Source organism: Actinorhabdospora filicis, assembly GCF_030269765.1.
Taxonomy (GTDB): domain Bacteria; phylum Actinomycetota; class Actinomycetes; order Mycobacteriales; family Micromonosporaceae; genus Actinorhabdospora; species Actinorhabdospora filicis.
On record NZ_BSTX01000003.1, the window covers coordinates 54421 to 110323 of the forward strand.

55 protein-coding genes, 1 pseudogene and 1 riboswitch (2 of these 57 running past the window's edge) are annotated in these 55903 nt (G+C 71.1%); of the genes and pseudogenes, 29 read left to right on the forward strand and 27 right to left on the reverse strand.

The genetic code is table 11. The features are described from left to right. A protein-coding gene (locus QSK10_RS20610; protein WP_285664544.1) for an ABC transporter ATP-binding protein crosses the window boundary here: on the reverse strand, positions 1-1202 show its 5' portion. 247 nt of this gene lie to the left of the window's left edge; the window shows 1202 of its 1449 coding nt (coding positions 1-1202); the start codon lies at positions 1200-1202; its stop codon lies beyond the left edge, outside the window. After that, positions 1202-1798, reverse strand: coding sequence for an ECF transporter S component (locus QSK10_RS20615; RefSeq protein ID WP_285664545.1), 597 nt, complete (start codon positions 1796-1798; stop codon positions 1202-1204). Before QSK10_RS20615 ends, QSK10_RS20610 begins: the two co-directional genes overlap by 1 nt. 28 nt (positions 1799-1826) lie before the next feature. Next, positions 1827-1928: riboswitch (TPP riboswitch) on the reverse strand. A gap of 61 nt (positions 1929-1989) precedes the next feature. Between QSK10_RS20615 and QSK10_RS20620 the strand changes: the two genes are divergently transcribed. Genes QSK10_RS20620 through QSK10_RS20635 form a run of 4 tightly spaced genes read left to right on the forward strand, consistent with a single transcriptional unit; the run spans position 1990 to position 4278 of the window. Next, positions 1990-2982, forward strand: a complete 993-nt coding sequence (locus QSK10_RS20620) for a permease (protein ID WP_285664546.1) — start codon at positions 1990-1992, stop codon at positions 2980-2982. Further along, entirely contained in the window at positions 2979-3680 is a 702-nt protein-coding gene (locus QSK10_RS20625; RefSeq protein ID WP_285664547.1) for a TIGR03943 family putative permease subunit, read from the forward strand. The genes QSK10_RS20620 and QSK10_RS20625 overlap by 4 nt, the downstream gene beginning before the upstream one ends. A 53-nt stretch (positions 3681-3733) precedes the next feature. Further along, a complete protein-coding gene (locus QSK10_RS20630) occupies positions 3734-3961 on the forward strand; it encodes a hypothetical protein (RefSeq protein ID WP_285664548.1) in 228 nt (75 codons plus the stop codon). Further along, positions 3958-4278 carry a type II toxin-antitoxin system PemK/MazF family toxin gene (locus tag QSK10_RS20635; RefSeq protein ID WP_285664549.1) on the forward strand — a complete coding sequence of 107 codons (321 nt, stop codon included), beginning with the start codon at positions 3958-3960 and terminating at the stop codon, positions 4276-4278. The genes QSK10_RS20630 and QSK10_RS20635 overlap by 4 nt, the downstream gene beginning before the upstream one ends. Here the strand turns inward: QSK10_RS20635 and QSK10_RS20640 are convergent. The 6 genes from QSK10_RS20640 to QSK10_RS20665 form a co-directional block, all read right to left on the reverse strand. Continuing rightward, positions 4259-4675 carry a Fur family transcriptional regulator gene (locus tag QSK10_RS20640; protein ID WP_285664550.1) on the reverse strand — a complete coding sequence of 139 codons (417 nt, stop codon included), beginning with the start codon at positions 4673-4675 and terminating at the stop codon, positions 4259-4261. The two genes, QSK10_RS20635 and QSK10_RS20640, sit on opposite strands and share 20 nt — an antisense overlap. Continuing rightward, positions 4672-4971 carry an ArsR/SmtB family transcription factor gene (locus QSK10_RS20645; protein WP_285664552.1) on the reverse strand — a complete coding sequence of 100 codons (300 nt, stop codon included), beginning with the start codon at positions 4969-4971 and terminating at the stop codon, positions 4672-4674. Before QSK10_RS20645 ends, QSK10_RS20640 begins: the two co-directional genes overlap by 4 nt. Before the next feature lie 36 nt (positions 4972-5007). Continuing rightward, positions 5008-5874: a metal ABC transporter permease gene (locus QSK10_RS20650; RefSeq protein WP_432705361.1), complete on the reverse strand. Its 867-nt coding sequence runs from the start codon at positions 5872-5874 to the stop codon at positions 5008-5010. Continuing rightward, positions 5871-6611 carry a metal ABC transporter ATP-binding protein gene (locus tag QSK10_RS20655; protein ID WP_432705351.1) on the reverse strand — a complete coding sequence of 247 codons (741 nt, stop codon included), beginning with the start codon at positions 6609-6611 and terminating at the stop codon, positions 5871-5873. Before QSK10_RS20655 ends, QSK10_RS20650 begins: the two co-directional genes overlap by 4 nt. Then, positions 6604-7554, reverse strand: a complete 951-nt coding sequence (locus QSK10_RS20660; protein WP_285664553.1) for a metal ABC transporter substrate-binding protein — start codon at positions 7552-7554, stop codon at positions 6604-6606. The genes QSK10_RS20655 and QSK10_RS20660 overlap by 8 nt, the downstream gene beginning before the upstream one ends. A 133-nt stretch (positions 7555-7687) precedes the next feature. Then, a complete protein-coding gene (locus tag QSK10_RS20665; protein ID WP_285664554.1) occupies positions 7688-8293 on the reverse strand; it encodes a TetR/AcrR family transcriptional regulator in 606 nt (201 codons plus the stop codon). 129 nt (positions 8294-8422) lie between these two features. On the opposite strand from QSK10_RS20665, the gene QSK10_RS20670 reads away from it, so the two are divergent. Continuing rightward, positions 8423-9067, forward strand: a complete 645-nt coding sequence (locus tag QSK10_RS20670) for an NAD(P)-dependent oxidoreductase (RefSeq protein WP_285664555.1) — start codon at positions 8423-8425, stop codon at positions 9065-9067. 19 nt (positions 9068-9086) lie between these two features. Here the strand turns inward: QSK10_RS20670 and QSK10_RS20675 are convergent, their stop codons facing one another. After that, entirely contained in the window at positions 9087-9806 is a 720-nt protein-coding gene (locus tag QSK10_RS20675; protein WP_285664556.1) for a class I SAM-dependent methyltransferase, read from the reverse strand. A 28-nt stretch (positions 9807-9834) separates the two neighbouring features. After that, positions 9835-10119, reverse strand: a complete 285-nt coding sequence (locus QSK10_RS20680) for a hypothetical protein (RefSeq protein ID WP_285664557.1) — start codon at positions 10117-10119, stop codon at positions 9835-9837. 65 nt (positions 10120-10184) lie between these two features. Between QSK10_RS20680 and QSK10_RS20685 the strand changes: the two genes are divergently transcribed. The 3 genes from QSK10_RS20685 (at position 10185) to QSK10_RS20695 (ending at position 12587) form a co-directional block, all read left to right on the forward strand. Further along, the gene (locus tag QSK10_RS20685) at positions 10185-10523 is read left to right on the forward strand and encodes an antibiotic biosynthesis monooxygenase family protein (RefSeq protein ID WP_285664558.1); all 339 of its coding nucleotides are present in this window, start codon (positions 10185-10187) and stop codon (positions 10521-10523) included. Next, on the forward strand, positions 10520-11077 hold the full coding sequence (locus QSK10_RS20690) for a hypothetical protein (protein WP_285664559.1): 558 nt from the start codon (positions 10520-10522) through the stop codon (positions 11075-11077). Before QSK10_RS20685 ends, QSK10_RS20690 begins: the two co-directional genes overlap by 4 nt. A 127-nt stretch (positions 11078-11204) precedes the next feature. Next, entirely contained in the window at positions 11205-12587 is a 1383-nt protein-coding gene (locus QSK10_RS20695) for a glycine--tRNA ligase (RefSeq protein ID WP_285664560.1), read from the forward strand. Between the two features lie 161 nt (positions 12588-12748). Here QSK10_RS20695 and QSK10_RS20700 read toward each other — a convergent pair whose 3' ends face one another. Further along, positions 12749-12949, reverse strand: coding sequence for a hypothetical protein (locus QSK10_RS20700; RefSeq protein WP_285664561.1), 201 nt, complete (start codon positions 12947-12949; stop codon positions 12749-12751). A 233-nt stretch (positions 12950-13182) separates the two neighbouring features. Between QSK10_RS20700 and QSK10_RS20705 the strand changes: the two genes are divergently transcribed. Next, a complete protein-coding gene (locus tag QSK10_RS20705; RefSeq protein ID WP_285664562.1) occupies positions 13183-14484 on the forward strand; it encodes an MFS transporter in 1302 nt (433 codons plus the stop codon). Here the strand turns inward: QSK10_RS20705 and QSK10_RS20710 are convergent. Genes QSK10_RS20710 through QSK10_RS20720 form a run of 3 tightly spaced genes read right to left on the reverse strand, consistent with a single transcriptional unit; the run spans position 14387 to position 17678 of the window. Next, positions 14387-14995, reverse strand: coding sequence for a hypothetical protein (locus QSK10_RS20710; RefSeq protein ID WP_285664563.1), 609 nt, complete (start codon positions 14993-14995; stop codon positions 14387-14389). The two genes, QSK10_RS20705 and QSK10_RS20710, sit on opposite strands and share 98 nt — an antisense overlap. A gap of 11 nt (positions 14996-15006) precedes the next feature. Further along, on the reverse strand, positions 15007-16359 hold the full coding sequence (locus QSK10_RS20715; RefSeq protein WP_285664564.1) for an FAD-dependent oxidoreductase: 1353 nt from the start codon (positions 16357-16359) through the stop codon (positions 15007-15009). Between the two features lie 26 nt (positions 16360-16385). Further along, positions 16386-17678, reverse strand: coding sequence for an NAD(P)/FAD-dependent oxidoreductase (locus QSK10_RS20720; RefSeq protein ID WP_285664565.1), 1293 nt, complete (start codon positions 17676-17678; stop codon positions 16386-16388). Positions 17679-17782: 104 nt separating this feature from the next. Between QSK10_RS20720 and QSK10_RS20725 the strand changes: the two genes are divergently transcribed. The 3 genes from QSK10_RS20725 to QSK10_RS20735 all read left to right on the forward strand — a co-directional run bounded on the left by QSK10_RS20725 (position 17783) and on the right by QSK10_RS20735 (position 22124). After that, positions 17783-18538, forward strand: coding sequence for a HipA family kinase (locus QSK10_RS20725; RefSeq protein WP_285664566.1), 756 nt, complete (start codon positions 17783-17785; stop codon positions 18536-18538). Beyond that, the gene (locus QSK10_RS20730) at positions 18535-18915 is read left to right on the forward strand and encodes a DUF3037 domain-containing protein (RefSeq protein WP_285664567.1); all 381 of its coding nucleotides are present in this window, start codon (positions 18535-18537) and stop codon (positions 18913-18915) included. The genes QSK10_RS20725 and QSK10_RS20730 overlap by 4 nt, the downstream gene beginning before the upstream one ends. Positions 18916-19022: 107 nt before the next feature. Then, on the forward strand, positions 19023-22124 hold the full coding sequence (locus QSK10_RS20735; RefSeq protein ID WP_285664568.1) for an AfsR/SARP family transcriptional regulator: 3102 nt from the start codon (positions 19023-19025) through the stop codon (positions 22122-22124). Between the two features lie 10 nt (positions 22125-22134). Here QSK10_RS20735 and QSK10_RS20740 read toward each other — a convergent pair whose 3' ends face one another. The 3 genes from QSK10_RS20740 to QSK10_RS20750 are packed head-to-tail and all read right to left on the reverse strand — an operon-like array spanning position 22135 to position 24628. Continuing rightward, the gene (locus QSK10_RS20740) at positions 22135-23139 is read right to left on the reverse strand and encodes a GNAT family N-acetyltransferase (RefSeq protein ID WP_285664569.1); all 1005 of its coding nucleotides are present in this window, start codon (positions 23137-23139) and stop codon (positions 22135-22137) included. Continuing rightward, positions 23124-24068 (reverse strand): sporulation-delaying protein SdpB family protein, encoded by a 945-nt coding sequence (locus QSK10_RS20745; RefSeq protein WP_285664570.1) that lies wholly within the window; start codon positions 24066-24068, stop codon positions 23124-23126. The genes QSK10_RS20740 and QSK10_RS20745 overlap by 16 nt, the downstream gene beginning before the upstream one ends. Continuing rightward, positions 24065-24628 (reverse strand): hypothetical protein, encoded by a 564-nt coding sequence (locus tag QSK10_RS20750; RefSeq protein ID WP_285664571.1) that lies wholly within the window; start codon positions 24626-24628, stop codon positions 24065-24067. Before QSK10_RS20750 ends, QSK10_RS20745 begins: the two co-directional genes overlap by 4 nt. 628 nt (positions 24629-25256) lie before the next feature. On the opposite strand from QSK10_RS20750, the gene QSK10_RS20755 reads away from it, so the two are divergent. The 3 genes from QSK10_RS20755 to QSK10_RS20765 are packed head-to-tail and all read left to right on the forward strand — an operon-like array spanning position 25257 to position 29084. Next, complete coding sequence (locus QSK10_RS20755; RefSeq protein ID WP_285664572.1) at positions 25257-26630, forward strand: radical SAM/SPASM domain-containing protein; 1374 nt, start codon at positions 25257-25259, stop codon at positions 26628-26630. Between the two features lie 43 nt (positions 26631-26673). Then, the gene (locus QSK10_RS20760; protein WP_285664573.1) at positions 26674-28026 is read left to right on the forward strand and encodes an MFS transporter; all 1353 of its coding nucleotides are present in this window, start codon (positions 26674-26676) and stop codon (positions 28024-28026) included. Beyond that, a complete protein-coding gene (locus tag QSK10_RS20765) occupies positions 28023-29084 on the forward strand; it encodes a hypothetical protein (protein WP_285664574.1) in 1062 nt (353 codons plus the stop codon). The genes QSK10_RS20760 and QSK10_RS20765 overlap by 4 nt, the downstream gene beginning before the upstream one ends. A gap of 10 nt (positions 29085-29094) precedes the next feature. On the opposite strand, the gene QSK10_RS20770 is transcribed toward QSK10_RS20765, so the two are convergent. Beyond that, entirely contained in the window at positions 29095-29850 is a 756-nt protein-coding gene (locus QSK10_RS20770; RefSeq protein ID WP_285664575.1) for a PP2C family protein-serine/threonine phosphatase, read from the reverse strand. Positions 29851-29919: 69 nt separating this feature from the next. Between QSK10_RS20770 and QSK10_RS20775 the strand changes: the two genes are divergently transcribed. Both QSK10_RS20775 and QSK10_RS20780 read left to right on the forward strand, forming a co-directional pair. Continuing rightward, positions 29920-31698, forward strand: coding sequence for an AAA family ATPase (locus tag QSK10_RS20775; RefSeq protein WP_285665391.1), 1779 nt, complete (start codon positions 29920-29922; stop codon positions 31696-31698). A gap of 4 nt (positions 31699-31702) precedes the next feature. Further along, positions 31703-32629: a threonine ammonia-lyase gene (locus QSK10_RS20780; RefSeq protein WP_285664576.1), complete on the forward strand. Its 927-nt coding sequence runs from the start codon at positions 31703-31705 to the stop codon at positions 32627-32629. Here QSK10_RS20780 and QSK10_RS20785 read toward each other — a convergent pair. Further along, complete coding sequence (locus tag QSK10_RS20785) at positions 32622-33167, reverse strand: cysteine hydrolase family protein (protein ID WP_285664577.1); 546 nt, start codon at positions 33165-33167, stop codon at positions 32622-32624. The genes QSK10_RS20780 and QSK10_RS20785 overlap by 8 nt on opposite strands. Positions 33168-33185: 18 nt before the next feature. Between QSK10_RS20785 and QSK10_RS20790 the strand changes: the two genes are divergently transcribed. Next, complete coding sequence (locus QSK10_RS20790) at positions 33186-33878, forward strand: Rossmann-fold NAD(P)-binding domain-containing protein (RefSeq protein ID WP_285664578.1); 693 nt, start codon at positions 33186-33188, stop codon at positions 33876-33878. Here the strand turns inward: QSK10_RS20790 and QSK10_RS20795 are convergent. Continuing rightward, the gene (locus QSK10_RS20795) at positions 33868-34581 is read right to left on the reverse strand and encodes a TetR/AcrR family transcriptional regulator (RefSeq protein WP_285664579.1); all 714 of its coding nucleotides are present in this window, start codon (positions 34579-34581) and stop codon (positions 33868-33870) included. The genes QSK10_RS20790 and QSK10_RS20795 overlap by 11 nt on opposite strands. 23 nt (positions 34582-34604) lie before the next feature. Between QSK10_RS20795 and QSK10_RS20800 the strand changes: the two genes are divergently transcribed. After that, positions 34605-35723, forward strand: coding sequence for an FAD-dependent oxidoreductase (locus QSK10_RS20800; RefSeq protein WP_285664580.1), 1119 nt, complete (start codon positions 34605-34607; stop codon positions 35721-35723). On the opposite strand, the gene QSK10_RS20805 is transcribed toward QSK10_RS20800, so the two are convergent. Further along, complete coding sequence (locus QSK10_RS20805; RefSeq protein ID WP_285664582.1) at positions 35720-36733, reverse strand: ABC transporter substrate-binding protein; 1014 nt, start codon at positions 36731-36733, stop codon at positions 35720-35722. The two genes, QSK10_RS20800 and QSK10_RS20805, sit on opposite strands and share 4 nt — an antisense overlap. Before the next feature lie 58 nt (positions 36734-36791). Here QSK10_RS20805 and QSK10_RS20810 point away from each other — a divergent pair, with 58 nt between their 5' ends. Both QSK10_RS20810 and QSK10_RS20815 read left to right on the forward strand, forming a co-directional pair. Further along, positions 36792-37853 (forward strand): iron chelate uptake ABC transporter family permease subunit, encoded by a 1062-nt coding sequence (locus QSK10_RS20810; RefSeq protein WP_432705352.1) that lies wholly within the window; start codon positions 36792-36794, stop codon positions 37851-37853. Continuing rightward, complete coding sequence (locus QSK10_RS20815) at positions 37850-38863, forward strand: FecCD family ABC transporter permease (protein WP_285664583.1); 1014 nt, start codon at positions 37850-37852, stop codon at positions 38861-38863. The genes QSK10_RS20810 and QSK10_RS20815 overlap by 4 nt, the downstream gene beginning before the upstream one ends. Here QSK10_RS20815 and QSK10_RS20820 read toward each other — a convergent pair. Continuing rightward, positions 38860-40830, reverse strand: a complete 1971-nt coding sequence (locus tag QSK10_RS20820) for a hypothetical protein (RefSeq protein WP_285664584.1) — start codon at positions 40828-40830, stop codon at positions 38860-38862. The two genes, QSK10_RS20815 and QSK10_RS20820, sit on opposite strands and share 4 nt — an antisense overlap. Before the next feature lie 123 nt (positions 40831-40953). On the opposite strand from QSK10_RS20820, the gene QSK10_RS20825 reads away from it, so the two are divergent. Next, the gene (locus tag QSK10_RS20825) at positions 40954-41760 is read left to right on the forward strand and encodes an NAD-dependent epimerase/dehydratase family protein (protein ID WP_285664585.1); all 807 of its coding nucleotides are present in this window, start codon (positions 40954-40956) and stop codon (positions 41758-41760) included. Positions 41761-41854: 94 nt separating this feature from the next. Next, a complete protein-coding gene (locus tag QSK10_RS20830; RefSeq protein WP_285664586.1) occupies positions 41855-43120 on the forward strand; it encodes a glucarate dehydratase family protein in 1266 nt (421 codons plus the stop codon). Positions 43121-43181: 61 nt separating this feature from the next. Here QSK10_RS20830 and QSK10_RS20835 read toward each other — a convergent pair whose 3' ends face one another. Both QSK10_RS20835 and QSK10_RS20840 read right to left on the reverse strand, forming a co-directional pair. Next, positions 43182-43361 (reverse strand): hypothetical protein, encoded by a 180-nt coding sequence (locus tag QSK10_RS20835; RefSeq protein WP_285664587.1) that lies wholly within the window; start codon positions 43359-43361, stop codon positions 43182-43184. A 57-nt stretch (positions 43362-43418) separates the two neighbouring features. Next, complete coding sequence (locus tag QSK10_RS20840) at positions 43419-44051, reverse strand: hypothetical protein (RefSeq protein ID WP_285664588.1); 633 nt, start codon at positions 44049-44051, stop codon at positions 43419-43421. 79 nt (positions 44052-44130) lie between these two features. Here QSK10_RS20840 and QSK10_RS20845 point away from each other — a divergent pair, with 79 nt between their 5' ends. Beyond that, positions 44131-44844 carry a thioesterase II family protein gene (locus tag QSK10_RS20845; protein ID WP_285664589.1) on the forward strand — a complete coding sequence of 238 codons (714 nt, stop codon included), beginning with the start codon at positions 44131-44133 and terminating at the stop codon, positions 44842-44844. A 362-nt stretch (positions 44845-45206) separates the two neighbouring features. Here the strand turns inward: QSK10_RS20845 and QSK10_RS20850 are convergent, their stop codons facing one another. From QSK10_RS20850 to QSK10_RS20860, 3 genes are read right to left on the reverse strand one after another with little or no spacing between them, the layout of a single operon-like run. After that, complete coding sequence (locus QSK10_RS20850; RefSeq protein ID WP_285664590.1) at positions 45207-45731, reverse strand: hypothetical protein; 525 nt, start codon at positions 45729-45731, stop codon at positions 45207-45209. Next, positions 45728-47296: an alpha/beta hydrolase gene (locus QSK10_RS20855; protein ID WP_285664591.1), complete on the reverse strand. Its 1569-nt coding sequence runs from the start codon at positions 47294-47296 to the stop codon at positions 45728-45730. Before QSK10_RS20855 ends, QSK10_RS20850 begins: the two co-directional genes overlap by 4 nt. 1 nt (position 47297) lies before the next feature. Then, positions 47298-47591, reverse strand: a complete 294-nt coding sequence (locus QSK10_RS20860; RefSeq protein WP_285664592.1) for a WXG100 family type VII secretion target — start codon at positions 47589-47591, stop codon at positions 47298-47300. A gap of 111 nt (positions 47592-47702) precedes the next feature. Between QSK10_RS20860 and QSK10_RS20865 the strand changes: the two genes are divergently transcribed. From QSK10_RS20865 to QSK10_RS20885, 5 genes and pseudogenes are all read left to right on the forward strand, one after another. After that, the gene (locus QSK10_RS20865) at positions 47703-48467 is read left to right on the forward strand and encodes a DUF6585 family protein (protein WP_285664593.1); all 765 of its coding nucleotides are present in this window, start codon (positions 47703-47705) and stop codon (positions 48465-48467) included. 117 nt (positions 48468-48584) lie between these two features. Then, on the forward strand, positions 48585-50135 hold the full coding sequence (locus QSK10_RS20870; protein WP_285664594.1) for a TIGR02677 family protein: 1551 nt from the start codon (positions 48585-48587) through the stop codon (positions 50133-50135). Beyond that, entirely contained in the window at positions 50132-51316 is a 1185-nt protein-coding gene (locus QSK10_RS20875) for a TIGR02678 family protein (protein WP_285664595.1), read from the forward strand. Before QSK10_RS20870 ends, QSK10_RS20875 begins: the two co-directional genes overlap by 4 nt. A 35-nt stretch (positions 51317-51351) precedes the next feature. Beyond that, positions 51352-55368, forward strand: coding sequence for a TIGR02680 family protein (locus QSK10_RS20880; protein WP_285664596.1), 4017 nt, complete (start codon positions 51352-51354; stop codon positions 55366-55368). A gap of 8 nt (positions 55369-55376) precedes the next feature. Continuing rightward, positions 55377-55903, forward strand: a pseudogene (locus QSK10_RS20885) (TIGR02679 family protein) (its annotated part continues 673 nt past the right edge of the window); the annotation flags it as partial.

Here is a 55903-nt window from a genome sequence, read left to right on the forward strand (position 1 = left end):
AAGGGATTGGCCTCGGCCAGCGCCGACAGCCGCAGGCGCTCCAGCAGCTCACCGGCGCGCGCCTCCGCCTCGGCCTCGGGCACTCCCATCCGCTTCTGCCCCAGGGTCAGCTCGTCGCGGGCGCGCGTGGTGACGAACTGCTGCTCGGGGTTCTGGAAGACCGAGCCGATCGCGCGCGCCAGGACGGGAGCGCGCCAGCGATGCGGAGGCGTTCCCGCGTGTTTGCCCGCCAGGTCCGGGGTGGCGGTGACGCGACCGCTGGTGGGCTTGAGCAGCCCGCCCAGCAGGGCGGCCAGGGTGGACTTGCCGCCGCCGCTGGATCCCAGCACCGCCAGCAGTTCCGCGGCCCGCACCTCGACGTCCACATCGGACAGCGCGGCCACGGCGGCATCCGGGTGGCGCAGCCCCAGGCCCGCCGCGTCCAGCAGCACCGGCCCGGGGGAGGGGGTGCGGCGGGCGGGGAAGGGCGGCGCGCCGGGAATCCACACACCCTGCTCGGTCAGCGCCTCGCCGTGCTCGGCGAAGACCCGTGCCGGAGGCCCGTCGGCCAGCAGACCGCCCTCGGCCGACAGCACCACGACCCGGTCCACCAGGTCGACCACCTCGGCCACGCGATGCTCGATGAGGACCATCGTGGTCCCCTCCGGCAGCGCCGAGCGCAGGGCGTCGCGGACGAGCGCCGCCCCGGCCGGGTCGAGGTTGGCCGTGGGCTCGTCCAGCAGCAGCAGGGACGGGCGGCGGGCCAGCACCCCGGCCAGCGCCAGTCGTTGCTGCTCACCGCCGGACAGCGCCGAGGTGTCGCGGTCGCGGCCGTAGGGGAAGCCCGCCGCGGCCATCGCGGCGTCCACCCTCGGCCACAGTTCGGCCAGGGGCACACCCTGGTTCTCCAGCCCGAATGCCACGTCATCGCCGCTACGGGCCATGACCAGCTGGGTGGAGGGGTCCTGGAAGACGATCCCGGCCGACTCGCGCGCCTCGCGGGGATCGCGGCCGCCGACCAGGATCTGGCCGGAACGCTCGCCGGAGTCCTCGGCGAGCAGCCCGGCCAGGGCGCGCAGCAGCGTCGACTTGCCCGCGCCGGAGGGGCCGAGGAGCAGCACCCGCTCGCCCGGGGCGATGGACAGGTCCACCTCCCGGACGGCAGGGGCGCGGCGCCCGGCGTGCCGCCAGGTGAAACCACGCAGCTCGACGGCCCCGGACACTAGATCGCCGCGCGGCCGCGGCCCGACGGGAAGGCGTCGAGGACGCCCGTCCCCGCCAGGGCCTTGGTGAGCAGGACCGAGCCGAGCCCGGCGATGAGCGCCGAGGAGACCACGCCGCAGGCCACGTACGGCACCCGGTACGACCACAGCTCGAAGGTCGAGTACCACTGGATGCAGTCGAAGATGGTGGCCGCCAGCCCGGCGAGGGCGCCGGACAGGATCGCGGTGCCGGTGCCGAAGCGGCGGTAGCGGCCCAGGGCGAAGCCCAGTTCCCCGCCGGCGCCCTCGATCAGGCCCTGCCATACGACCGTCAGCCCCCACTGCGAGCCCAGCAGCGCCGAGATCGTGGCCGCGATGGCCTCGGTGAGGATGCCCGCGCCGGCCTTGCGGATGATCAGCGAGGCGAGCACCGCCGGGATCAGCCAGACGCCGTAGAGCAGCGCCTGCGCCGGGGCGAAGAACGTGAAGAGCGGGTCACTGGCCTTCCACAGCAGTCCCCACGCCCAGAACACCACGCCGAAGGCCACCGCGAGAACCGCGGCGGTGACGATGTCCACCGTGCGCCACCGCGCCGGGGAACCACCTACATTGGACACTTCCGTACCTCCCTGTCGCACGCAGGGGTACGTGAGAGATACGACTCCCTTCGCCGGTGCTAACCGGATCAGGTTCGTAGGGTCTGCGCTGGCGCGCACTCTCAGCCGAGGGGCTCCCCTGTCGTCGGTAGCGACCGTAGCACCGGGCGTGGTGGTTTGCCATCGGCGGCCTCTGAAGGCAGGCTGTGCGCATGCTCGCCGAGCCGCAGACAAAGCCCGACACGCCCGTCCGGCGGCCCTATCGCCCCGGTGGCCTGGAGCTGCTGGCCCTGGCGATCGTGACGATCGTCATCGCCCGGCCCTGGCTGGTGGCCTGGCTGGACGCCCCCTGGCTCCAGCGGTGGACGGTGGTGTTCGTGTCGGTGGTCGTGCAGGCGATGCCGTTCCTGGTGTTCGGCGTGGTCCTGTCGGCGGTGATCGCGGTGTTCGTGCCGCCGGCGTTCTTCGCCCGCGCGCTGCCGCGCAACCCGGCGCTCGCGGTGCCCGTCGCGGGCGTGGCCGGTGCCGTCCTGCCCGGCTGCGAGTGCGCGTCGGTGCCGGTGGCCGGGGCCTTCATCCGGCGGGGGGTGACGCCCGCGGCGGCCCTGGCGTTCCTGCTCTCGGCGCCCGCGATCAACCCGATCGTGCTGGTCTCCACCGCCGTCGCGTTCCCCGGCAGGCCCTCGTTCGTGGCCGCGCGCTTCGCGGCGTCCCTGCTGGCGGCGGTGGTCATGGGCTGGCTGTGGCTGCGCCTGGGGAAGGCCGACTGGCTGCGTCCCCCGCCGCGCCCGCACACCGAGGGCTCCAAGCTGGCCGCGTTCTGGGGGTCCTGCCGCCATGACATCGTGCATGCGGGAGGCTTCCTCGTCCTGGGCGGCGCGGTGGCGGCCACGCTGAACGCCGTCGTCCCCGAACGCTGGATGACCGCCGTGGCCGGCAACCCCTGGCTGTCGGTGCTGGCGCTGGCGCTGCTGGCCGTCGTGCTGTCGATCTGCTCGGAGGCGGATGCGTTCGTGGCGGCCTCGCTGACCCAGTTCTCGCTCACCGCGCGCCTGGCGTTCCTGGTCGTCGGCCCCATGGTCGACGTGAAGCTGGTGGCGATGCAGGCGGCGACCTTCGGGCGCGCCTTCGCCGCCCGCTTCGCGCCCGCGACCTTCGTCGTGGCCGTCGCCTCCGCCGTCCTCGTCGGGGCGGTGCTGCTGTGAGGCGCGCGACGCAGGCGGTGGTCCTGCTGCTGCTCGGCGGCGCGCTGCTGCGCGTCGGGCTCACCGACGCCTACCTGACCTACGTCAAGGCCGGGTTCCGCCCGATCCTGCTGGCGGCGGCGGTGGTCCTGCTGGCGGTGGCCGCCGCGACGGTCTACTACGAGGTCCGCGAACGCCGGGCGGCCTGCGACCACGGGCACACCCACGAGCCGCGCGTGGCGTGGCTGCTCGTCCTGCCCGTCGCCGGGCTCCTCCTCGTCGCGCCCACCGCCCTCGGCGCCTACGCCGCCACCGAGTCCGGCACCGCGCTCGGGGCGTGGGAGAACATGTCCGATTACCCGCCGCTGCCCGAGGGCGACCCCGCCGAGCTCGCCGTCCTCGACTACGCCTCCCGCGCGATCTTCGACGAGGGCCGCTCCATCGGCGACCGCCGTGTCACGCTCACCGGCTTCATCACCCACGGGGCGAACGGTGAGGTGTACCTGGCGCGGATGATCCTGAGCTGCTGCGCCTCCGACGCCCGCCCGATCAAGGTCGGGCTGGAGGGGGCGGGGGAGTGGGCCGACGATACGTGGGTGCGGGTGGTCGGGAGGTACAGCGCGACGCAGACGCGGGACGCGGTGAACAACGAGCGGATCCCGTACCTGGCGGTGGAGGGTGTGGAGGGGGTGGAGCGGCCGGAGCGGACGTACGAGTGAGCCGGTCCGGATTTGGCCAGCGTGTCCAAGTTATGCATGAGATATTGCTCGGCATGGGGCAGATCAACATGCTTACCGATCCCGAACTCGAGGCGGCGCTTGACGCCCTCATGGTTGACGGTCGCACCCGGGAAGAGGCTGTACGTGACGCCGTGCTCCGAGCGCATCGCGCGATGATGATCGTCGAGCAGGCTAGGGCTGATGCTGAACGGCTTGCTTCGGATCCTGATGATGCAGCGGAAATGCTCGCCATCCAGCGCTTCATGGGCGTCGCCGAATGATCTTTCGCGGGGCCATCCATGAGATCAGGGCGATGCCCGGTGTGTGGGGGAGAGAACAGCAAGGACCGCGGCCTGCCGTGATCATCCAGTCGGACAGCTTCGCGACCAGCGTTGTGACGGTCGCGATCACGTCGGCGAGCGCGGCACCCGCGATCTACCGGCCGGAGATCGAAATCGACGGTCATCGAACCCGGGTTCTCACTGACCAGATCTACTCGGTTTCGCCCGATCGGTTCGGCAAGTTCAAGGGCGCGCTCGACCCAGCGGAGATCATGGCGCTCGATAGTGCGCTGCTCCTCAAGCTCGGTCTGATGTAGCCGCGCACTCCCCGCAAGTCCCGAAGATCTCCAGCGTGTGCGCCACGTCGATGAACCCGTGCTCGGCCGCCACCTTGTCCGCCCACCTCTCCACCGCGGGCCCGGCGACCTCCACGGTCCGCCCGCACGAGCGGCACACGAGGTGGTGGTGGTGTCCCTGCGAGCAGCGGCGGTAGAGGTGCTCGCCGCCGGGGAGGCGCATCACGTCGATGCGGTCGGCGTCGGCGAGGGCCTGGAGCGTCCGGTACACCGTCGTCAGCCCGACCTTCGCACCGCGTTCGCGGAGGAGGGCGTGCAGGTCCTGCGCGCTGCGGAACTCGTCGATCTCGCCGAGGAGCTCCAGGACGGCGGTGCGCTGCCGGGTGGATCGGGTCAGTGTGCTCGTCTGCTCGGTCAAGGCGCCTCCTGGACGTGGTGTACCGCGTCGGCCACGATATGCGCGATGTGGTCGTCGATGAGGGAGTAGGCGATCTCCCGGCCGCGTCGCTGCCCGCGTACGACGCCCGCGCCCCGCAGGATCCGCAGGTGCTGCGACACCAGGGGCTGTGGCGCGCCCAGTGAGTCCACGATCTCATGGACGCACCGCTCGCCGGCGGCCAGCTCGGTGACGATCGCCACGCGCATCGGCGCGGCGAGCGCGCGCAGCAGTTCACCCGCGGCCCGGTAGGCCGCCGTCCGTTCCTCGGCGAGCATGGAGCAACCGTAGCGTGGACCGATAACCAATATCGTCTACCGCACCCGTTCGAGTGCGGCGTCGAGGGAGTCCGCCGGACGGGGTGTGCGTCGCCGCAGCAGGCGCACGACTCCGGCGCCGACGGCGGCGAGGACGAAGAGGGCGAGCGCGGTCAGCACGATCATCGCGCCGGGCGGGACGTCGGCGACGCCGGCGACGAAGACGCCGGATCCGGCGGCCAGGACGCCCAGGAGCATCGCGCCGAACATGGTGACGGTGAAGCCGCGCGCGACCTGCTGCATCGTGGCCACGGGTACCACCATCAGCGCGCTGACCAGCAGGAGTCCGACGGCCTGCATGGCGACGGTGACGGTGACGGCGGTGGTGACGGCCAGCAGCATGTTCAGGGTCCGCACGGGGACGCCGGAGACGCGCGCGTACTCCTCGTCCTGGCACACCGCGAACAGCCATGGGCGCAGCACGATCATCAGGACGGTGACCAGCAGGCCGAGGACGGCGATGGTGCGCAGGTCCTCGGCGGTGGTCGTGGACAGCGAGCCGAAGAGGTAGGACGTGAGGTTCATGGTGCTCTTGTCGCCGGTGAGGCCGATCATGACGACGCCGCCGGCGATGCCGCCGTAGAAGAGCAGGGCGAGGGCGATGTCGCCGCTGGCCTTGGCGCGCTCGCGGATGAGTTCGATGAGGACGGCGCCGATGATGGTGACGATCACGGCGGTGACCACGGGGGAGGTGCGCAGGAGGAAGCCGACGGCGACGCCGGTGAGGGCGACGTGGCCGATGCCGTCGCCGATGAGGGACATGCGCTTCTGGACGAGGAAGACGCCGACGGAGGGTGCGGCGACGCCGATGATCAGGGCGCCGATGAGGGCGCGGATCATGAAGTCGAGGGTGAAGATGCTCAGGTCCACAGCCGCTGCTCCTCGGTGGCGTGGGCGTGCGGGTGGATCCCGGTGTGGGCGGGGATGGCGCCGTCGTGGACGACGCGGCCGTGCGAGAGGACCACCGCGCGGTCGATGATGGGTTCCAGCGGGCCGAGCTCGTGGGCGACGAGGACGATGGTCACCCCGTCGGCGGCGCGCTCGCGCAGGACGGCGGCGAGGGCCTCCTGGCTGGCGGCGTCGACTCCGGCGGTGGGCTCGTCGAGGACGAGCAGGCGGGGTTCGGCGACGAGGGCGCGGGCGATGAGGGCGCGCTGCTGCTGTCCGCCGGAGAGGGTGGCGACGGCGTCACCTGCGCGGTCGGCGAGGCCGACGGCCTCCAGGGCGGTCTCGACGACGGCCTTGTCGGCGCGGCGGGCGGGCAGGCCGATGCGGCGGCGGGAGAGGCGTCCGGCGGAGACGACCTCGCGGACGGTGGCGGGCACGCCGCCGCCGGCGCCGAGGCGCTGGGGGACGTATCCGACGCGCGACCAGTCGCGGAAGCGTTTGACGGGCACGCCGAAGAGTTCGGCGGTGCCGGCGGAGAGCCGGTTGATGCCGAGGGCGGTTTTGACGAGGGTCGACTTGCCGGAGCCGTTGGCGCCCAGGAGCGCCACCGTCCGTCCGGGGTCGACGACGAGATCGACGCCGTGCAGGACGGCGCGGTCCCCGAAGTGGACCACGCCGCCGCGCACGGCGACCGGGTGCAGCTCTTTAGCCACAGCCGAGTGCCTCCTTGAGGGCGGTCAGATTGCCTCGCATGACGGAGAAGTAGTCGCCGGTGGAGTCCTTGGCCAGGCCTTCGATGGGGTCGAGGACCTTGGCCTGCGCGCCGACCTCCTTGGCCAGGGTCTCGGCGACGGCGGGGTTGACGAGGGTCTCGAAGAAGATCGTGGTCACCCCGTGCTCCTTGGCGTACTTGGCCACCTCGGCGATGCGGCCGGGGGAGGGTTCTCCCTCGGGCGTGATGCCGGTGATGGCGATCTGGTTGAGGCCGTAGCGGTCGGCCAGGTATCCGAACGCCGCGTGGCTGGTCACCAATTCCTTGCGCTGGCAGGTTTGCAGGCCGGTGGCGAATTCGGTGTCCAGGGCGGTCAGCTCGGTGCGCAGCTGTGCGGCGCCGGTGGTGTAGTCGGCGGCGTGGGCGGGGTCGAGCTCGCCGAGTTTGGCGGCGACCTGGTCGGCGATGGCGGCCAGGCGGGTCGGGTCGAGCCAGACGTGCGGGTCGAGGGCGTCGTGGTCGTGGTCGGCGTCCTCGCCCTCGGCGGGCAGGTGGTGGTCGACGAGGGGGGTGGCGGTGGCGACGTCGAAGGTCTTGGCCTTGTCCATCCCGGCGACGGCGTCGTCGACGGCGGGCTGGAATCCGCCGAGGTAGACCACGAGCCCGGCGCCGGTCATGTCGGCGACCTGCCGGGGCGACAGCTCCAGGTCGTGCGGTTCGACGCCGGGGGCGGTGAGCCCGGCGACGTTGACGTGCGCGCCGCCGACCCGCTTGGTGACGAACTGGAGCGGGTAGAAGGCGGCGACCGCCTCGACGCTGGCGTCGGGGTTGGCGTTCGGGTCGGGGGTGGTGCCGCCGCCGGCGCCCTTGCCGCAGGCGGCGAGGGCGAGGACGCTCCCGGCGAGCAGCGAGACGGCGGCGACCTTGAGGGGGGACTGTCGCATGCCGCAAGCCTCTCCGCTATCGACAATCATTGTCAACAGCGCATACGGTGATTGAGGGCCCGCGCGGGGGTGCAAATGCGGAGGAACGGTGCGTTACGGACGGTCGGCGGCCATGCGGTAGTGGCCCAGATCTCTACTCGGCGGGGAGGTTCCCCCGCAGCGCGGTCTCGGTGAGCTCCCGCGCGACGGTCGCCTCGTCCTCCTCGGGCCACTTCTCGCCGTAGTAGCGGAGCAGGAATCCCCGCTGCATGGCCGCCCCGATCAGCAGCGCGGCGATCGCCTCGGGCCGCGAGGCGGGGGCCAGGCGGCCCAGCTCGCGCTCGGCGGCCAGGTAGGCGGCGAAGTCCTCGATCGGGCGGGCCGGGCCCATCTGCGGCGGCATGGCCAGCCGGTGCTGGGTCATCAGCTGCGGGTCGGCCATCAGCGCGCCCGCGATCGGGATGGACGCCCGGTAGAACCGCAGGGCCGACAGGGTGACCTCGCCGACGTTGGCCATCAGGTCGCCGGTGCCCGGCTTCAGCGAGGCCAGGGTCCGCGCCAGCACCGGGACGCGCTCCTTGAGCACCGCCACGAACAGCTGTTCCTTGCTGGCGAAGTGCTTGTACAGGTTCGCCTCGGAGTAGCCCGCCTCGCGCGCGATCTGCTTCGTGGTGGCGCGCAGCAGGCCCAGCTCGGTCAGGACGGTGAAGGCGGCGTCGAGGATGCGCTCGCGGGCGTCCGTGGGCTGTACGGGGGCCATGGTCCTCCTCGGGGCGGGGTGGGCTGGACCAGTGTAGGTGAGTGTCCGCTCACCCTGTGCGGTTGCGGGTTGGTAAGTACTCACTTACCTTGGTGAGTGAGTACTTACCAACCTACACAGGGAGCCGTCATGCGCCTCGTCGTCCTCGGTGCCACCGGAGGCATCGGCCGCCATGTCGTCACGCAGGCCCTCGCCGCCGGGCACGAGGTCATCGCCCTCGTCCGTGACCCCTCGGCGGTACCGGGCTCCGCCGACACCCTCGACGTCCGCAAGGCCGACGTCCTCGACCAGGGCGTCCTCACCGCCGAACTCGCCGAGATCAACCCCGACGCCGTCATCTCCGCCCTCGGCGTCCGCCCGCCGGTCAAGGGCCCGGTCAGCCTGCTCACCGACGCGATGGGGGCGCTGATCCCGGCGATGCGGTCCACCGGTATCCGCCGCCTGCTCGTCGTCTCCGCCGCCGGCGCCTATGACGAGGAGGCCGACGGGCCCGTCACCCGCTACGTCGCCAAGCCGCTGCTCAAGCGCCTGCTGCGCTACGGCTTCGACGACACCCGCGCCGCCGACGCCCTCGTCGAGGCCACCGACCTCGACTGGACGATCGTGCGGCCCCCGCGGCTGCTCGACAAGCCGCTGACCACCCGCTACCGCGTCGGCGGCGACCACGGGCTGAAGAAGGCCCTGAACATCCACCGCGCCGACGTCGCGCACTACCTGCTGCGCGCGCTCGGGGAGCGGGGGACGCACCGCCGCGCGCGCGTCATCGCGATCTAGGGCGCCGGGGGGTTCGCGGCTACCGCGCCACGGCCGTGAACCCCTCGATGAACGGGTTCTCCATCAGCGCCGACCAGTAGCCGGCGCCGTAGCGCTCCAGCTCCTCGCCGGGCACCTCCAGGGGATGCCAGGCCATCTCGGTGAAGCCCGCCGCGCGCGCCACCCGGACCACCGTCGAGCGCGGCCACAGGGTGTTGGTCAGGTCGGCGGGCGGATCGCCCGAAAAGCGCATGGTCACCTGCCGGCCGCTGAAGCGGGCCGCCGTCCAGCCGTAGTCGGCCAGGTCGGGCTCGGCGCGGAACTCCGGGTCCACGGTGAGCGTGACCAGCCGCCCGCCCGGGTGCATGCATCCCCGCAGCGAGGCCATCATCGCCGCGAGGGTCTCCTCGTCGGTGGCGTAGGGGAAGAGGTAGGCGGCGGTGGCCAGGTCGTAGCGGCCCCGGTCGGGCAGCGCCGAACCGTCCCCCACGGCGTAGGCGATGCCCAGCCGCTCGCGCCGCTCGCGGTCCTCGGCCAGCTCGATCATGCGCGGCGACAGGTCGATGCCGGTCACCGGATCGGCGCCCCGCACGCGCAGGTCGCGGGTGTAGTACCCGGTCCCGCAGGCCACGTCGACGGCCGACAGGCCCGTCACGTCGCCGGTGAGACGCCGGAACAGCGCGCGCTCGCACAGCACGAGCGTCGCCGTCTCCTTGTAGCGCTCGTATGACGACGCCAGGGCGTCCCCGTACCCGGTCATACGTCCATGGTCACCCCATGGCGGCCGGTTAGAGGAAGAACTTCAAGACGCCCAGGGTGATCAGGGCCAGCACCGGGACCAGGCGCAGCACCCGCGCGCCCGCGCTGTGCCGCCGCCACGTCTTGAGCACCAGGAAGAGGCTGGCCGCCGCGAGCAGCAGCACCAGGATCGCCCCGCCCGGCGCGGGTGTCACCAGGACGCCGAAGGTGACCACCAGGACCGCGAGGAAGACCGCGACCTTCGGCAGCCGCTCCAGCCACAGCAGCCACGCGACCGGCTTCTCGCCCTGGGGGTTGGTGTCGGTCTCGGCCACGTTCGCTCCTCGTCTACCGGTAGCGTCAGGGTAGCTTGCACCACTCTCACCTCAGGAGGCGCGGCGTGCTCGTGGTCAACCGGTTCGATGTGCCCGAGGGCGGCGAGGAGACCTTCCTCCAGCAGGGCGAGGCCGCTCTCACGGCCCTGTCCGCGCGCCCCGGTTTCCTGCGCGGGCGCCTGACGCGGGCCATGGACGAGCCGGGCCGCTGGTGCCTGGTCAGCGAATGGGAGTCGGTCGGGAGCTACCGCCGCGCGCTGTCCAATTTCGACGTGAAGATGTACGGGACGCCGCTGCTGGCCGCCGCGCTGCCGGAGGCCTCGGCCTTCGAGGTGCGCCTGGAGGCCACGCCCGGTGAGCTGCGCGCGTTCGAGGGGGACCTGGCGCCGGGCGGCGCGGCGTGACCCTCCCGCAGGCGATGACGCCGCCACCCCCGCCTCCGCTCCCGCCGGGGCCGCCGCCACCGCCGCGCGGGCCGGGCGTCCGCGTGCCGTTCCTGGCGCCGCCGCGCGAGCGGAACAACACCCGCATCGCGGTGACCGTCCTGGTCGGCGTGGTCCTGCTCGCCGTCTGCGGGGCCGGCGCGCTGTTCGGCGGGGCCGGGCTGATGGATTGGCTGGGCAAGGAGCTGAACACCAAGGCGCGCGCCTCGGCCACCGCGTTCATGGACGCCGTCGTCGCCGGTGAGACCCGCAAGGCCTACGACTCCACGTGCGCCGATCTGCGCGCGCAGGTCTCGGCCGCCGAATTCGAGGTCTTCTGGGGCGAGGTCGCCCCCGAGGGCAGCCGGTACGGGCTGTCCGACCTGGAGACCGACGGCGAGTACCAGTGGATTCCGGTGACGATTCAGCTTGAGGGCGGCGGTGGGGGAAAGATCCGGCTCTACTTCCTCCTGGAGGCCGCCCAGAACGAGGAGGAGCAGGCGCGGATGGAGGTCTGCGGCTGGGAGGTGGCCTGAGAGCGGGGTCATATCGGTTCGCGGCGCGATCACCTCCGGAAGTAGGCTGGCCACGTAACCAAAGGCCACCGGGCGGCGTTATCCCCGGTGGCAACCCGCCGACCACCAGCCGGATGGAGTTCTTCCCGTGTCCCAGGACCGTATCGACGCTCTCGTCTCCCTCGCCAAACGCCGTGGTTTCGTCTTCCCGTCGAGTGAGATCTACGGTGGAACCCGGTCGGCGTGGGACTACGGTCCGCTCGGTGTGGAACTCAAGGAGAACGTGCGCCGTCAGTGGTGGCGCGCGATGGTCCAGACGCGCGATGACGTCGTCGGCCTCGACTCCGCGGTCGTCCTGTCGCGGCAGGTGTGGGAGGCCTCGGGCCACCTCAAGGAGTTCACCGATCCGCTGACCGAGTGCCAGTCGTGCCACAAGCGCTTCCGCGCCGACCACCTCGAAGAGGCCTACGAGGAGAAGCACGGCAAGGCCCCCGAGGGCGGCCTGGCGGCCCTGGCCTGCCCGAACTGCGGCACGCGCGGCGCCTTCACCGAGCCGAAGATGTTCAACGGCATGATGAAGACCTACCTCGGCCCGGTCGAGAGCGACGAGGGCCTGCACTACCTGCGGCCCGAGACCGCGCAGGGCATCTTCGTCAACTACAAGAACGTCGAGACCGCCGCGCGCAAGAAGCCGCCGTTCGGCATCGCGCAGGTCGGCAAGAGCTTCCGCAACGAGATCACCCCCGGTAACTTCATCTTCCGCACCCGCGAGTTCGAGCAGATGGAGATGGAGTTCTTCGTCGAGCCGGGCACCGACGAGGAGTGGCACGAGTACTGGCTGAACGAGCGCTGGAACTGGTACCTGGACCTGGGTCTGTCCGAGGCGAACCTGCGCCGCTACGAGCACCCGAAGGACAAGCTGTCCCACTACTCCAAGCGCACCGTCGACATCGAGTACCGCTTCCAGTTCGGCGGCTCGGAGTTCGGTGAGCTGGAGGGCGTGGCCAACCGCACCGACTTCGACCTGTCCACCCACGCCAAGCACTCCGGCGTGGACCTCACCTACTTCGACCAGGCCAAGGGCGAGCGCTGGACGCCCTACGTCATCGAGCCCGCGGCGGGCCTGACCCGCTCGGTGCTGGCGTTCCTGCTGGAGGCCTACGACGTCGATGAGGCCCCCAACGCCAAGGGCGGCATGGACAAGCGCACGGTCATGCGCTTCGACCCGCGCCTGGCGCCGGTCAAGGTCGCGGTGCTGCCGCTGTCGCGCAACCCCGAGCTGTCGCCGAAGGCCAAGGGCCTGGCCGCCGATCTGCGCAAGCGCTGGATCGTCGACTTCGACGACGCGGGCGCCATCGGCCGCCGCTACCGCCGTCAGGACGAGATCGGCACGCCGCTGTGCGTGACGGTCGATTTCGACACCCTTGAGGACAACGCGGTGACCGTCCGCGACCGCGACACGATGAAGCAGGAGCGGGTGTCGCTGGACAGTGTCGAGGCGTACCTGTGGGAGCGCCTGCCCGGCTGCTGATCTTTGGAATTCGCGTAAAAGGCGGCCCCGACCATCTGGTCGGGGCCGTCGCCGTTTCTTCACAATGTGATTACCCGCGGGTACTTTCGGTTGTCTTTCGGGCCCGGACGGGCTCGCCCACTCCGTTTTCGGCGGAATGGCCCGTGCCCTTTAGGGCAGCCTTATTCGGCGGTGAAGGTCACCGGCGGCGCCACCCATGACGCGACGTCCGCCGGGACGTGACTCCACGTGCTGCCACCGGTCGCGGTGACCGGTCGGCTGGTGGACACCCACATCGCGGCGATGGAGTCCGGGACGGTGAACAGCGGCTCCTGCGCGGAGACGGGGTGCTCTAGCAGGGCGGTGGCCGATGAGTCAGACATTGAAGCTCCTTCCGAATGACAAACGCGCAACCGCCCCCGATAGTTGCGGTCGATCGCGGAATTCTCATCTGACGGTATTCCTCGAATGGCGGCGGTGACTCGTGAATTAACGCCATCGGGGGAGTGCGGGCACTGTGGAGTGTCGGACCTTGGACGGTGGACGACCCGAAAGCATCGAAATGGGCCGATTCGGTTACGGTGAGTGACCATAGTGGCCCGTCAGGTGAGGTCCCATGCCAGCCGGCTCCGTCCAGGTCCCGCTGCGGCGGCTCGTCGTCGCCGGGTTCATCGGCACCGCCATCGAGTTCTACGACTTCTTCGCCTACGGCATCGCCGCCGCGCTGGTCATGAACCGCGAGTTCTTCCCCGCCCTCGATCCCCTCGCCGGGACGCTGGCGGCCTTCTCCACCTACGCCGTCGCCTTCGTCTCGCGGCCGCTGGGCGCGGTCCTGTTCGGGCACCTCGGCGACCGGCTCGGGCGCAAGCGCACGCTGGTGGCGTCCCTGCTGCTCATGGGCCTGTCCACGGTGGCCGTCGGGCTGCTGCCCGGCTACGCGCACATCGGCGCGCTCGCCCCCGTCGCGCTGGTCGTCCTGCGGTTCCTCCAGGGCGTGGGGCTGGGCGGTGAGTGGGGTGGGGCGGTGCTGCTGTCCGTCGAGCACGCTCCGGCCGGGAAGAGCGGCCGCTACGCGCTGTTCCCGCAGCTGGGCCCGCCCGCCGGGTTCGTCGCGGCCAACACCGCGTTCCTGCTCACCGGCCTGCTCCTGCCGGGCGCGGACTGGGCGTGGCGGCTGCCGTTCCTGTTCAGCGCGGCCCTGGTCGCCGTCGGGCTCTACGTGCGCGGGCGCGTGCCGGAGACCCCGGACTTTCGCGCGGCGGCCGCGCGCGGTGAGCTCACCGGCGTCCCCCTGGCCTCGGTGCTGCGGGAGGGGCGGCGGGAGCTGCTGCTGGGCGCGGGGGCGATGACCGTCCAGTACGCGCTGTTCTACTCGGCGACCGCCTACGCGCTGTCCTACGGGGTGGGCGTGCTGGGCCTGCCGCAGGGCGCGATGCTGCTCTACGGGCTCCTCGCGGTGCCGGCCATGGCCGCCGGGACGTGGTGGTCGGCGGTGGCGGGCGACCGTCACGGGCGCCGCCGCCTGGTGGTGTGGTGCTCGGTGCTGGCGGCGGTGTGGGGGCTGGTGATGTTCCCGCTGATGGACGCCGGGGGCGTGCTGCCCGCGCTCGCGGTGGCGCTGCTGATCGTCGGCCTCGGCTACGGGCCGATGGGGGCGCTGCTGCCGGAGCTGTTCGCCGCCCGGCACCGCTACACCGGCGCGGCCCTCGCCTACAGCCTCGGCGGCGTCCTCGGGGGCGCGCTGCCGCCGCTGATCGCCTCGGGGCTCCAGGCGCGGTACGGGCCGTGGGCGGTGGGCGGCTACCTGTCGGCGGTGGCGCTCATCGGCCTGTGCTGCGCGGTGGCGCTGCCGCGTCCAGGCGTGCCAGCGCGGCCAGGAAGCCCGGTTCCGGTGAGGACAGGACCCGCGCCTCGGTGACGCCCGCGCGCCCGGCCGCGTCGGCCATGGACGCCTGGGCCAGCACGATCGCGCCCGGCCCGTCGGCGGCGGTGATCGCCGCGGCGATCAGGCCGAGGTAGCCGTCGCGGTCCCCGGCCTCGAAGCGCGCCCACGCGTCCTCGACCACGTGCGTCGCCGCCGCCTCGCCGCCCTCCTCGGCCAGCAGCGCCAGGCTCGGCGCCAGGGTGCTCGCCACCGTCGCCAGGACCGTGATCGGCCCGCCGTGGGCCACCGCCGCCGCCATCATCGCCCGGTCCAGGCGCAGCGCGCCCGCCGCCTCGGCCGCCGGGCCGATCGAGGAGCACGTGCACAGCACCGCCGGGCCGAGGGCGCGCACGGCCCGCGCGACCCCACCGTCCACACCCGCGCGGGCGGCGTCCAGAAGGTCGGCCCGGACCTCGTGGCGCAACTCCAGCCCGGGCGCGTGCTCATCGCGCAGCGCCTCGAAGACGGGGACGTGGACGGGCGAGGTGTGCAGCATGGCCAGCATGGCCGGGGACGCTATCCCGCGCGCGAAACCGCGTCCACCGGCGTCCCGGCACGTGAGAGCTCCTTCCTGCGCCTGCGGGCCGCGCGCAGGATCTTCACGATCATCGCGGGTTTGAACAGCACCTCCGGCGGCAGCAGCAGGTGCTGGACGCGCATGTACACCCGCCGGATCTCCGGGTCGTTCTGCGCGGCGAACTGCAGCTCGCGCCCGAAGCGGTTGCGCAGCCCGACCCCGCGCGGGCGCTCACCCTTGGTCTGCGGGTAGGTGAAGTCGGCGCCCACGGCGAACTGCCACGGGGTGGTGATGATGCGCGCGGCCTCGCGGTAGTAGGCGGCCTCGTCGAGCGGCCCGGCGTCCAGCAGCGCGCCCAGCGCGACGGCCTCCTGCGCGCCGCACGTCATGCCCTGCCCGTAGATCGGGTTGAAGCTGCACATGGCGTCCCCGAGCGCCAGGTAGCCCGCCGGGACCCGGTCGAGCTCCTCGAAGTGCCGCCGCCGGCTGGCCGGATAGCCGCAGGTCACGAGGTCGGTCAGCGGCTCGCGCTCGGTGACCAGCCGCGCGATCTCGGGCAGCGGCAGGCTCTTGGCATGCGCCAGGAACGCGTCCTCGTCGCCCGGATAGTCGCCGTGCCAGCCGCCCATCGAGATCAGCCAGCGGTCGCCCTCGATCGGCAGCGCCAGGCCCGCGCGCAGCTCGTGCGGCGGCGTGGGCAGCGCGAAGTGGGCGACGGAGTCGTCCATGTCGCCGGGCAGCCGCCGGAACAGGCGCGTGGAGTAGCCGACGTCGATGCGGACCTCGGTGACGCGCGGCGCGGGCAGGCCCAGCGCGGCCAGCCACCGGTCGGAGCGGCTGCCGCGTCCGGTGCAGTCCACGACGAGGTCGGCGTCCAGCCCGCCCTCACCGGTGGTCACCCCGGTCACGCGCCCGTCGTCGCCGCTCAGGCCCGAGACGGCCAGGCCGGAGCGGAACGCGACGTTCGGGAACGCCGCGACGCGCCCGCGCAGCACCCACTCCAGCAGCGGGCGGCTGAACGTGATCAGCTCCAGGCCCGTGTCGATCTTCGGCCAGCGCGCGCCGTAGCGGTGGAAGGCCAGGTCCTCGCCCGGCTCGAACGGGACCGCGCCCGCCGCGATCATCTCCTCCCGCAGCCCCGGGAGCAGCTTCTCCAGTGCCTGCTGGCCGGCGCCCAGCAGCACGTGCCCGTGCTCGCTCTGCGGGACGCCCCGGCGCGGCACCGCCCCCTCGGCCAGCTCGTCGCGGTCGATGACGGTGACCTGCGCGAAGCGCGACGCCAGCATCGCCGCCGCGGCCAGACCCGCCACACCCGCGCCCGCGACCACCGCATGTGTCCTCTGTGGAGTCATAGGGTCATACTGGCGCGAATCGGTGATCAAGTGCGGGCGCGCAACACCCTCAGCACCGTTCCCGGGCGTCGCAAAGTCGACAGCGGCGCCATCAGGTGCTGCACCGCCCCGAACGCCCGCCGCACCTCCGGGTCGACCCTCGCGGCCCGCTGCACCTTCTGCGCCCACCAGTTGCGCCTGGCGACACCCCGCGGCCGCTCACCCCGCGCCTGCGGCCACGCGAGATCCGCCTCCGCCGACAGCCGCCACGGGACGTCGAGGATCCGCGCGGCCTCGGCGAAGTACGCGCGCGGCAGTTCGGCGTCCGGCACCGCGTCCAGCAGCCCGCCCAGCGCCGAGGCCTGCAGCACCGCGCAGGTCATGCCCTGCCCGTACACCGGATTCACGCTGCACAACGCGTCCCCCACCACCACGAACCCCGCCGGTGGGGTTTTCAGGGTTTCGAACCGCCGCCACCGGTTGGACGCGAAACCGCACGTGGCGAAACTCGTCAGCGCCTCCCGCGTCCCCGCGATCTCCGCCGGACGCGACAGCGGCAGCCCCTTCGCGTGCGCGAGGAACTCCCCGTCATCGCCCGGATAGTCCCCGTGCCAGCCCGACATCGACACCAGCCACCGGTCGCCCTCGATCGGCAGCGCCATCCCCCCGCGCAACTCGTCCGGCGGCGCCGGCAACGCCAGCCACGCCTTCGCGCCGTCCATGTCATGCCGCTCGCGCCTGTACAACCGCGTGGCATAACCCACCCCGACGCCCACCTCCGTCACCGGCGGCGGCTGATGCCCCAACGCCGCCAGCCACCGCCCCGACCGCCCGCCGCGCCCCGAGGCGTCCACCACCAGGTCCGCGCCCAGCTCCTCACCATCGGCCAGCACCACACCCGTGACCGCCGGACCCCCCATCAGCCCCGCCACCGCCGCACGCCTCACCCGCACCCCCGGCAACGCCCGCACCCGCTGCCGCAACGCCCACTCCAGCAACGGCCGGCTGAACGCCAGCATCCGCAACGGTGTCGCCACCCGCGCCCACTCACCCCACCGCCAGAAGACCCGATCCGCCCCCGGATCGAACGGCACCGCGCCATAGACCACCAGCTCGTCCAGCAGCCCCGGGAACAACAGCTCCAGCGCCTCCTGCCCACTGGTCAGCATCAGATGCCCATGCGCATCCTGCGGCACCCCCCGCCGCGAAACAGGAGCATCCGGCAACACATCCCGGTCCAACAGCGTCACCCGCGTGAACCGCTCGGCCAGCACCCGCGCACACGCCAGCCCCGCGATGGAGGCGCCGATGACGACGGCCTCGGGACGGGAGTAGGACATGAGGCAAGTGTGGGCGCGCGAGGGGCGGGCGCGGGTGGCTTTCACCCGAGAGGGGTCCGCGGCTCACGCGGTCTGCGCCCCCGGCCGCCACGTAGGCTGAGATCATGTTGCCCGCCATCACCGCGATCCGCTACGTGACGCCCCTGAAAGAGGGCGGCTCGCTGCCCGGCCTCGTCGAGGCCGACGACCTGGGCACCTACGTCGTCAAATGGCGCGGCGCGGGCCAGGGCCCCAAGGCGCTCGTCGCCGAGGTCATCGTCGGCGAGCTCGCCCGCGCGCTCGGGCTGCCGGTGCCGGACCTGGCGGACCTGTCGCTGGACGAGGGCATCGCCAAGGGCGAGCCGGACCCGGAGGTCCAGGAGCTGCTGCTGGCCAGTGTCGGCGACAACCTGGCGATGGACTTCCTGCCCGCCTCCCTCGGCTTCGACCCGGCGGTGCACAAGGTGGAGCCGGGCCTGGCGTCGCGGATCGTGTGGCTGGACGCGTTCACCGAGAACGTCGACCGCACCTGGCGCAACCCGAACCTGCTGGTGTGGCACGGGGAGCCGTGGCTGATCGACCATGGCGCGAGCCTGTACTTCCACCACAACTGGCCGCGCGCGGCCGCCGCGGTGACGCGCCCCTTCAAGGGCGACGACCACGTCCTGGCGGCCTTCGCCACCGACCTGCCGGGCGCGAACGCCGAGCTGGGCGCGCGGGTGACGCCGGAGCTGCTGGACGGCGTCCTGGCGCTGGTGCCCGACGCGTGGCTCGACTCGCCCGATCATGACGGTCCCGACGCGGTGCGCGCCGCCTACCGGGAGCATCTGCTGGCCCGCGTCGCGGCGTCCGGGGCCTGGCTGCCGGAGGTGTCCGCGTGAAGAAGCCGTTCTCCTACGCCCTGATCCGGGTGGTGCCGCGCGTGGAGCGCGGTGAGTGCGTCAACGTCGGCGTGGTCCTGTACTGCCAGATGTTCGATTACCTCGGTGCCCGCACCAATGTGGACGAGGCCCGGCTGCGCGCGCTGCACCCCGGCGTCGACGTCGACGGCGTCCGCGACGGCGTGCGCGCCTGGGAGCTGGTCTGCGGCGGCGAGGACGCCGGTGGCCCGGCGGCGCGTGAGACGAAGCTGGGTGAGCGGTTCCGCTGGCTGACCGCGCCGAAGAGCACGGTGATCCAGGCGGGCCCGGTGCACATGGGCATGACGGCCGACCCGGCGGGTGAGCTGGAGCGGCTGATGGACGTGCTGGTGCGCTAGCGGCCGCGGCAACCGGATGTCCACCGTGCGACTACTCACCGAGAGTGGGCACGATGGGGACGGTAGCGAAGGAGCCACATCGCGGAGCGGGAGGAACGGCAGCGCACATGCCGACCGGACGGGCCAATGATCCAGACGCGTCGATAGCTTTCCGTCTCCTCGGTTCGCTGGAAGCGGTGGCCGACGGGCGCGTGTTGGGTCTCGGCGGACCCCGGCAGCACAAACTGCTGGCCGTGCTGCTGCTCAATCTGGGGGCGACCACGTCGCTGGAGCGGATCATCGACACGCTCTGGGAGAGCCCGCCGCGCTCGGCGAAGCAGCAGGTTCACAACGCGATCGGCAGCCTCCGGCGTGCGCTGGCGCCGCTGCCCGATGTCGAGATCGTCACCTCGAACGTCGGCTATCTCGTACAGGCGCCCGACGAAGCCCTTGATCTACATGTCTTCCGTGAGCGGGCGGAGACGGCGCGGCTTCTGGAGGCGCGGCACGACCTCGATGAGGCCGCGCGTGTCCTTCGCTCGGCGCTCGATCTCTGGCGCGGCCCGGCGCTGGAAGGCCTCGACGGCCCGTACCTGCGCGGCCCGGCCGAGCAGCTCGGTGAGGAGCGGCTGGTCGCCGAGGAACGGCTCATGTCGCTGCGACTGCGCCTCGGTGAGTCCGCTCAGCTGGTGGGCGAGCTCATCGGGCTCACCGGTGAGCACCCGCTGAGGGAGTCGCTGCGGGCCAGTCTCATGCTCGCGCTCAGTCGCTCGGGACGGCAGGCGGAAGCCCTCGCGGTCTACGAGGATCTGCGCGGCCACCTCGCCGAGGAGCTGGGCATCGACCCGAGTCCGCAGCTTCGTGAGCTGCACACCCGGGTGCTGCGCGGTGAGGAGGGCGCGCAGGCGGCGGAGGATCTTCCGGCCGCGTCGGTGGACGTCCCCTGGCGGGTGGGCAGTTTCCTGCCGCGCGATGTGCGGGAATTCACCGGCCGCTCCGCCGAGGTCGGGAGGCTTCTGGACGGCGTGGGCGCGTCCGGGTCCTCGGCGCTGGTCATCTCGGCGATCGACGGCATGGGCGGCCTGGGCAAGACGACCCTGGCGGTTCACCTCGCCCACCTCCTCGCCGACGAGTTCCCCGACGGTCACTACTTCCAGGACCTGCAGGGCTTCAGTCTCGGGCGCGCGCCCATCACCGCCGAGCAGGCGCTTGAGGACCTGCTGCGGGAGACGGGCGTCCCCGCCGAGCTGGTGCCGTCCGACCCGGCTGCGAGGGAGCGCCTCTGGCGTTCGCGGCTGGCCGGCCGGAGGGCCTTGATCGTCCTGGACAACGCCAGTGACGAGGCGCAGATCCGCCCGCTCATCCCGGGCGCGCCCAAGACCCTCGTGCTGATCACGAGCCGGCGGAGGCTCACCGCGCTGGAGGGCACGTTCCCGCTCTCGCTCGACGTCCTCCCCGTGGCCGACGCGGCCGAGCTGTTCGTGCGCGTGGCGGGGGAGGCGCGAACGGCAGACGACCCCGACACCGTGCGCCAGGTCGTCGAGCTGTGCGGACGCCTGCCGCTGGCGATCCGCATCGCCGCGGCACGGTTCCGGGACCGGGAGTCCTGGACGATGGGCGATCTCCTGAGCCGCCTGAGGACCCGCAGGCAGCGCGTGAGGTTCCTGAACACCGGCGATCGCGATGTCATGGCCGTCCTCAAGCTCTCCTACGACTACCTGCCCGAGGACGCCAAGCGCATGTTCCGGCTGCTGTCGCTGTGCCCCGGGTCGACCTTCGCCGCCCCCTCGGCGGCCGCGCTGTGCGGGTCCTCGGTGGACGAGGCGGAGGCCTGCCTCGACGTGCTGTTCGAGCACAGCCTGCTGCTGGAGCGCGAACCCGGCCGCTACATGTTCCACGACCTCGTCAGGGACTGCGCCGTCGCGCTGCTTGAGGAGCGGGATTCGGTGGAGGAGCGGCGGGCCGCGATGCACCGGCTACTCGATCAGCTGCTGCATCTGGCGTACTCGCTGTGTCAGCCGAAGGCGATCGAGCCGTTCGTCTTCACCCCGGACATCACGCACACCTTCGAGGACATCGATCCCCTGCCCCCGCTCCCCGAGCGGTACGGTCCGCTCGTTGCGGACCACGAGACGCTGGTGGCCGCGAGCCGGTACGCGGCCGAGAACGGCTGGCTCACGCACGCCTGGCAGATTCCGTGCGCGATGATGCCGTACCTGCGCAGTTTCAACTACGGGACGGACGCCGAAGGGCTGTTCACCCGCGCGCTGGAGGCGGCGCGCGAAGCGGGTGACCGGCACGGTGAGATCGCCTCGACGACGGCCTTGGCGAAGATCGCCCGGGACCGCGGCATGTCCCCGGCCGTCGCGGAGTCGCTCCTTCGCGAGGCGATCGCGATCACCGACGCCGAGAAGCGGCCCGAGTGGGGCGTCAAGCTGTCCATCGACCTGGGCATGCTGATGTACAACCTCGGCCGGGCGGAGGAGGCGTACGAGCTCTTCTCGAACTGTTTCCCCCGAGCGGTCGAACTCGGCCTCACCGGCGACCTCCCGCTCCTGGCGAACAATTGCGGGGCCGTCTGCCGGGACCTCGGCCGGTTCGACGAGGCGATCGCCTACTTCGAGAAGGCGCGCTCGCTCGCACGGACCCCCACGCCACCGAAGTTCGAGGCCGTCCTGCTGTTCAACATCGGCTTCGCCCACCAGCTGATGGGTCAGCCGATGGAGGCGCTACTGGAACTGGAGCGCGCACTGGTCCAGAGCACGGAGTTGCGGGCTGACGCGCTCACCTCCACCGTGCACGCGGCACTGTCGGAGGTCCACCGGTCCCTGGGCGATATCGACCTGGCCTTCGCGCACGGCCGTGACGCGCTCGATCTGGCCAGGCGGTTGCGGCAGTCCGAGATCGAGTGCATGGCCCTCAACGCACTCGGCGAGGCACACATCGCCACCGGCGCCGTGCGGACGGCCGAGACGGTCTTCACGGAGGCCCTGACACTGGCGCGCTCACGCGGTCTGACTCCGCAGATGGCCAGGGCCACCGAAGGCCTGGCACACGTCGACCTCATCGGCGGGGACCCGCCCGCCGCCCGGAGGAGGTGGTCTCGCGTGATCACCGACTACCCCGGGGAATGGACCAGTGTGAACGGCGCCAGACGCCATCTGGACGCGCCCGAGGGCGAGGCGGGCGAATGCCCGCGCTGTGCGGGCCGGTCGTCCTCGGTGGCCTAGGCCGATCCGGTCAGGGCAGGAGCCGGGCGGTGACGTCGTCCACCGACTGTTCCAGGATCAGCGTGGTCGCCTTGTCCTCGAAGCCGAGCTCGCGGTTGATGCGCGCCATGTGGACGTTCTCGGTGGATACCAGCGTGGTGACGCGGGTCAAGCCGGGGCGGTCGGCCGTGACCCGGCGGAGCATCGCCGCCTTCACCCACAACCCCAGCCGCTTTCCCCGGTGATGGGGGACGACGGCGGTGTCCCGCTGGTAGGCGATTTCGGGTCGCGCGGCCTTGAACTCCAGAACCGTCAACCCCGCGACCTCGCCCGTGTGCTCCGCCACGGCCACCGTCACCCACTGCTCGACCCCCTGCTCGCGGAGAGTCCGCTCGTCCTCGCGGATGCCGTCGGCCGTCCACCTGGGTGCGTCATAGCTCGCCCCCTTCGGACGGTCGTGAATCGCGTCCCTCGCCTTGGCGTACTCGGCGAGCAGGTCGTCGGGAGCCTCCCCCGTCCACGCGCGCAGCGAGAATCCCGGCACCGGTGCCACATCCCACAGCCGCCGCCCGGTCTCGGCCACGTTCAGCAGCTGCCGCGAAGTGCCGTCCGTTACCTCGAAACCGTGCGCCATGGCCCACGCCGCTCCGGCGCTGCCCTCGTCGGCCGAGCCGAGCACCGTGGTGCGGCCTCCATCGCCGAGGCACGGTGAGACCGCACGCAGCAGCGCGGTGCCCACACCGGACCGCCGGTGGTCGGGATGCACGCGCACCATCACCGACACGATCGCCGCGTTGGTTCCGGTGAGGGGGCTGACCTTGGCGTAGCCGAGGAGCCGGTCCTCACGAGTGGCGAACCACATCGATTGCTCCGGGGGGCGCGGCTCCTGTCGCACGTTCGCGGTCATCCATTCCCGGCCCGGGAGCGGGGAGTACGGCTGGTCGACCGCGAATGACGCGTGGAACAGCGCGAAGTACTCCTCAAGAAGCCCGTCGGGGAGTGTGTACGGATCGACTCGTCCTACGTTGAGAGGCAAGGTCGGCTGCTTCCGGTAGAGGATGGACAATGGGGTTCCTGCGAACCCACGTCTGTGGACCGCCGCTCCAAGGCGACGAGGACGAGCAGGGACAGCATCACGAGCCCGAAACCGGCGATACCCATGAACGCCGTGATGGCCAGGTGCAGACCGGCGCCAAGGACGAAGGCCAGCCGGCGCGCAAGACGTCCTCCCCACAGCAGCAGGGCGATACCCGCCTCGGTCACGAGCGTCCCCCACGTCATGAGGGTCGCGGCGAAGGGCCACCATGACCAGGACTCCAGCCAGGCCGTGACCGTGCCCGGAAAGCCGAGCAGCGGATGATGCACGATCACCGCCATCGCGCTGCCGTCGCGCCAGTCGGCCACGGTGAGCTTCGATATCGCGGCGGTCAGGTAGATGACCGACGCCTGTGCCCGAAGCGTCAAGAACGCCGCGTATGTCAGGCCTCGGGTGTGTCCCCGCAATGGCCGGGAGGGCGGTGTCCACTGCCAGGCGCGGTCGTCGCTCAGGCAGATCGGGATGAGGATCAGGGTGATGACCTGAGCGGCGCTTTCGCCGCCGTTCGGCACCGAAATGGCCGTCGCGAGACTGAAGGCGACGTACCAGTGGGGTATCGCCGTCCAGCGGGGCCGGTATCCGATGACCACCAAGGCCAGCACGATCACGGCGATGGTCCGTGGCACGGCCGGCGGGAGGCCCGACGCCTGGGATAGGCACCACAAGGATGCCGTGGTCGCGCCCGAGCAGAACGTGCCCTCTGGGGCTTTCGGAGTGGGCGAGAAGAGAACGTCGTCGGTGTTCAGCACCAGCAGGGCCAGTCCTGCCGTGGCCAGGCCGGTCCTGGCCAGCGCGATCGGCAGAGTGCGGTGCTCGAAGGTGGCCGGCGATGGTGTCACGGATGGCCGAGAGCGGGTGAGGGCGGTCATCCGCGCTCGCATGTCACATCGAGTGCCGTACCGCGGATCAGCGTGTCTCGCAGGCCGGCCGGGTCGCCGAGTTTCAGTGGGCCGGGACGAACCCGCATCAAGGCGATGTGCCCGCAGAGGCTGGGGGCACCCGCGGTGTTCACGGCGGGGACCGGTTCGGCCGCCGCGATCTCGTCGGCGCATCCGAGGTTCCCTGGCGCGCAATCGAACCAGCGGCCCTCGGGCACCGCCGCGCTCAGCAGGGCGGTCTCGCCTTGCTGAGCGTAGATTCCGCGCCGCAGACCCCACAGTTCGCCGCCGGTCGCCTCCCGTTCCGTCAACAACGTCAGCGCGCCATCGGCCCCAACGCGGTAGGCGACGATGAGGGAGGCGGTCGAGGCCGTTCTGAAGAACGTCCAGGCCTGAGGCCAGACGGTGTTCAGCGGACTGTTCCCGAACAAGCCCGTGAACTGCGACGCTATGGTGGCGACCAGCAGAACCGAGAAGAACGACATCGCGAACCGGAACGTCCGGCTCGCCGGCCGATCGCCATCTTCGGTCGATGTCTCGGACACGTCCATGCGGAGCCGGATCTAGTCGTCCCCGTCGATCACCGTGGGTACGGGATCATTCTGTGGACCATCGCCACCCGTCGACCCGAGTCCGCCGCCGATGGCGAACAACGCCAGGACCACGAACGCGAGAAGCGCGCCATAGAGAGCCGGACGCTTCATCATCACCTCATCCGCTGATTCGGCACGGGCCTGTCCCGCGCCGTGATGATCTTGCCCCGGCACGCTACTCGTTCGCTACTCGTGGCTTGAATCGCGCCCTCGGGCCGATCCGGTTCCAGACCTCGCGATCACTCTGCCGGAAGCGTCGGTAGCGGCTTGAGTTCGCACGAGTAGCGGCGTCTTCCATGATCGATCCCCGGACCGCGGCCGCCCGCCGCGGATCGAACGCATCGGATGCCCGACGTGCCCGCCGATGCCCGAACAGGGGAAGGAGGAATCGGCAGATGATCAACCTCGTGACGTCCACGTGGAACTCGGATGACTTCGAGATGGCCAATGACGTGAAGAACGTCGGCTGCGGTTCTCTTTGCTAGAGCCGCCACGGCCGCCGGGTTGGCGCGGCGCCGAACAGTGCCGCGCCGACCCCCGATCCCACATGCCCAGGGTCGTCCGCCCAGTCTCGAAGGAAACGCGCATGCCCGAACGCAAGAGCGACTATGTCCATGTCTCCGACGGCACCTATGTCACCGGGGGCGGTGACGAGCTTCGGATGCTCTTCGCCACCCGTACCGCGTCCGCCGTGGCCGTTCCGGCTCCCGTCGCACAGGCCCTGATCGACGGCCGGATCGGCGACATCGCACCCGATGTCGCCGAGGGCCTGCGTCAGGTGGAGGCACTCGTGCCCGCCGATGAGCCGGAGCTGGGGACTGTGCTGTCCCGGCAGCGGGCCGCCGCCAAGAAGACCGATCGGCTCACCTACGTCCTGCTGCCGACCTCCTACTGCAATATGGGGTGCGGCTATTGCGGGCAGGAGCACCTTCGCGGCCGGCTCACCCAGGACCATCGGCAGGCGGTCGTGGACCGGGTGCTCGCCGGCCTGGCCGAGCCGTCCACGCAGCGGGTCCGCGTGGTCTGGTTCGGTGGCGAGCCGATGGTCGGGTACGCGGTCATCCGGAGCCTGTCGGAGAAGTTCGTCGCCGAGGCCGAGCGGCTGGGCAAACGATATGACGCCCACATCGTCACCAACGGCTCGCTGCTGAACCTGGAAAAGGTGCGTGTGCTGCACCACGAGTGCCGGGTCCGCCGATTCGACATCACCCTCGACGGGCCGGCGCGCATCCATGATGTGCACCGCCCGCTGAAGAACGGCAAGAAGTCGTTCGACCACATCACCTCGACCTTGCAGGAGGTCCTCGCCGCCGATGACCTCGCCGGGATGCAGCTGGTTCTGCGCACCAATGTCGACGTCCAGAACATCGAATGGGTCGATGAGTACCTCGACACGATCGCCGGACTCGGGTTCGCCACCGACCGGGTCTTCATGAACGTCGCCCCGGTCTACTCCTGGGGCAATGACGTATCGGCGCTGGAGCTCGAACGCGCGAAGTTCGCGGCCAGGGAGATCGAGTGGATGCGCAGAATGCGCGACCTCGGCCTGCGGTTCGACGTGGTTCCCCGCCATGTGGTGGGCGCGCTGTGCACGGCCGTCACCAAGTCGAAGGAGATCATCAGCAGCACCGGCAACGTATTCTCCTGCTCGGAGTACCCGCTGCTGCCCGAACACGAGGCCGGTGGCGGTCTGGGAAAGGTCACGTCGCTTCCGCTGATGGTCCGGCGCCCGGACGGGCCCTTCGACGACTGGCACAACGCGGTCGAGTCCGGGGAGACGCCCTGTCAGAAGTGCCGTATGTACCCGATCTGCGGTGGCGCGTGCCCCAAGCAATGGCGTGAGGGTAACGTCCCATGCCCCTCCTACAAGTACAACATGCAGGAACGATTCGACTTGATCGCCGAACTCAACGGGCTGAGCCCGAAACCGCCTGTCGCCGTCGGGGCGTCGTCCACATGAGACGCAGGGCTCTCGGCCCGGTCGGCACCGCCGGGTGCCGCCGATGATGATCAACCGTGACTACACCAGGCTGTGGTTCGGTCAGGTCGCCTCGGCGATGGGCGACACTGTCTTCAGTACGGGCCTGCTCATCTGGATCGGCAACGACCTCTTTCGCGGGGACCAGCGCGCTCCGCTGGTCTCCAGCGTCTTCATGGTCATGGTCTCGCTGACCGTCATCGTCGTCGGTCCGGCGGCGGGAGTCTTCGTCGAGCGCTGGAACAAGCGCCGTGTCATGCTGGCCACCGATCTCATCCGCGCCGGTCTGATGGTGGTGTTCGCGGCCTTCGCCATCGGTGTCGGCGCGCTCGGCCTGTCCAAGCCGCCCATGTGGCTTCTGGCGGTGATGGCCGTTCTGGTGGTCGGCAACACGGCCGTCGCCCAGTTCTTCGCGCCGGCGCGGTTCGTCCTCATCCGGGACGTCGTGCCAGAGGACAAGCGGGGCCGGGCGTCGGGTTACGGGCAGACCTCGCAGGCGATCCTGGCCATCGTCGGTCCCACGCTGGCCGTCGGCATCGTGGGGATCGTCGGGATCGGCTACGCCCTGGTGTTCAACGCCGCGACCTTCGTCTTCTCCTTCTTCGCGATCAGGGCCGTCGGCCGCACCACGGAGCCGCCGGCCGGATCGGGAACCGGGGGAGACGGTGCCGGTGAGCGGCGCGGATTCAGAAGCGAGTTCACGACCGGGATCTCCTGGATTCTGCGCAGCCGGCCCATGAGGGCGATCCTCGTCATGATCGCGATGGCGACCCTCGGCGCCGGCGCGCTGAACGCGCTGGAGCTGTACTTCGTGCAGCGCAACCTCCACGCGGCGGTGGGCTGGCTCGCGGTCGTCAACGTGTGTTTCGGCGCCGGAGTCCTCGTCGGGGCCTTCTTCGGCGGGCGGCTCGGTGACCGGTACGCGCACGCCACCCTCGTGTGGAGCAGCCTGGCGGCGTTCGGCGGGCTGTACGTGATCTACTCGCGCGTCGGCTCTCCGTGGGCGGCGTCGGCGATCAACCTCGGCCTGGGCATCGCCCTGGGCGTCTTCAACACGACGTTGTTCCCGCTCATCCAGGACCTCGTCCCGCGCGATCTGCTCGCCCGCGTCGGCGCGGTCATCAACCCGGTCAACAGCACGGCGAGCCTGATGTCGATCAGCCTGAGCGGCGTCCTGGTCAGCACCGTCCTTAGTGGATTGGACGTGGAGATCGGTGGCCTGGTCTTCACCGAGATCGACACCATCTTCACCGTCGGTGGCCTGCTCTGCCTGGGGTCGGCGCTCTATGCCGCACTGCACCTGAAGCGGCGAGCGGGCGATGCGCGGGCCGAGGGTGAGGTGCCGGTCGCGGCCGGCCGGGAGGCGGGGCCGTCGTGACTCCCGCCAACGGCCCCATGTCGTGGCTGGGATTCCTCTCCCCGGAAGATCCCGTTCGCCACCTCGGTCCGGCCGAACTCGAAGCCGCCCTGCTCGAAGGCCTGGGGTCGGCCGACGACGAAGCCGCCTTCGCGGCGGCGAACCGCCTGGCGCTTGAGGCGTTCCGCGCCGGTTCGCAGGCGACGACCACCGGCATCTGCGAAAGACAGATCGCCTACGCGATGGCGGTCTTCCAGCGGCACGGCGACGCGCGCATCATGGCCTTCGGGCTGCAACCGGCCATCAACCTGCTGCGCATGCACGGCTACGCGGGAGACCTGGCCGCGAGCATGGACGCCCTGCGCGCGCTGGAGACGATCGCCGACGGAGCACCGGCACGCGTCTTCGGCCTCGACGTTCCCCCGGAGCTGGCGGCCTCCCGCGGCAAGTGGGCCGTGGTCATGCGCAAGCTGGCCCGCAGCACCTGCCTGGTCGAGTCGGCGAAGATCCGCTGGCGGCGTGGCCGCATCGCCGAGATGATCGAAGAATCCCGGCGCATGCTGGCGAAATGGCCGTACGTCACCAGCACCGGGCCCTTCCACGCGTCCGAGGCCGCCCTGCTCGCCGGGGTGGGTGATCACGGGGACCATGTGGGCAAACCCGGAGTCGCGCCCATGCTGCGGCGCATCGGCGACATCCATCGGCTCGCGCACTCCGTGTCGGCCGTATCGGAGACCGCATTCGACCTCGCAGTACGTCTGCACGAGACCCGGCACATCGGGCGGCAGGCGACGCCGTCGAGCGCGACCGCCCGGCAGCTCGCCTCCATCGGTGACTCCTTCTTCCGGCTCGGGAACCACCCTCACGGCACCACGTGCTTCGGTGAGGCGCACGATCTCGCCGTCGAGTTCGATCCCAGGCTCGCCGGTCTCATCCGGGACCGCTGGTCGGCCCATGCCGGGCTCTCCGCGGTGCCTCCGCGAAGGGAGACCGCTTCACTCGACGCGGCCCGGCTGACCCGGTTGGCCGCCATCGCGGCAGGTCGTCTGGATCCGGGCGGTTCTCGACCGGGCGGGTGAGCCGCGAGGGCTAACCCCGCCACAACCTCCACCACCGCCGCCTCTCCGCCGCGCCCTCCACCACGTCGCCCACCACCACCGTCACGTTGTCCGGGCCGCCGCCCTCCAGGGCGAGGCGCACCAGTCGCCGGGCGCATTCCTCCACCGTGCCGCCCTCGGCGAGGGCCTCCTCCAGCGCGTCCGGGGGGACGGCGTCGGGGAGGCCGTCGCTGCACACGATGTAGCGCTCGCCGGGGTGGGCGGTGATGGTGCGGACGTTGACCTGGACGGGTTCGCCCTGGAGGACCTTGGTGACGAAGGAGCGGTGGGGGTGGTCGAAGACGTCGTCGGGGGTGATGGTGCCCTTGTCGACGAGCATCTGGACGTAGGTGTCGTCCCTGGTGAGCCGGGTGACCTCGCCGTTGTGGACGCGGTAGGCGCGGGAGTCGCCGACGTGGGCGATGGTGAGGCTGGAGCCGGACAGCAGGAGGGCGGTCAGGGTGGTGCCCATGCCGACGATGGCGGGGTTGTCGGCGCCGGCGGCGCGGATGGCGTCGTTGGCGCGGTCGGCGGCCGCGCGGAGGTCGTCGGCCATGGTGACGGGGTCCTGGGCGCGGTCGAGGGGGGCGATGGCGGTGATGGTCAGGGAGCTGGCGACCTCACCGGCCTCGGCGCCGCCCACGCCGTCGGCGACGGCGAGGAGGTGGCGACCGGCGTGCATCGCGTCCTCGTTGTTGGCGCGGACGAGACCGTCGTGGGTGAGCGACGAGTACTTCCAGGACATCATGGGTTAGAGCCTGCCGATGAGGCGCCGCCCGCGTCCATACGTACTTGTGCGTATGGTGGCCTGGTGACGATGGTGGGTCGCGACCGGCAGCTCGCGGCGGTCACCGGCGCGTGGACGCGGGTGCGCGCCACCGGGGCCGGGCACGCGGTGGTCATCACCGGCGACCCCGGCACGGGCAAGACGGCGCTGGTGGAGTCCGCGCTGGACGCCGCCCGGCCCGCGACCGTCCTGCGCGGTCGCGCCCGCACGATCGGCCCCGCGCCCTACGACTGGCTCGCCTCCGCCCTCGACGGGCACGACCTGGACGGCCTGCCCGCCTCGCCGCAGGCCCTCGCGTGGCTCACCCAGCGGCCCAGCGGGCAGCGTGTGGCGCCGGGGACGTTGTTGCGCGCGGCCGTGGACGTCGTCCGGCACCGTGTCGGGGACGGCCCGGGCGTACTGGTGGTGGAGGACCTGCACGACCTGGACCCCGCCAGCCTCGATCTGGTCGCCGAGCTCGCCACCGCCGACAATCTGCCCGCCCTCATTCTCATAACGAGCCGCCCGCCGAAAGGGCACGCGTCGAAGGTCCTGGCCAGGCTGTCGGCGGCGACGCGGTGTCACCTGGGGCCGCTCACGCCCGCCGACACCGCCGAGCTGCTGGGCGCCACGCGCGAGTACACGCCTGAGACCGTGATGCGCGTCCATCACCGCACCGGCGGCAACCCGCGCTGGCTGAGCGAGCTGATGACGGCGGTGGACAGCGGTGAGCTCGCCTCGCCCACCGCGCCGCTGCCGGCGTACCTGGCCGCGCTGGCCGCCGAGGAGGGCGGGGAGGCGCCCATCGTGGCCGAGGCGCGCGGTGACAGGCCCGGGCAGAAGTCGCCGAAGGCGGCGGCGCTGGACGCCTTCGCGCGCGGCCATTACACGCGCGCGCTGGCCGCCGTCCGCCGCTGGCACGACGCCACCACCGGCGCCGAGCGTGTGGAGGCGCTGCGTGTGCGCGCCGACCTGTGCGTCCACCACGGGCGCGCAGACGTGCAGCACCGGCTGCTGGAGGCCATCGCCCCGCGCGTGCCGCCGCAGGGGCGCGTCGCCTACCTGACGAGTCTCGGGCTGGCCGCGCTGGCGGCCGAGCGGCCCGCCGAGGCGGTCGGCTGGGCCGAGCAGGCCCTGGATCTGGCGCCCGAGCCGGAGCCGGACGCGCTCACGGTGCTGGGGCGGGCCACGCCGGATCCCGAGCGCGGGGCGGCGCTGCTGTCGGCGGCGCGCCGCTACGCCGCCGCCCGGCGTGACCCGATCGCGTTCGGGCGGGCGGTGGTGGCGCTGGCTGTGGTGCGGGCGAGTGGGAAGGACGCGCACCGGGTGCTGGAGGAGGCGGCCGCGACGCTGGACCGGCACGGGCTCACCGCGCGCGGGGGTCCGCTGGTCACCGCCGCCGTGCTCGCCTCGCTGACCGAGGACCCGCTCGCCGCCGAGGAGCGGGCGACCGCGCGGCTGCCGATCGAGACCGATCCGGCCGAGCGGGCGCTGCTGACCGCCATCGCCGGGCGGCTGGCCTTCGCGCGCGGTGACCACGACAAGGCCGCGCGGATGCGGGAGCGGCTGGCGGGGTCCACGATGGACCAGCCGCGGGTGCGCCGGGAGGCGCAGGCCCTCGACGGGCTGTTCGCCGATCCGCTGACCGCGCGGGAGCGGGAGGTCGTGCGCTGCCTGACCGAGGGGCTCACCAACCAGCAGATCGCCACCCGGCTGGGGATCTCGGTGCGGACGGTGACGGTGCACGTGTCGAACCTGCTGCGCAAGACCGGTACCGCCTCGCGGACCGAGGCCGCGCTGTGGGCGGTGCATCAGGGACTGCACACTTAGGCCCATGCTGATCACGATCGACGACGTCGCCGAGGCCGCGCGCAACATCGACGGTCTGGCGCTGCGGACCCCGTTGCTGCCCGCCGCCTGGGCCGGTGAGCTGTGGCTGAAGGCGGAGAACCTGCAGCCGATCGGCGCGTTCAAGATCCGTGGCGCGGCCAACGCCGTCGCCCGCCTGCCGGAGGCCACGCCGGGTGTGGCCACGCATTCCTCCGGCAACCACGGGCGGGCCCTGGGCTATGCCGCGCGGGCCAAGGGCATCGCGTGTGTGGTGGTGGTGCCCGAGGGCGCGCCGCCGGTGAAGCTGGCCGCGATCGCGGCGACCGGCGCCGAGCTGGTCACCGTCGCGCCCGCCGATCGGGACGCGGCCTCGGCGAAGCTGGCCGCCGAGCGCGGTTACGCGCTGATCCCGCCCTTCGACCACCGTGACGTCATCGCCGGTCAGGGCACGATCGGGCCGGAGATCCTGGCCGATCTGCCCGATGTGGACACCGTCGTCGTCCCCGTCGGCGGCGGCGGGCTGGCGTCCGGGGTGGCGACGGCCGTCAAGGCGCTCAAGCCCGGGACGCGCGTCATCGGCGTCGAGCCGGAGTGGGCCGCCGACGCCAAGGAGAGCCTGGAGGCCGGGCGGCGCATCGCCTGGCCGGTCGAGCGCACCTACCGCACGCTCGCCGACGGGGTCCGCACCTGCCTGTCCGATCTCACCTACGCCCATCTCGCCGCCCGTCTGGACGCCGTGGTCACCGTGACCGAGGACGAGCTGTCGGCCGCGGTGGGGGAGCTGGCGCGCCGGTCGTGCCTGGTCGCCGAGCCGTCGGGTGCGCTGACCACCGCGGCCTACCTGCGGTACGGCGCGGAGTGGGGGCGCACGGCCGCGGTGATCTCCGGCGGGAACCTGGAGCCGGCGCTGCTGGCCGACCTGGTCAGATAGCCGGGCCGAAGTCGATCTCGGCGGCCTTCTGGACGCGGACCGTGCGCGGCGGGTACTCGATGGCCCCGGCGATGTCGTTGAACAGCTCGATCGAGCGGGCCGCCGAGACGCGCGTGGAGTCGTCGCGGTCGAAGGTGGTGTGCCCGTCGGCGACCAGGGTGACGTCGTAGCCGTGGGACAGTGCCTGCTTCCAGGTGGCGTCGACGCAGAACTCGGTGGCGAAGCCGGTGACGATGACCTCGGTGGCGCCCAGGCCGCGCAGCCTGGCGTCCAGGTCGGTGCCGAGGAAGGAGTCGGCGGTGGTCTTGTCGATGACGATCTCGTCCTCGCCGGGGGCGAGCTCGGGCGCGACCTGCCAGCCGGAGCTGCCCATCTCCAGGTAGCCGGAGTGCTGACGCAGTGTGATGACGGGGACCCCGGCGGCCAGCGCGCGCGTGCGCAGCCCGGCGATCGCGGCGATGGTCTCCTCGGGCCGGTACGCCGGTCCCAGGAACAGGATCTGCATGTCTATGACGAGTAGCACCGGGGTGTGCGCCATAGACGCCACACTATCTCCATGAGGGTGTTGCTGACGGGTGCGACGGGAATGGTCGGGCAGGGCGCGTTGCGCGAGTGCCTGCTGGACGAGCGGGTCACGGAGGTGGTGGCGCTGGGGCGCACGCCGGTGGGGAAGAACCCGCCGCCGTGGCTGCCGGCGTCCGGTGGGAAGTTCACCGATCTGACCGCCGGGGACCTCTACGATCCGCCGCCGCTCGACGGCTTCGGCGCGTGCCTGTTCTGCCTGGGCGTCAGCTCGGTGGGGATGAAGGAGCCCGACTACCGGCGCGTCACCTACGACCTGACGATGGCCATCGCGGTCCCGTTCGCCGAGGCCAACCCGGGCGCGCGTTTCGCGTACGTGTCGGGTGCGGGCACCGACGCCTCGTCGCGGACGATGTGGTCGCGCGTGAAGGGCGCCACGGAGAACGAGCTGCTGAGCATGGACCTGGACGCGTACATGTTCCGGCCCGGCGCGATCCAGCCCATGCACGGCGTGCGTTCCAAGACCGCGCTCTACCAGGGCATCTACAACGTGACCCGGCCGCTGATCGGGCCGCTGAAGATGGCCTTCCCGGGCGCGTTCACCACCAGTGAGCTGCTGGGTAAGGCGATGGTGCGCGCCGCGGTGGAGGGCGCGCCCATCCGCGTGTTCGGCTCGCGTGAGATCAACGCGTTCGGGGCCGGGAGGGACCCGGAGGCTAGCCGGTGATGCCGTCCAGGACGGTGGTCAGGTTGTGCGCGAAGGTCTCGGCGGGCTCCAGGTGGGCGCCGTCGATGACGAGCCGGGCGACGGTGGGGTAGTCGCCGGTGTCGAGCATGCGCCGCAGGTAGGGGCCGAGCCGGGACTGGAAGGCGTTGATGTCGTCGCCGGTGTCGCGGGTGGTGCGCCGCTCGGTGACCTCGCGGCGGATCGCGCCGATGATGAAGGAGTTGAGGGCGCCCAGGGCCCGCTGGAGCTCGTCGAGGCCGTCGATGCCGGGCGCTTGGGCGAGCGCGGCGGCGTTGGCCTCGCCGACGGCGAGGGCGTGGGGTCCCAGGTGCGGGCGCCCGCCGAGGATGTCGGCGAACCATTCGTGGTCGAGGGCGGCCTCGCGGGTGGCGTGGGCGATGTCGAGGACGGTGTCGCGCCATCCGGCGCGCCGGTCGGCGCGTGCGATGCGGGCGTAGACGACGTCGACCATCAGGTCCAGCAGCTCCGAGCGGTTGACCACGTAGTCGTAGAGGCGCATGGGGCCGACGCCGAGCTCCTTGGCGATCTTGCGCACCGAGAGGCCGTCGAGGCCGTGGGCGTCGGCGAGGCGGATGGCGGTCGCGGCGATCTTGTCGCGGCTCAGGGGGACCGGCGCGGCCCGTGGTTTGGGCTCGGGTCGTTCCCAGATGGTCATGCCATCGCTGCCGTACGGTGTATCCACAAATACAGTGTACGGTAGCGGTCATGACGACACGCATTGCGATCGCCGGTGGCGGCCTCGGCGGCCTGACCCTGGCGCGGATCCTGCGGCGGAACGGCCTCGACGCGGTGGTCTACGAGCGCGAGACGAACCGCGCCCAGCGACGCCAGGGCGGCATGCTCGACCTGCACGCCGAGTCCGGGCAGCACGCCCTGGCCGAGGCCGGGCTCACCGAGGGCTTCCAATCCCGGGCGCGGCCCGAGGGCGAGGAACACCGCATCCTCGACTCCGACGGCCGGACCCTGATCCACCACGTGCCCGAGCCGGGCGACTTCTCCGGGCGCCCCGAGATCGACCGCGGCGACCTGCGCGACCTGCTGCTCGACTCCCTGCCCGGCGACGCGATCGCCTGGGGACACCGCCTCGCCGCGGCCACCCCGCGTCCCGGCGGCGGCTGGGACCTGGCCTTCCACGACGGCGGACACGCCGACTGCGACGTGCTGGTCGGCGCCGACGGCGCGCGCTCGGTGCTGCGGCCGCTGCTGGCCGAGCTCCCGCTGTCCTACGTGGCCACCCTCGTGCAGCTCACCGTCGCCGACGCCGACCGGCGCCACCCCGACCTCGCCGAGCTCGTCGGCCCCGGCAACCTCTGGTGCGTCGGGCCGAGCCGCATCCTCTCGGCGCAGCGCATGGGCGACGGGAGCCTGCGCGTCGGGATCTCCGTGCACGCCGAGGACCGTCCCGTCGCCGACTTCGGCGACAAGCGCGCCCTGCTGGAGCTCTTCGAGGGCTGGAACCCGCGCCTGACCGCGCTCATCGACGCCGCCGGTGAGCCCGAGCCGCGCCGCATCGAGGCGACGCCCACCGGCGCGCGCTGGCCGCACCGTCCGGGCCTGACCCTCATCGGCGACGCCGCGCACCTCATGCCACCGGTCGGCGAGGGCGCCAACCAGGCCATGCTGGACGCCGCCGAGCTCGCCGCGCGGCTGGTGGCCGCGCCCGGCGACCCGGACGCGGCGATCGCCGCCTACGAGGAGGCGATGTTCGCCCGGATCGGCCCCATCGCGCAGATGTCGGCCCGGATCCAGGCGATGATGCTGTCCCCGACGGCCGCCGAGGACACCGTCGCCTTCTTCACCCGCGAGCCCGCGCCGGCGGGCTAGGCGACCTTCTTGGCGGCCTTGACCGCGGCGGCCAGGCGCTCCACCAGGGGCGCGCAACCGGCGTAGGAGTAGCGCGGCTCGCTCGACCACGGCGTGATCTGGTTCGCCTTGACCGCCGGGAGCTTCGCCCAGGCGGGCTTGGCGGCCAGGTCGGCGGGCTGCAGCTGCGCCGTCCGGTCGTCCAGCAGCAGCAGGTCGGCGGGGTAGCGGTCGGCGTTCTCCCAGCTGATCGTCTCGAAGTAGCCGCCGTCGTCGGGCTTGGCGGGGACGATGACCTCCACGCCGCATTCCTTGAAGAACGCCAGGTCGGCCATCATGCCCGGGTTGGAGGCGTAGAACATGTCCGGGTCGCCCGAGCAGGCCAGCACCCTGACGCCCGGGTTCTCCTGCGCGGCGGCCTTGAGGCTCGCCACGGCGGCGTCCCAGCGGCCCTTCGCGCCGGTCACCGTCGAGGAGTTCAGGTCGGCGCCCAGGGCCTTGGCCAGCTCGGTGTAGCGGTCGATGTGCTTCTGGAGGGTGCCGCCGCCGACCTTGAGGCCGACCTGGGGCGCCAGGCCGAAGATCTTGTCCTTGCTCTCCTCGGGGACGTACCACATCTCATCGCCCCGGTAGATGTTGCTGACCAGCAGATCGGGCTTGAGGGCGGCGTACTGCTCGATGTTGAACTCGCCCCACGCGTTGCCCACCACGGTGACCTTGGCGACGTCCAGGTCACCCGCCTGCACGTCCTTGGAGCCGTCGGCTTTCGTGGTGGGGCCGAAGACGCCGACGACGCGGTCGCCCAGACCGAGGTCGTGGAGGGCGGCGGCCGCGCCGACGAAGGCCACGATCCGCTTGGGCGCGCCATCGGTCTTGGCGGTCTGGCCGCGGTCGTCGGTGAAGGACCACGAACCGCCGGACTTCCCGTCGTCCTTGCCGCCGCAGGCGGCCAGCAGGGCGCCCAGGCCGAGCGCGCCGCCCGCGCCGAACAGACCGCGTCGGGTGATGGTGGACGAGGAGAGGTGGCGCATGGGGAAGCCTTCCGTTACCGGCCGGAATCGAGGACGGGGGTTAGGTTAGCCTAGCCAAATGTCCCGCCCCTACGAGGTCATGCAGAGCCCTCCCCAGGTCTTGGCCGCGCCCCCACCGGCCACGGCGACACGCCACCGGACCCGCCGGGCCCTCGGCCTCGCCGCCGCCGTCCTGGCCCTGGCCGCCGTCGCCGCCCTCTCGCTCCTCCTCGGCGCGCGCCCGCTGTCCCTCACCGAGGCCTGGCACGGACTCACCGACCCCGCCTCCGGCGCCTACACCGTCGTCCACGACATGCGCCTGCCCCGCACCGTCCTCGGCCTCCTCGCCGGAGCCGCCCTCGGCCTCGCCGGAGCCCTCGCGCAGGCCCTCACCCGCAACCCCATCGCCGAACCCGGTCTCCTCGGCATCAACGCCGGAGCCTCGGCCGCCGTGGTCACCTGCATCACCTTCTTCGGCGTCCAGTCCCTCACCGGCTACGTCTGGTTCGCGTTCCTCGGCGCCGGAGCCGTCTCCTGCCTGGTCTACCTCGTCGGCGGCGGACGCGGCGCCACCCCCGTACGACTCGCGCTCGCCGGCGCCGCCATCAACGCCGCGCTGTTCTCCTACGTCAGCGCCGCCGAACTCCTCCAGACCTCCGCGCTGGACCGCATGCGCTTCTGGACCGTCGGCTCCCTCGCCGACGCCAGCATGTCCACCGTCGTGCGCGTCCTCCCCTTCATCGCCGCCGGGACCTTCCTCGCGCTGCGCCTGGCCCGGCCCCTCAACGCGCTCGCCCTCGGCGACGACTCGGCGACCGCGCTGGGCGCGCGCCCGGTGGCCACCCGCGTCGCGTCGATGATCGCGGTGACGCTGCTGGCGGGCGCGGCCACCGCCGCCTGCGGGCCGATCGCCTTCGTCGGGCTGATGGTGCCGCACCTGGTCCGCTCGCTCACCGGCCCCGACCTGCGCTGGATGCTGCCCTACACGATCGTGCTGTCGCCGGTGGTGCTGCTGGGCTCCGACATCCTCGGCCGCGTCGTGGCGCGGCCCGGGGAGATGCTGGTCGGCGTGGTGACGGCGGTGGTCGGCGGGCCGGTGTTCTTGTTCTTCCTGCTGCGGAGGAAGGTGGCCGCCGCGTGAAGACCACAGTGGAGCGTCGCCGCGTGATCCGCCCGCGTCCCGCGATCGCCCTCACCGTCACCGCCCTGCTCACCCTGGCCGTCGCCGTCTACGGCCTGACCAGCGGCGACTACCCCATCACCCCCGCCGGAGTCGTCAAGACCCTCGTCGGTCTCGGCGACGCCACCGACGCCTACATCGTCAATGAGCTGCGCCTGCCGCGCGTGGCCGCCGCGCTCGTCGTCGGCGCGGCCCTAGGGCTGTCCGGCGCGCTGCTCCAGGCGCTCGTCCGCAACGGGCTGGCCAGCCCGGACGTCCTCGGCGTCACCAACGGCGCCTCGGTCGGCGCGCTGGGCACCATCGTCCTCATCGGCGGCGGCAGCGTGGCCGTGGCCGCCGGGGCGGCCGTCGGCGGGATCGCCATCGGCGTCCTGCTGATGCTGCTGTCGGGACGCGCGCAGGGCAACCGGCTGGTGCTGGCCGGGGTCGCGATCACCGCGATCCTGTCGGGCGTGATCGGCTGGCTGCTCACCAAGGCGCAGCTCGTCGACGCCGCCCGCGCCACCCTGTGGCTCACCGGCAGCCTCGACGGGCGCGGCTGGGACGACGTCCTGCCGCCGGCCGTCGCGCTCGTGCTGGTGCTGCCGGTGCTGGTCCTGTACGCGCGTCCGCTGGCGATGCTGGAGATGGGCGACGACTCGGCGACCGCGCTGGGTGTGCGGGTGGCGCGGACGAAGGCGCTGGTCATGCTCTCGTCGGTGCTGCTGGCCTCGTTCGCAGCCGCGGCCGCCGGGCCGGTGTCCTTTGTGGCCCTCACCGCGCCGCACCTGGCCCGCCGCGCGAGCCGCGCCACCGGTCCCAACCTGGCCGCCTCGGCCGTCTTCGGCGCCGCGCTGCTGGTGTGCGCCGACTGGGCGGCGCAGCACCTCGTCCCCGGACGGCAGCTGCCCGTCGGCGCGGTCACCGGGCTGCTCGGCGGCGGCTACCTGATCTGGCTGCTGGTGATGGAGCGCCGCGCCGGGCGGCTCTAGCGGGCCACCTCCTTGAGGAAGATCGACGCGCCGGGCTCGGCGACTCCGGTGAACACTCCACTCCCGCCTTCAGAAGATCCGCCTGAGTAGTCGTCCTTCTCGTGCCCGGCCCAGTCGGCGATCGGTCCGTCCTTCGTGGACAGCGGCTGCCAGGTCGTGCCGCCCCAGCCGAACTGGTAGACGGCCGTCTTGTCGGGGTAGAAAGGCGCGAACGGGCCGCCCTGCGTCTCCTGCTTGGTGAGCTCGTTGCCGTGGAAGACATTGCGCGGCCCGGTGGCCCCCGACCACTTGACCGCCTTGGCGCCCGCGCCCCACCAGATCGGGTACCAGGCCGACTCGTCGGGACCGCCGCCGCCCTCCTCACCGCAGTTGGCCGAGCAGTTGCCGGAGCGGTGCTCGAACGGCACCGCCACCTTGTTCAGCTCGAAGAGGTTGTTGCGTTCCCAGCCGCCGTGCAGGTTCAGGTCGGAGTCGAAGTCGTTGCCGATGACCACGTTGCCCGAGGCCGACCACTGGAAGGTGAAGTGCCGCAGGCCCCGGGTGGTGTTCTCGGCGTAGAGGGAGTCCCAGACGCGCGAGCCGCGGAAGTAGCCGTTGCCGCCCTTGCCCTTGTTCCAGGCGCCGGTGAAGGAGTTGCCGACGATCTGGACGTGATAGGCCTCCTCGGTGACCAGCGGATGCGAGCCGGTCATCTCGGTGCGCACGCCCCTCACCCAGCAGTCGGCGACCCACTTGAGCACGATGCCGTTCATCGCGTGCGCGGGATCCATGTTCCCGTAGTTGTGCGCGGCGGCGGCCGCGTCGAGCCCGGTGTCCTGCGTGATCGACAGGTTCTCGATGCCCACGCCGACCACCGGGTCCACGATCGGGGCGACCTTGGAGTCGTAGGACTTGCCGTCGATCTCGGCCGAGCCGTCCGATGTGGACGAGACCGGGACGTCGTACTCCAGCGGCTTGTCAAGCGTGATCGTCTTGCCGTCCACTTTGGTCACGGTGAAGATCTGCTGCCGCATGTGCAGGTTCTGCCACTTGCCGGGATCGGCCCCGGCACCCATCGCCCGGTAGAAGCTCGCGGAGTTGGCCGCGCGCACGTTGACCAGCCCGCCGACGGTGATGTCGCGCGGCTTCCCGGCCAGGGTGATCGTGGTGTCGCCGAGCCGGGCGGCGTATCCGGCGTCCCCGGGCTTCTCGGCGAGCTTCACGCCGGACTTCCAGTGCACGTTCACCGTGCCCTCGAAGAGGTCCTTGCGGTCGTCATCGGCCTTCTCGTAGTCCTTCTGGTAATCCTCGTGGACGGCGCGGGACTGCACCTTGAACAGCGCGCGGCCCGGCCACAGCCAGCCGCCCTTGCCGTCCCCGGAGGTCATCGCGTTCTCGTCCCAGTCGGAGCCGTCGGAGGTGAGGGTGTCGTAGGCGGTGTTGTCATCGGGACGGAAGACCAGCTTCGTCCCGCCGTCGGCCGCGCCCCGGATCACCAGGAAGTCGGCGTCCACGCCGATCTGGTGGGAGACGTCGATGGTGCCCGAGGGCAGCGCGATGAGGCTCAGTTTGTCGTAGCCCGCGCCCGGTGAGCAGTGTTCCTTGACCTGGTCGATGACGTACTGGATCGCGTCGGTGTCGTCCTGGCCGTCATTGGCGGTGACGCCGTAGCCGGTGGCGTCGATCCGGCAGGCAGGGTCGGGATTGATTTGCGCGGCGCCGGGAAGCTCCTGCCCGCCCCGGTATCCGGCCCGCGACCAGTCGTAGAGCCCGGGCACGAGCGCGCGCCGGTTGCCCGCCGACAGGTCCAGCCTCGTCCCGGCCGGGATACCGGCGGCCGGATCGGCCGGTGGCGCGGTGTTCTCCCACTCCGGCCCGCCGACCAGGGCCATGATGCCCCAGGTCACGGCCGCGGCGATGACCGCGCAGACGGCCACCGCCGTGCCCAGCCCGATGAGCTTCCTCTTACCTGCACTCGGGTTCCCCACGTGCGTCTCCTTGCCGCGCGGCCGGTCGCCGGGCTGACCCGAACGATGCCGGTCCGGTCCGCGCTTGAGGTACTTTGACCGTCACAGCATCACCCGCCCGCGCAACCATCCACGGAGACGATCATGACCGAGCGCATCCTGATCACCGGTGCCGCCGGTCTCGTCGGCTCCATGCTGCGGCCCCGCATGGCGCGCCCGGATCGGATCCTGCGCCTGCTCGATCTGACCACAGTGGACGACCTGGCGCCGGGCGAGGAGTTCGTCCAGGGCTCGGTCACCGACCTGGACGCCATGACCGCCGCCGCCGAGGGCGTCTCGGCGATCGTCCACCTGGGCGGCCAGAGCCGCGAGGGCACCGCCGAGGACGTCGTCCAGCGCAACATGTACGGCACCTACGTCACCCTCGAAGCCGCCCGCCGCGCCGGTTGCGACCGGGTGATCCTGGCGTCCTCCAACCACGCCGTCGGCTTCCACGTCCGCGGCGAGGGCGACCTCCCCGCCGACGTCGATCCCCGCCCCGACACCTTCTACGGATGGTCCAAAGTGGCCATGGAAGGCGCCGGCCGCCTCTACAACGACCGCTTCGGCATGGACGTCATCTCCCTGCGCATCGGCTCCTGGTTCCCCGAGCCCGCCGACGTCCGCGCCCTGGCCACCTGGCTCAGCCCCGACGACGGCGCCCGCCTCGTCGAGGCCTGCCTCTCGGTGGCATCGCCCGGCTACCGCGTGGTCTGGGGCGTCAGCCGCAACACCCGCCGCTGGTGGTCCCTGGCCGAGGGCGAGGCCATCGGCTACGACCCGCGCGACGACGCCGAGACCTACGCCGAGGAGCTGATCGCGAAGTTCGGCGAGCCGGACTGGGACAACGACCCGGCGCTGGTGCGCGTCGGCGGCAGCTTCACGTGGTTCCCGCTCGGGCAGGTCATGTAGCCGTTCGCCCTCGGCGGAACCCCGAGAGCGGCCACTGGCGCACGACGGCGTCCCCGGCGCATCATGATCGCGTCCTAAATGGAGGTACGCGCCCATGACCGTCAAGCCCCTGCTGCCCATCGACGACGTCGTCCTGACCCCCGTGGCCTTCCGCGATCCGCCGCTCATGACCGCCGTCGGCGTCCACGAGCCGTGGGCGCTGCGGACCGTCGTCGAGGTCCGGGCCGGTGGCCTTACCGGGCTGGGGGAGACCTACGGCGACCTGCCGCACCTGACGGCGCTGCGGACGGTGGCGGCGGCGCTGCCCGGGCTCGATGTCTTCGACACCAACGGGCTGGCGGCGCGGGTGACGGCCGCCTCGGGCGGCGACCGGCCCGACCGGCACGGGCTGACCGGCGCGTCCAGTGTGGACAAGACGCGGGCGCGGCTGGTGGCGGCCTTCGAGACCGCGCTGCTGGACCTCCAGGGCCGCGCGCTCGGGCGGCCGGTGAGCGACCTGCTGGGCGGGCGCGTCCGCGACCGGGTCCCGTTCTCGGCGTACCTGTTCTACAAGTGGGCGGGCCATCCCGGCGCCGAGCCCGACGAGTGGGGCGCGGCCCTCGACCCCGACGGGATCGTGGCGCAGGCAAGGGAACTCATCGCCCGGCACGGCTTCGACTCGATCAAGCTCAAGGGCGGCATCATGCCGCCCGACGAGGAGATCGCCGCGGTCAAGGCGCTGCGGGCGGCCTTCCCCGACCTGCCGCTGCGGCTCGACCCCAACACCGCCTGGACGCCGACGACCGCGATCCGCGTCGCCGAGGCCACCGCCGGGATCCTGGAGTACCTGGAGGATCCGACGCCCGGCATCGACGGGATGGCCGAGGTCGCCGCCGTCGCCGGGATGCCCCTGGCCACCAACATGTGCGTGGTCGGTTTCGCCGACCTCGCCGAGGCCTTCGCCAAGCGCGCGGTCGGCGTCGTCCTCGCCGATCACCATTACTGGGGCGGCCTGCGGGCCTGCGCGGACCTGGCCGCGATCTGCCGGACCTGGGACGTCGGGGTCTCCATGCACTCCAACAGCCACCTCGGGATCAGCCTGGCCGCGATGACGCACCTGGCCTCGGCCGTCCCGAACCTCACCTACGACGCCGACACCCACTACCCCTGGCTGACCACCGATGTGGTGGCCGAGCCGCCGTCCTTCCTGGACGGTGCCGTGCCGGTCCCCACCGGGCCGGGCCTGGGCGTCGTCCTCGACCCCGACCGGCTGGCCCGCATGCACGAGGACTACCTGCGCTGCGGCATCCGCGAACGCGACGACAGCGGCTACATGCGCTCGGTCGTACCGTCCTACGACCCGGCGCTACCGCGCTGGTGAGACGAGGGTGGTGGCCCGCATGCCGGTGGGCCACCACGATGTCGTCAGATGTTCCCCGTCATCACGGGGTGCACGGTCCGTAGCACTTGGTGACCGAGCAGTTGCAGTTGGCGCAGCACCACCGGTGGTTGGTCGCGCACCAGCAGTCGTTGCAAGGACAGCGGTGGTCGCCACCGAAGGCCATCGCCTTCGGCGCCACGCGATTGAGGATTCCGTCGGCGATGCGGTTGAGGATGCTCATGCTGCCTCCCGTGTCCGGGACGGCCGAGACGGCGGCCGTCCACTCCCGGCAGGCTAGCTATCCCGTAACCGGGGGAAACCGCCCCGAAACCGCCCGCGAGTCACTGAACGCCCGCCCCACCACCCTGGCCAGCGCGAACAGCGCGAAACCGACCGCGAGCACCCCTGCGAGGAACCCGCCGACGACGGCGAGGAAGTAGGGGTCGTCCGGGTTCAGGAACCCCCGGTAGGACTGCACGTCGGCCACGAGGAAGAACACCAGGTACAGCAACGGGAACACCGTCCACGTCAGCGGCTCCCACCACCGCGTCCGGAACTGCCCGCGCCCCACCAGCAGGAAGTCCAGCACCACCGCCAGCGGCGTGATCAGGTGCTCGAACAGGAAACCCGTCTCGTAGAGCTGCGGGTCCATCAACGTCATCGACGTGACCGCGATCAGCAGCATCAGCACCGCCATCGCGCCCCGCAGCCACGACGAGACCCGCTCAGGCCGGTCCAGCGTCAACGCCAGTCCGATGTAGACGACCCCCGCCAGCGCGCTGCCCGACTGGCTCAGCTCGCGCAACCCCTCCCAGTCGATGAACGACTCTCCCGCGAAGCTGTAATAGATGGTGTTCCACACCCCGAACAGGGCCATGAACGCCACCGCCAGCCGCCAGAGCGCCCGCGTGACCTGTGCCTGCGCCTCCATGACGTCCTCCTCACCGTGTCGTGGCGGGATGGTAACCGCGTGGCACCATGATGATCTCCACCCCCACCCGGAGGTCTCCGTGACGGCCCGCCCGTGGCTCGCCGCCTTCTGGCGCCCCAAACCCACCGCCGAGCTGCAGATCTACTGCCTCCCCCACGCCGGCGGCGGCGCCTCCGCCTACTGGCCCTGGCACCGCGACGCCCCACCCGACGTCGAGATCGCCCCCGTCCAGTACCCCGGCCGCGAAAACCGCACCCGCGAAACCGGCCCACCCGACCCCTCGGCCATCGCAGATGCGATCAGCGAGACCGCGCGCGGCCCCTTCGTCCTCTATGGACACAGCATGGGCGCCCGCCTCGCCTACGAAGTCGCCACCCTCGTCCAACCGGCGGCCCTCATCGTGGCCGCCGCCCGCCCACCGGACCTCCCCACCCGCGGCCGCCTGTTCACCGCCCGCACCGACGAAGACCTCCTCACCGAGGTCTCGGCGATGGGCGGCATCCCCGCCGAGGTCCTCGCCGAGGACAGCCTGCGCGCGATGGTCGCCCGCGTCCTGCGGGGTGATGTCGACTGGCTGGCCTCGCGGCCGGTGACCTCGGCGAAGCTGGACGTGCCCCTCGCGGCGGTGTCCGGCCGCGAGGACGCGGGCGCGCCTCCGGAGGAGGTCGCCGGGTGGGCGCGGATGACGACGGGCGGGTTCCGCGAGGCGGTCCTGCCGGGCGGGCACTTCGCGCCGCTGGTGCACCCGGGACTGGTGATGAACTTGGCGGTGTTGATGGCGGGGGAGGCGTGAACGGCGCCCCGGGCGGACAGTAGGACTGTGTCTGGCCGGTGTGCCTATTCGTCTTTCCGGCGTCTACCTGCTGCTTTGTGATTTCTGCATACGTGGCTCGATCCGTGTTTCGCATACGGGGTGGGCCACGGATGGAGAGTCGGATCCGAGTCACGGAGTGGGCGACGGGGTCTGGTGAGGCGGATGGGGCTGGAGCAGCGCGTGCCGGGCCGCGAACCGCGCTGGCGGGATGCCCGGCGGGTGGATCGAGCACAGATCGGGTCGTTCGTGTGCACGCGAGCCGCCTGAGTTCCGGCGCGAGAGCCGGGGCACACGTCCGGCACACACGCGGCACAGTCGGTAAAACCCCAGGTCAGGTGACTTCAGGACGGTGACGGCACGAGCGCACCCTTGCTCGGGCCGTAGCGGGGACCGAAGGGAGCGGTGCCCGACGGCTCCTCGAAGCAGGGCGTGCTGATCGAAAGCAAGATGCGGCCGGTCTCGAAGGCGTCCGCGCGGACGACGATCTGGTTTGCCGGGTTCGTGCCGATGACCTGGGCCTCCCGGCCCTCCCGGGTCTTCTTGAAGTCGGTGATCGGCCAGCTCGCGGCGACCCACGCGTCATGGAGATCGACGATGTACTGGACCGCGTCAGCCGGATAGAGCTCGAAGGCGCTCGCGTAGCTGTAGATGCTGTCGGGTCGCTCGCCGTCCTGGCCGGTGCACTTGCCCACGTAGGGCTCGCCATCGGCCCAGACGAGAGGCGCATCGGCACGGGCCGCCAGTTCGAGGCCTTGGGCCTGGGCCATGCGCACGGCGTCGGCGTACGCGACGATGGGGATGTCCACCTGCTCGTTTCCTGCACACGCGGTGAGGGCCAGAGCCAGCATCAGGACAAGGCGCTTCACTCGACCACCATGCCTAGGAACTCGTTGCGAGGGTCGGTCCGTGTGGTCTTCTCGGGATGGTCGGCGAGGATCGCACCCATGTTGTTGAGGCTGATGCTGTCCTCGATCCAGTAACCGCTGTGGCCCGGCGTGTCCGTGAGCAGCCGGTTCGCGCCGAAGTCCTCCCCGGCCGGATCAGTGCCGTGGTTGCCCCAGTAGCTGATCTCGTCGTCATCGGCCGCCTCCACCCACACGTGCTCGGCACCCACGTGCAGGTCCTCCGCGTCGCTCACCTCGACACCGGGACTGCCGACGAAGAGGATGTCGTCCACCGCGAGGCCGTCTTCGGTGGAGTCGGCGATCCCGGTCAGCGTGGACCCGTAGCTGTGGGCCACCACCGTGGTGTGCGAGGGGATCGAGTCGTCGTGGGTGGCGTTCAAGGTGTTGATGAAGCGGTCCAGACCCGGTGTGCCGGCGTTGGCCGCGTTGTCCGACATCCCCGCCGCGAGGTGCCCGGGTTCGGCGAGGTCGGGAGCGTCCGGTGGGTCGTAGCCGAGCCAGAAGACCATGGCGGTCTCCGCGTCGGTGAACTTGTCCGTCGCGTTGTACATGGCGACCGTGCGGTCGAAGCCGCCATCCGGAGCGCTGAAGCTGGGCAGGTCCGTGGTCATCCCGGGCACGTAGATCCCGGTGTTCGCCGCCCGGGCGGGGTCTCCGATCGAGGCGACGATCCGCGCGTCCGGGTCCCGGTTCGGCCCTGGCGGTTGATAGGAGATGAGGTAGGCCCGCTTCTCCGGCGGCAGGTGATCCCGCGACTCCAGCTTCGCCAGCATGTCCGCCGCCGCATCCCGATCCCAGCCGACCTCGATGTCGCGGCGCAGGTTCCACCGGTTCGCCTCGTCGCGGACGCCGGTCGGCAGGCCGTCCATCGCCCCGGCCTCCTCCGGGTAGGCGAGCAGGAACGCGCGCTGCCCGGAGAGGCCCAGGCCGTTCCACCAGTCGCGCGCCTCCTCGGGCGACATCCCGTCGCGGGGTCTGGGCACGTCGAGGGCGATGCCGTTCTCGTGGGCGTCGTCGCGGACGTCGTTGAACTCGTGGGCGCCGACCACGCCGACCACGCCGATCCGCTCGGGCGTGATGTCGGTGACGGCCGCGACCGCCGATGCCTCAAGGGTCTCGGCGCGGGAGAGGATCCCGGCGATCGCGTCGGTGTACTCGTGGTGGACCGGCGCGACCTCGGGCGCGGTGACCACCCCGTCCTCGCCGACGGTGAGCCGCTCGGCGTCGGCCTGGAGCAGCAGCGTGCGCAGGTCGCGCTGGAGCGGTGTCAGTCCATCATGGACCTGCTCGAAGACGTCGGCCATGGCCTCGGCGCGCATGGCGCGGCTTTCGAGGAGTCCGCGCAGGCTCGCCAGGGATTCCTGCGCGGCGGTGGTGGCCTCGCCGGTCATGGCGGCGAGCGGGCCGATGACGCGGGCGGGCAGCGCGTCGTCCACTTCGTACAGCCGGACGGCGAAGCCGCGCCAGGTCGCGGCGGCGTCGGCGAGCGCGGCCAGGTCGGCGTCGCGGAGGCGGGCGAGGTCCACATCAGCCGCCGATGCCCGCAGCGTTGGCGGCGTCGGTGAGGGCGTAGGCGTTGGCGGTGTCGCGAAGGGCGCCGGAGATGGCGCGCAGGCGGGCGCGGGCGGATTCCTGGTCCGGCAGCCAGATCACGGCCACCAGGTCGCGGCTCGTCGTCGGGAATCCCCAGCCGGGCAGGCGATCGGCGAGTTCGGCGGTGCCGCCGTCCAGGACGCGCGCGGCCTCGGTGAGGGTGCCGGCCAGGTCCTCGGCGGCGTCGGCGGTGGCGTGCAGGGCGGGCAAATCCACAGAAAACAGCACGGAATGATGGTAAGCGGTCGGTGATCGAACTCCGCGGATCTACTGTGGATGCCGTGTCTGGCCCCGCTTGCGGGTTCCGGCTAGTCTCGGCGGCGACCGGGAGGATGCCGCATGTCCGCACACGATCCACAGGCCCGCGCACTGGCCGCCCAGCAGGGCTTCGGCGAGCTGCGCGCGCACTATTTGCCGCGCATTCCCGGCTACATCGGCGTGACGGTGACGGTCGTGATCGCCACGTTCGTCGCGGTATTCGGTTTCGCCGGCGGCGATGACACCACGTTCCTCGGTGTCATCGGGGCCATCGTCGCCATCATCGCGGCCCTGGGACTGTTGCAGCGCCTGTACACCCGCTCCGCCAACGCCGATGCCGCGCTGTACCTGTTCGACGGCGGGATGATCGTGATCGGCAAGCACGCCCGGATCTCGGCGTTCCGCTGGGAGCAGATGTCGGTGCTGCAGAACGTCACCCGCCACTACCGCAACGGCGTCTACACCGGCACCACCTACCGTTACACCCTCAATGACGGGCGCGGTGAGCCGATCGTCATCGGCGGTGCCTTCGCGTTTCCCGAGCAGTGGGGCCCGATGATCCAGGAGGCCGTCACCCGCGCGCAGCTTCCGAAGGCGGTGGACGCGATCCTGCGCGGGGAGACCCTGCGCTTCGGTGACATCGACATCAACGGCGGCGGACTGGCCGTCGGCCGCAAATCGGTGGCGTGGGCGCAGATCGAGAAGATCGAGATCAAGCAGGGCTTCGTCTCGGTGAGCGTGGCGGGCAAGTGGCTGTCGCTGACCACGAAGGCGGTCTCGCAGATCCCGAACGTCTTCGTGTTCCTGACCCTGACCGAGCGTTTGCAGGAGCTGGGGCGGCGTTAGCGGGCCTCTGTCTACCTCGTCTAGAGCAGCCGCACCGAACTTGCTCTCGGAGCCTGGCGATCGCGGAAATTCGAAGAGTGATCATTTCGCACCTCTGCGGCATACTTGTCTCCGGCAATGTCCCGACGCGCCCGAAAGCCGGGTCGCCTAAGGACGCCGGAGGGGGTCGCCTTCGTGCCCACGAGCCCATTTGCCTATCTCGATGCCCGCAATCCTCTGCACGCTCTGTATGTGCAGGTCATGAGCGTGTTCCTCGCCGCCAAGCGCGGATTCGTCGTGCACCTGCGTCCTGAGGACGTCGCCGCTGCTCTCAATGATCCCGTCGCGCCCGAGGCGATGGCCGCAGCACTGGAGCAGCTCTACAAATGGGGGAATCTGCACCAACAGGCCGACACCGGCCGGGTCACCGCCGTCGAGGATTTCAATCGGGCCCGCCATCTCTACCAGCTCACCCCAGAGGGGGAGGCCGCGCAGAGGGCCGCTGAGTTCTACGACGAGCAGCTCGGTAGGCGTGGATCCCTTCAGTCCGTCGCGCTGGAGGATGTCAGGGTGCGGTTGCGGAACCTCCGTGACCTCGCCGCCACCGCGGACCCTGATCCTGCCCTCGTGCACGGTCTGCTGCGTGACCTATTTGAGCGCCTCGATTCACTTGCTGAGAACGCCGTCGCCTTTATGAACGGCCTCCAGCGGACCATCGACCTCCACGATGTCGACGAGGAGTCCTTTCTCGCCTTCAAGGACCGCCTCATTGACTACCTGAAGCGCTTCATCGCCGACCTCGTCTCCAAGTCCCACGACATCGGACGCACCCTCGCCGACATTTCTGAAGCACGTGCGGACGAGATGCTACGACTGGCCGTCGATCGGGAAGCCGTTGACCTCGCTCCCGGTCCGGACCGGGACGCCGAGATCGCAGCCTTGCACGACATGTGGCGGGTGCGCTGGTCCGGCTTGCACTCCTGGTTCGGACGTGGGGCAGACCGCGGCAATCAGGCTGCTCTTCTGCGGCAGCGGGCTCGCAAGGCCATCCCCGAGCTTCTCGCCACCGTCGGTCTGCTTCAGGAGCGGCGAGCCGGTCGTAGCGACCGGACCGCAGACTTCGTGAGGCTGGCCCAGTGGTTCGCCCAGGCACCCGACGATGAATCAGCGCATCGTCTGTGGCGCGCTGCTTTCGGGCTGTCCACCGCCCGGCACCTGACCGGGACCGCTACCGATGAGGCCGCGCCACGCTTGAGTTGGCGGGACGCTCCGGTCGTCGAGATTGCCCCGCGACTGCGGGCCACCGGCCACTACAAGAAACGCGGACGCCTCGCCAAGGTCACCGACCGCAGCGCCGAGCGCGCGCACCTGGCCGCGCTGGTCGCGGCAGAGGCCGAGCAGACCCGGCGCGCCCGCCAGAGGCTGGCCACCGGCGTCCCGACGAAGCTCTCCGATCTAGGTGGGCTAGACCGGACCGAGTTCCGGTTCTTCCTGGAGCTCCTGCGCACCGCTCTGTCCGCCGGGCCACCCAGGAGTGACGGGCGCATCCGCACGGACACCGGGGACGGGACCCTCCGCATCATCCTCGAACCGGTTCCGGATGGCCCACTTGTCGAACTGCCCACTGAGGACGGCGTCATGTACGGCCCTGAGTACGTCATCACCATCACCGACCTGGCGGACACGTGAAGGACGCCCTCGAAGCACGAACCGCCGACGAGCGGGGCAAGGTTGTCCGCACGCTCCTGCGCACGCCGCTACTCACGCCGAAGGACGAAATCTTCACCCTGGCGCGCAGACACGGCGACGTCATCGCCCAATGGTTCGCGCGTGAGACCGGATGGATCGTCTTCCACAGCGCCGGTGCCGTCCGGCTGCGTAAGCACGGCATCCTTTCCGAGGATGGCAGCCGGGGTGCGCAGGAGGGAGCTGCTCCGTTCGGGCGGCGCAGGTACGTGCTGGTCTGCCTCGCCCTCGCGGTTCTAGAGCGAGCCGACAAGCAGGTCACTCTAGGGCGGCTCGCGGAGCGGATCGTGCATTACGCCACCGATCCGGTGCTCACCGCGGCCGGCATCGAGTTCACCCTGCGCGACCGTTCCCAGCGCGGCGACCTGTCGGCTGTGGCGAAGCTACTGTTCGCTCTGGGCGTCCTGGACCGGGTCGCCGGAGACGAGGACGCCTATGTCGCAGGCAGCGGCGACGTCCTTTACGACGTGAACAGGCACGTTCTCGCAGAGCTTCTCGCCAACCGTCGTGGCCCGTCCACAGTTGACGAAGTGGACTGGGCTATGCGCCTGGCCACGCTCGCGGCGGAGTACGCGCCCGACACAGACGACGACCGCAACCGCATCATTCGGCACAGCCTGTCCCGCAGGCTCCTAGATGACCCCGTGCTCTACTTCGCCGACCTCACCGAGGCCGAACGCGAGTATCTGGCCTCACAGCGCGTCCACCTCCTGCGGCGGATCACCGAGTTCAGCGGCCTGGTCGCCGAGGTCCGGGCCGAGGGCATCGCGCTACTCGACCCGAGTGGAGAGGCCACCGATTACGGGATGCCCGAGGAGGGCACCGAGGGGCACGCCACGCTCTTGGTCGCCGAGCATCTGGCGGGCCTCGACCGGGCCCGGCCCGGCGTCCCCGTCGCAATCACCGTCCTGGAGGCGCACATCGCGGCCCGCGCCCCTGAGTTCGCCTCCTACTGGAGCAAGGCCGCACGCGAACCCGGTGCCGAGCGGGAGCTCGTAGCCAAGGCCCTGCACCGCCTGGCCTCCCTGCGACTCTTGCGGGTGGATGGAACAGAGGTCACCGGACTGCCCGCGCTCGCCCGTTACGCATTCGCCGCGCCGAAACTACCGGGAGAACGATCTTGAATATCCCCACGGCAACGAGGCCCCGCTGGCAACCTATGCGGCTGGGACTGGTGGATATGTTCTATTACGACCAGCAGGAGTTCTGGTTCCGTGACGGCCGCATGATGCTGCTGGGTAACAACGGAACAGGCAAGTCCAAAGTGCTCGCGCTGACCCTCCCATTTCTCCTCGACGGTGATACCCGGCCCTACCGAGTAGAACCCGACGGAGATCCAAAGAAGCAGATGCACTGGAACCTCCTTCTGGGCGGCAAGTACACCGACCGGCTCGGCTACACCTGGATGGAGTTCGGCCGGGTCGACGAGCAGGGCCGGCAGGAATACGCCACCATTGGGATCGGCCTGAAAGCGGTGGCCGGACCGGGCATCGCCGACAAGTGGTTCTTCGTCACCTCCCAGCGTCTTGGTGCCGGTGGTCTCGAACTGGCCCCGAACGGCACCGCCCTCACCCGTGACGGCCTCACCGAGGCCATCGGCACCAACGGGCAGGTCGTCCGGGCAGCGGCTACCTACCGGCGGCTCGTCGACGACAAGCTGTTCCATCTAGGCGAGGACCGCTACAGCTCCCTCGTGGACCTTCTGGTGCAACTGCGGCAGCCACAGTTGTCGAAAAAGCCCGACGAGAAGAAGTTGTCCGCGGCACTCACCGACGCCCTCGCCCCCGTCGACCAGGACATCCTCGCCGACGTTGCCGACGCCTTCCACCAACAGGGCGAACAGCGCGATCAGCTCTCCGGGCTGATGCAGGCCGCCGATGCCACTCGCGATTTCGACCGGCGATACCGCAGGTACGCCCGGGTCGCGGCCCGGCGTCAAGCAGCCGGGCTGCGCGAGACGCAGTCGGCGTATGAAAAGCATGGACGGGACATCGCCGCGCTCGGTGACACCATCTCCGAAGCCGACCGCGCCTGCACAGAAGCCGAAGAGCAGAGAAACGGTCTCGGCAAGAGCATCCTGGTCGATGAGGCACGGCAGCGTGAGCTGTCAGGGCGAGCCGAGCTGTCCGACATTAAAGGGGCGCAGGAGACCCTGTCCGCCACCCGCGGGGCGCACCGTATCGCCGAAGAAGCGGCGCGGGCCGCTGATCGGGAACACCGCACCTGGAAACGTCGGCTGGACGAAGCCGGGGACCGGGTCGCCGCCAGCAGTGGGCGGGCCGCGAAAGCCCTTGCCGACAGCACAGGGCTGGCCCACGGAGCCCTTGTCGCCGACCGGCACCGGGACCTCACCGCATCCTTTACCGATTTGACCCGAACCTCCGATCCCACGACTGCCCGGAGGGGCGGTGAGGCGATCGCGGCCCACCAGGACCGGGCAGTAGAGCACGTACTCGCGTTGCACGTGGAGGCCGAGGCACGTGCGGTGGAGAAGGCCAACGCATCCGCGACGCTCGTTGACCGGGAGAGCCAGCGCGATGCCGCAGCGGATCGTGTCACAACGGCGACGGACATCGTCGAAACGGCGAGACGGGAACACGTCGCGGCCTGGCGCGGCTTCCACCCGGCCGAGTTCGCAGTCCCCGATCCCGATGTGCTCGGCCTCGTCGACTGGACGGAGACCCTGCATGGCCCCAACCCCGCCGCCGAGGCGGCAGTGGCCTCCGCGCGGGCGGCGCACTCCGCGCTCACCGAGCAGCGGCTGCGGACCGAAGCGGAGATGACGGCGGCCCAGGCGCGGCGCGGCGTTCTGCTGGCGGAGCGTGCGGAACTCGCCTCAGGCGGTATCCGTGAACCGGCCTTGTCAGCGGTCCGTGTGCCAGGGCGGGAGGGTCGGGCCGGCGCGCCATTGTGGAGGATCGTGGACTTCCACGACCACGTTCCCGAGGCAGCCCGTGCCGCACTCGAGGCCGCCATGGAGGCCACCGGCCTGCTCGATGCCTGGCTGTTCCCAGACGGGACGCTTCTCGCCGCCGGTGTACTCGATGACGCCCTCACTCCCGGTTCTGCCGAACACACCAACGCGACGGGCGTCCTGCGGCCCGCGCTCGGCGAGGATCACGGGGAGCTGACGGAGGAGACCGTCGGTGCTCTTCTACGGGCGATCGGTCTGGGCTCGGGCAGGACCTGGATCGCCGCGGACGGTCGCTACCGCATCGGCCCACGGTATGGACGTGCGGCGAAGCCGAGTGCGGAGTACCTCGGGCACGCCGCCCGCGAACAAGCCCGAAGGCGACGTCTGGGGGAGATCGAGACTGAATTGTCCACGATCGAGGTTGAGATCTTCGTGGGCCACTCCCGGCTGGAAGACCTGCGCGAGCACACCGCCGCCCTCGACTCGGAGCTGCGAGGGGCACCCAGTGACCAGGCCCTGCGTGATGCACACGCCGGCGCGGCCCACTCCCACGCGGAGCTACACGCACGTCAAGAGAACGTGGCGGAGGCACAGGAGCGCCTGCGGGAGCGTGACGAGGCGCATCGGGCGGCCATCGTCTCCCGCGATGATGTCGCTGCCGACCTGGGACTTCCAGTCGATGCGGACGAACTCAAGGCGGTTCGGGCGGCGGTGCATCTGTACCGGAGTGCGCTAGGCGAGCTGTGGTCGGCAATCCTGTCTCACGGCGAGTGCCTTCGCGCGGTCGAGGATTGCCAAGAGGAACTAGTAGGCGCAGTGGAACGACTCGAACATGTCACCACCATCCTCCAAGACTCGGAGGGTGAGCTGCACCAGGCCGAGGCTCGCCTCGAAGCGCTTCAGGATCGGCTCGGCGGGACCATCGCAGATCTCCGTGCCGAAATCGAGGTGCTCGGCATCGCCATTGGCCGGAAGCGGACCGAGCGGGCTGCGGCCGACAAGCGATTCCAGGACCAGAAGACGATTCTGGACCGCGCCCAGTCGAAGCGGGACACCCTCATCGACCTGCAGCACGACGCGGCGAACGAGCGCGACAGGGCTGTGTCCGAGCTCCGCGATTTCACGGCGACGGGGCTACTGTCCGTGGCGGCGCCAGAAATTGAGTCTCCCGATCCGGGCCAGGAGTGGGCGGTGGCTCCAGCGATCCAGCTTGCCCGCCGAACCGACGAGGCACTCTCCGATGTGGACTATACGGAGTCGGCGTGGAGCCGCGTGGAGCGCGACATCGTCCCCGCCTTCACCACCTTCGCCGACATCCTCAGCCGCCACGGCATGCACGCGTCGAACACGCTCCAGCATGGATGCATCGTGGTCACCGTCGTCCACCAGGCGAATACTCCCAGTCCCGGGGAGCTGGAGGCGCTGCTCCGCGCCGACATTGACCACCGCAACCGGCTCCTCACTGAAAAGGAACGTGAGCTCCTGGAGGAGCACCTCGTCAAGGAGGTCGGGCAGCACATCCAGACGCGTATCCACACTGCCGAGCAGCAGGTCACCGACATGAACGCCGAGCTGACCAACCGGCCCACGTCGACCGGGATGCGGCTGCGCCTGCTGTGGGGGCCGGCGAAGGACGCTCCAGAAGGGTTCGCGCGGGCGCGGGCCGTGCTGCGCAAGGACAACGAGTTGTGGACCCCGAGCGACGAGGAACGGGTCAGCGAGTTCCTGCATGAACGCATCCGGCAGGAGGCGGCCGCACGGCCCGAGGGGACTTGGCTGGAGCATCTCCGCAACGCCCTCGACTACCGGCGCTGGCACCGATTCACCATCGAGAAGCACCAGGGGGGTGGATGGGTGGCCGCCGTCGGGCCCGCGTCCGGTGGTGAGCGCGTACTGACCGTGTCCCTTCCGCTGTTCGCGGCGGCGTCCTCGCACTACCGCTCCGCACATGAGCATGCCCCTCGTCTGATCATGCTCGACGAGGCGTTCGCCGGGGTCGACGATGACGCCCGGGCGAAGTGCCTTGGGCTGCTGGCGGCCTTCGATCTCGACGTAGTGATGACCTCTGAGCGGGAATGGGGCTTCTACGCCACGGTCCCGGGCATCCGCACTCACCAGCTCGTCCGCCGTGAAGGCGTCGACGCGGTCTTCGTCAGTGTCTTCGAGTGGGACGGGCGGCGCTCGGCGCGTGTGCCCGCTACCTCCGGCCTCCCACCGGCGGAATCCGGAGAGCCGCCTACCACGCAGCCGACCTTGATGTGAGGGGCGACATGGACGCCGAAAGACTCCGCCGCCTTCTGGGCACCCCGGAAACCGCTTGGCTGCTGGAGCGGCTCGCCCAGCGGGTGATTTCGGGACGGGCGCTGACCGGTACGGTCACCCTGACCGGGGCCACGACTCCGCAGCGATCGGCCATCGCGCGGTTGCTGGGCCGCCCGGTCGGCACGGGTGGCTCGGTATCGGTCTCACTGGAACGGCTCGCCGGGAACCTGAGCGCGGCCGGTGTGGCCGAGGATCTGCGTGAGGCCATCATCCTCCTCACCGGCGCCTCAGATCGCAATGAAGACCGTGATCGTGTCGCGGCCGCACGTGACGAGCTCCTGTGCTGCCTGGCGTCGTCCCGTCATTCCGGGAGCACCTGGTACGACGCATGGCGCGAGGAAGTGGCCGCCGATGGCACCTTGACGCGGTTCATGCGGCGGGAACAACCCGAAATGATCGGGCAAGCCGTCGCCATCCTCGATCGGCTGCCGTCCGATGAACCACTACCGGGCCCTGTGCTCGCCGAGGCCGTCAC

Bases quoted from the DNA above. Each gene is read 5' to 3' on its own strand.
- QSK10_RS20665 (WP_285664554.1), bottom strand. From the start codon at position 8,293: ATGGCCCCCGTACAGCCCACGGACGCCCGCGAGCGCATCCTCGACGCC.
- QSK10_RS20725 (WP_285664566.1), top strand. From the start codon at position 17,783: ATGTTGCCCGCCATCACCGCGATCCGCTACGTGACGCCCCTGAAAGAG.
- QSK10_RS20670 (WP_285664555.1), top strand. From the start codon at position 8,423: ATGCGCCTCGTCGTCCTCGGTGCCACCGGAGGCATCGGCCGCCATGTC.
- QSK10_RS20805 (WP_285664582.1), bottom strand. From the start codon at position 36,733: ATGCGCCACCTCTCCTCGTCCACCATCACCCGACGCGGTCTGTTCGGC.
- QSK10_RS20760 (WP_285664573.1), top strand. From the start codon at position 26,674: ATGATGATCAACCGTGACTACACCAGGCTGTGGTTCGGTCAGGTCGCC.
- QSK10_RS20700 (WP_285664561.1), bottom strand. From the start codon at position 12,949: ATGTCTGACTCATCGGCCACCGCCCTGCTAGAGCACCCCGTCTCCGCG.
- QSK10_RS20785 (WP_285664577.1), bottom strand. From the start codon at position 33,167: ATGGCGCACACCCCGGTGCTACTCGTCATAGACATGCAGATCCTGTTC.
- QSK10_RS20620 (WP_285664546.1), top strand. From the start codon at position 1,990: ATGCTCGCCGAGCCGCAGACAAAGCCCGACACGCCCGTCCGGCGGCCC.
- QSK10_RS20840 (WP_285664588.1), bottom strand. From the start codon at position 44,051: ATGGAGGCGCAGGCACAGGTCACGCGGGCGCTCTGGCGGCTGGCGGTG.
- QSK10_RS20880 (WP_285664596.1), top strand. From the start codon at position 51,352: ATGCGGCTGGGACTGGTGGATATGTTCTATTACGACCAGCAGGAGTTC.
- QSK10_RS20705 (WP_285664562.1), top strand. From the start codon at position 13,183: ATGCCAGCCGGCTCCGTCCAGGTCCCGCTGCGGCGGCTCGTCGTCGCC.
- QSK10_RS20720 (WP_285664565.1), bottom strand. From the start codon at position 17,678: ATGTCCTACTCCCGTCCCGAGGCCGTCGTCATCGGCGCCTCCATCGCG.
- QSK10_RS20635 (WP_285664549.1), top strand. From the start codon at position 3,958: ATGATCTTTCGCGGGGCCATCCATGAGATCAGGGCGATGCCCGGTGTG.
- QSK10_RS20800 (WP_285664580.1), top strand. From the start codon at position 34,605: ATGACGACACGCATTGCGATCGCCGGTGGCGGCCTCGGCGGCCTGACC.
- QSK10_RS20630 (WP_285664548.1), top strand. From the start codon at position 3,734: ATGGGGCAGATCAACATGCTTACCGATCCCGAACTCGAGGCGGCGCTT.
- QSK10_RS20750 (WP_285664571.1), bottom strand. From the start codon at position 24,628: ATGGACGTGTCCGAGACATCGACCGAAGATGGCGATCGGCCGGCGAGC.
- QSK10_RS20780 (WP_285664576.1), top strand. From the start codon at position 31,703: ATGCTGATCACGATCGACGACGTCGCCGAGGCCGCGCGCAACATCGAC.
- QSK10_RS20645 (WP_285664552.1), bottom strand. From the start codon at position 4,971: ATGCTCGCCGAGGAACGGACGGCGGCCTACCGGGCCGCGGGTGAACTG.
- QSK10_RS20865 (WP_285664593.1), top strand. From the start codon at position 47,703: ATGTCCGCACACGATCCACAGGCCCGCGCACTGGCCGCCCAGCAGGGC.
- QSK10_RS20755 (WP_285664572.1), top strand. From the start codon at position 25,257: ATGCCCGAACGCAAGAGCGACTATGTCCATGTCTCCGACGGCACCTAT.
- QSK10_RS20810 (WP_432705352.1), top strand. From the start codon at position 36,792: ATGTCCCGCCCCTACGAGGTCATGCAGAGCCCTCCCCAGGTCTTGGCC.
- QSK10_RS20825 (WP_285664585.1), top strand. From the start codon at position 40,954: ATGACCGAGCGCATCCTGATCACCGGTGCCGCCGGTCTCGTCGGCTCC.
- QSK10_RS20835 (WP_285664587.1), bottom strand. From the start codon at position 43,361: ATGAGCATCCTCAACCGCATCGCCGACGGAATCCTCAATCGCGTGGCG.
- QSK10_RS20745 (WP_285664570.1), bottom strand. From the start codon at position 24,068: ATGACCGCCCTCACCCGCTCTCGGCCATCCGTGACACCATCGCCGGCC.
- QSK10_RS20830 (WP_285664586.1), top strand. From the start codon at position 41,855: ATGACCGTCAAGCCCCTGCTGCCCATCGACGACGTCGTCCTGACCCCC.
- QSK10_RS20710 (WP_285664563.1), bottom strand. From the start codon at position 14,995: ATGCTGGCCATGCTGCACACCTCGCCCGTCCACGTCCCCGTCTTCGAG.
- QSK10_RS20790 (WP_285664578.1), top strand. From the start codon at position 33,186: ATGAGGGTGTTGCTGACGGGTGCGACGGGAATGGTCGGGCAGGGCGCG.
- QSK10_RS20775 (WP_285665391.1), top strand. From the start codon at position 29,920: ATGGTGGGTCGCGACCGGCAGCTCGCGGCGGTCACCGGCGCGTGGACG.
- QSK10_RS20715 (WP_285664564.1), bottom strand. From the start codon at position 16,359: ATGACTCCACAGAGGACACATGCGGTGGTCGCGGGCGCGGGTGTGGCG.
- QSK10_RS20870 (WP_285664594.1), top strand. From the start codon at position 48,585: ATGTCCCGACGCGCCCGAAAGCCGGGTCGCCTAAGGACGCCGGAGGGG.
- QSK10_RS20735 (WP_285664568.1), top strand. From the start codon at position 19,023: ATGCCGACCGGACGGGCCAATGATCCAGACGCGTCGATAGCTTTCCGT.
- QSK10_RS20675 (WP_285664556.1), bottom strand. From the start codon at position 9,806: ATGACCGGGTACGGGGACGCCCTGGCGTCGTCATACGAGCGCTACAAG.
- QSK10_RS20660 (WP_285664553.1), bottom strand. From the start codon at position 7,554: ATGCGACAGTCCCCCCTCAAGGTCGCCGCCGTCTCGCTGCTCGCCGGG.
- QSK10_RS20770 (WP_285664575.1), bottom strand. From the start codon at position 29,850: ATGATGTCCTGGAAGTACTCGTCGCTCACCCACGACGGTCTCGTCCGC.